At 74.0% G+C, this 55,808-nt stretch carries 52 protein-coding genes, 1 pseudogene and 1 riboswitch (1 of these 54 running past the window's edge); of the genes and pseudogenes, 35 read left to right on the top strand and 18 right to left on the bottom strand.

The features are described 5' to 3' along the window. From ABTW95_RS28380 to ABTW95_RS28355, 6 genes are all read left to right on the top strand, one after another. A protein-coding gene (locus tag ABTW95_RS28380; RefSeq protein WP_396451932.1) for a copper transporter crosses the window boundary here: on the top strand, positions 1 to 102 show its 3' end. It extends 855 nt beyond the left edge of the window; 102 of the gene's 957 nt are visible here — the last part of the coding sequence; the start codon falls outside the window, past its left edge; it ends in the stop codon at positions 100 to 102. 4 nt (positions 103 to 106) lie between these two features. Then, positions 107 to 1,087, top strand: coding sequence for a hypothetical protein (locus ABTW95_RS28375; RefSeq protein WP_500227866.1), 981 nt, complete (start codon positions 107 to 109; stop codon positions 1,085 to 1,087). A 36-nt stretch (positions 1,088 to 1,123) separates the two neighbouring features. After that, on the top strand, positions 1,124 to 2,785 hold the full coding sequence (murJ, locus tag ABTW95_RS28370; RefSeq protein ID WP_500227865.1) for a murein biosynthesis integral membrane protein MurJ: 1,662 nt from the start codon (positions 1,124 to 1,126) through the stop codon (positions 2,783 to 2,785). Continuing rightward, entirely contained in the window at positions 2,778 to 3,974 is a 1,197-nt protein-coding gene (locus tag ABTW95_RS28365; protein WP_396450998.1) for a glycosyltransferase family 4 protein, read from the top strand. The genes murJ and ABTW95_RS28365 overlap by 8 nt, the downstream gene beginning before the upstream one ends. Before the next feature lie 231 nt (positions 3,975 to 4,205). After that, positions 4,206 to 5,297, top strand: coding sequence for a TerC family protein (locus ABTW95_RS28360; protein ID WP_500227872.1), 1,092 nt, complete (start codon positions 4,206 to 4,208; stop codon positions 5,295 to 5,297). Between the two features lie 73 nt (positions 5,298 to 5,370). After that, a complete protein-coding gene (locus ABTW95_RS28355; RefSeq protein ID WP_500227864.1) occupies positions 5,371 to 7,566 on the top strand; it encodes an acyl-CoA dehydrogenase family protein in 2,196 nt (731 codons plus the stop codon). Between the two features lie 3 nt (positions 7,567 to 7,569). Here the strand turns inward: ABTW95_RS28355 and ABTW95_RS28350 are convergent, their stop codons facing one another. Further along, positions 7,570 to 7,923 carry a hypothetical protein gene (locus tag ABTW95_RS28350; protein WP_396450994.1) on the bottom strand — a complete coding sequence of 118 codons (354 nt, stop codon included), beginning with the start codon at positions 7,921 to 7,923 and terminating at the stop codon, positions 7,570 to 7,572. A 121-nt stretch (positions 7,924 to 8,044) separates the two neighbouring features. Here ABTW95_RS28350 and ABTW95_RS28345 point away from each other — a divergent pair, with 121 nt between their 5' ends. The 3 genes from ABTW95_RS28345 to ABTW95_RS28335 are packed head-to-tail and all read left to right on the top strand — an operon-like array spanning position 8,045 to position 10,726. Next, the gene (locus ABTW95_RS28345) at positions 8,045 to 8,467 is read left to right on the top strand and encodes a hypothetical protein (RefSeq protein WP_500227863.1); all 423 of its coding nucleotides are present in this window, start codon (positions 8,045 to 8,047) and stop codon (positions 8,465 to 8,467) included. Next, positions 8,464 to 9,333 carry an AAA family ATPase gene (locus tag ABTW95_RS28340; RefSeq protein WP_396450990.1) on the top strand — a complete coding sequence of 290 codons (870 nt, stop codon included), beginning with the start codon at positions 8,464 to 8,466 and terminating at the stop codon, positions 9,331 to 9,333. The genes ABTW95_RS28345 and ABTW95_RS28340 overlap by 4 nt, the downstream gene beginning before the upstream one ends. A gap of 1 nt (position 9,334) precedes the next feature. Next, a complete protein-coding gene (locus ABTW95_RS28335) occupies positions 9,335 to 10,726 on the top strand; it encodes a vWA domain-containing protein (RefSeq protein WP_396450989.1) in 1,392 nt (463 codons plus the stop codon). On the opposite strand, the gene ABTW95_RS28330 is transcribed toward ABTW95_RS28335, so the two are convergent. Further along, positions 10,723 to 12,105: an MFS transporter gene (locus ABTW95_RS28330; RefSeq protein ID WP_500227862.1), complete on the bottom strand. Its 1,383-nt coding sequence runs from the start codon at positions 12,103 to 12,105 to the stop codon at positions 10,723 to 10,725. The two genes, ABTW95_RS28335 and ABTW95_RS28330, sit on opposite strands and share 4 nt — an antisense overlap. Before the next feature lie 94 nt (positions 12,106 to 12,199). Between ABTW95_RS28330 and ABTW95_RS28325 the strand changes: the two genes are divergently transcribed. Together ABTW95_RS28325 and ABTW95_RS28320 are read left to right on the top strand one after the other, a co-directional pair. Then, positions 12,200 to 12,694: a winged helix-turn-helix transcriptional regulator gene (locus ABTW95_RS28325; RefSeq protein WP_396450985.1), complete on the top strand. Its 495-nt coding sequence runs from the start codon at positions 12,200 to 12,202 to the stop codon at positions 12,692 to 12,694. Between the two features lie 74 nt (positions 12,695 to 12,768). Then, a complete protein-coding gene (locus ABTW95_RS28320; protein WP_500227861.1) occupies positions 12,769 to 14,361 on the top strand; it encodes an adenylate/guanylate cyclase domain-containing protein in 1,593 nt (530 codons plus the stop codon). Here ABTW95_RS28320 and ABTW95_RS28315 read toward each other — a convergent pair. From ABTW95_RS28315 to ABTW95_RS28305, 3 genes are all read right to left on the bottom strand, one after another. Beyond that, positions 14,358 to 15,071, bottom strand: a complete 714-nt coding sequence (locus tag ABTW95_RS28315) for a hypothetical protein (RefSeq protein ID WP_500227860.1) — start codon at positions 15,069 to 15,071, stop codon at positions 14,358 to 14,360. The two genes, ABTW95_RS28320 and ABTW95_RS28315, sit on opposite strands and share 4 nt — an antisense overlap. 101 nt (positions 15,072 to 15,172) lie before the next feature. Beyond that, positions 15,173 to 15,802: an MBL fold metallo-hydrolase gene (locus ABTW95_RS28310; protein WP_396450980.1), complete on the bottom strand. Its 630-nt coding sequence runs from the start codon at positions 15,800 to 15,802 to the stop codon at positions 15,173 to 15,175. Continuing rightward, a complete protein-coding gene (locus tag ABTW95_RS28305) occupies positions 15,802 to 16,887 on the bottom strand; it encodes an S-(hydroxymethyl)mycothiol dehydrogenase (protein ID WP_396454541.1) in 1,086 nt (361 codons plus the stop codon). Before ABTW95_RS28305 ends, ABTW95_RS28310 begins: the two co-directional genes overlap by 1 nt. On the opposite strand from ABTW95_RS28305, the gene ABTW95_RS28300 reads away from it, so the two are divergent. After that, positions 16,886 to 17,431: a hypothetical protein gene (locus ABTW95_RS28300; protein WP_500227859.1), complete on the top strand. Its 546-nt coding sequence runs from the start codon at positions 16,886 to 16,888 to the stop codon at positions 17,429 to 17,431. The genes ABTW95_RS28305 and ABTW95_RS28300 overlap by 2 nt on opposite strands. Here the strand turns inward: ABTW95_RS28300 and ABTW95_RS28295 are convergent. Further along, the gene (locus tag ABTW95_RS28295) at positions 17,424 to 18,056 is read right to left on the bottom strand and encodes an AAA family ATPase (protein ID WP_396450978.1); all 633 of its coding nucleotides are present in this window, start codon (positions 18,054 to 18,056) and stop codon (positions 17,424 to 17,426) included. The two genes, ABTW95_RS28300 and ABTW95_RS28295, sit on opposite strands and share 8 nt — an antisense overlap. 40 nt (positions 18,057 to 18,096) lie before the next feature. Then, complete coding sequence (locus tag ABTW95_RS28290; RefSeq protein WP_396450976.1) at positions 18,097 to 18,762, bottom strand: MBL fold metallo-hydrolase; 666 nt, start codon at positions 18,760 to 18,762, stop codon at positions 18,097 to 18,099. A 194-nt stretch (positions 18,763 to 18,956) separates the two neighbouring features. On the opposite strand from ABTW95_RS28290, the gene ABTW95_RS28285 reads away from it, so the two are divergent. The 3 genes from ABTW95_RS28285 (at position 18,957) to ABTW95_RS28275 (ending at position 24,101) form a co-directional block, all read left to right on the top strand. Then, positions 18,957 to 19,445, top strand: coding sequence for a hypothetical protein (locus ABTW95_RS28285; protein ID WP_396450975.1), 489 nt, complete (start codon positions 18,957 to 18,959; stop codon positions 19,443 to 19,445). Positions 19,446 to 19,450: 5 nt separating this feature from the next. After that, on the top strand, positions 19,451 to 23,248 hold the full coding sequence (locus tag ABTW95_RS28280; protein WP_500227858.1) for a tetratricopeptide repeat protein: 3,798 nt from the start codon (positions 19,451 to 19,453) through the stop codon (positions 23,246 to 23,248). A gap of 160 nt (positions 23,249 to 23,408) precedes the next feature. Then, positions 23,409 to 24,101, top strand: coding sequence for a Crp/Fnr family transcriptional regulator (locus ABTW95_RS28275; RefSeq protein ID WP_396454539.1), 693 nt, complete (start codon positions 23,409 to 23,411; stop codon positions 24,099 to 24,101). Positions 24,102 to 24,108: 7 nt separating this feature from the next. Here ABTW95_RS28275 and ABTW95_RS28270 read toward each other — a convergent pair whose 3' ends face one another. Continuing rightward, complete coding sequence (locus ABTW95_RS28270) at positions 24,109 to 24,855, bottom strand: maleylpyruvate isomerase family mycothiol-dependent enzyme (RefSeq protein ID WP_500227857.1); 747 nt, start codon at positions 24,853 to 24,855, stop codon at positions 24,109 to 24,111. Between the two features lie 69 nt (positions 24,856 to 24,924). Between ABTW95_RS28270 and ABTW95_RS28265 the strand changes: the two genes are divergently transcribed. Further along, the gene (locus ABTW95_RS28265) at positions 24,925 to 25,716 is read left to right on the top strand and encodes an MBL fold metallo-hydrolase (protein ID WP_396450967.1); all 792 of its coding nucleotides are present in this window, start codon (positions 24,925 to 24,927) and stop codon (positions 25,714 to 25,716) included. A gap of 25 nt (positions 25,717 to 25,741) precedes the next feature. Here the strand turns inward: ABTW95_RS28265 and ABTW95_RS28260 are convergent, their stop codons facing one another. Beyond that, positions 25,742 to 25,912: a nuclear transport factor 2-like protein gene (locus tag ABTW95_RS28260; protein ID WP_396450966.1), complete on the bottom strand. Its 171-nt coding sequence runs from the start codon at positions 25,910 to 25,912 to the stop codon at positions 25,742 to 25,744. Between the two features lie 176 nt (positions 25,913 to 26,088). Between ABTW95_RS28260 and uvrA the strand changes: the two genes are divergently transcribed. From uvrA to ABTW95_RS28245, 3 genes are all read left to right on the top strand, one after another. Beyond that, positions 26,089 to 28,926, top strand: coding sequence for an excinuclease ABC subunit UvrA (gene uvrA / locus ABTW95_RS28255; protein WP_396454537.1), 2,838 nt, complete (start codon positions 26,089 to 26,091; stop codon positions 28,924 to 28,926). 44 nt (positions 28,927 to 28,970) lie between these two features. Next, positions 28,971 to 29,411, top strand: coding sequence for a Rieske (2Fe-2S) protein (locus ABTW95_RS28250; RefSeq protein ID WP_500227856.1), 441 nt, complete (start codon positions 28,971 to 28,973; stop codon positions 29,409 to 29,411). An 85-nt stretch (positions 29,412 to 29,496) separates the two neighbouring features. Next, positions 29,497 to 29,979, top strand: a complete 483-nt coding sequence (locus ABTW95_RS28245) for a Rieske (2Fe-2S) protein (RefSeq protein WP_500227855.1) — start codon at positions 29,497 to 29,499, stop codon at positions 29,977 to 29,979. On the opposite strand, the gene ABTW95_RS28240 is transcribed toward ABTW95_RS28245, so the two are convergent. Further along, complete coding sequence (locus ABTW95_RS28240) at positions 29,966 to 31,222, bottom strand: mechanosensitive ion channel family protein (protein WP_396454536.1); 1,257 nt, start codon at positions 31,220 to 31,222, stop codon at positions 29,966 to 29,968. The two genes, ABTW95_RS28245 and ABTW95_RS28240, sit on opposite strands and share 14 nt — an antisense overlap. 169 nt (positions 31,223 to 31,391) lie before the next feature. Here ABTW95_RS28240 and uvrC point away from each other — a divergent pair, with 169 nt between their 5' ends. The 4 genes from uvrC (at position 31,392) to whiA (ending at position 36,447) form a co-directional block, all read left to right on the top strand. Beyond that, the gene (gene uvrC / locus ABTW95_RS28235; RefSeq protein WP_500227854.1) at positions 31,392 to 33,518 is read left to right on the top strand and encodes an excinuclease ABC subunit UvrC; all 2,127 of its coding nucleotides are present in this window, start codon (positions 31,392 to 31,394) and stop codon (positions 33,516 to 33,518) included. Then, positions 33,515 to 34,393, top strand: coding sequence for an RNase adapter RapZ (gene rapZ, locus ABTW95_RS28230; RefSeq protein WP_396452667.1), 879 nt, complete (start codon positions 33,515 to 33,517; stop codon positions 34,391 to 34,393). The genes uvrC and rapZ overlap by 4 nt, the downstream gene beginning before the upstream one ends. 37 nt (positions 34,394 to 34,430) lie before the next feature. Next, a complete protein-coding gene (locus ABTW95_RS28225) occupies positions 34,431 to 35,408 on the top strand; it encodes a gluconeogenesis factor YvcK family protein (protein ID WP_396452669.1) in 978 nt (325 codons plus the stop codon). 61 nt (positions 35,409 to 35,469) lie between these two features. Continuing rightward, on the top strand, positions 35,470 to 36,447 hold the full coding sequence (gene whiA, locus ABTW95_RS28220) for a DNA-binding protein WhiA (protein WP_396452671.1): 978 nt from the start codon (positions 35,470 to 35,472) through the stop codon (positions 36,445 to 36,447). A gap of 525 nt (positions 36,448 to 36,972) precedes the next feature. Here the strand turns inward: whiA and ABTW95_RS28215 are convergent. From ABTW95_RS28215 to ABTW95_RS28205, 3 genes are read right to left on the bottom strand one after another with little or no spacing between them, the layout of a single operon-like run. Continuing rightward, a complete protein-coding gene (locus ABTW95_RS28215) occupies positions 36,973 to 38,166 on the bottom strand; it encodes a hypothetical protein (protein ID WP_396452851.1) in 1,194 nt (397 codons plus the stop codon). Beyond that, positions 38,156 to 39,400, bottom strand: a complete 1,245-nt coding sequence (locus ABTW95_RS28210) for a hypothetical protein (protein WP_500227853.1) — start codon at positions 39,398 to 39,400, stop codon at positions 38,156 to 38,158. The genes ABTW95_RS28215 and ABTW95_RS28210 overlap by 11 nt, the downstream gene beginning before the upstream one ends. Further along, positions 39,397 to 40,152 (bottom strand): hypothetical protein, encoded by a 756-nt coding sequence (locus tag ABTW95_RS28205; protein ID WP_500227852.1) that lies wholly within the window; start codon positions 40,150 to 40,152, stop codon positions 39,397 to 39,399. Before ABTW95_RS28205 ends, ABTW95_RS28210 begins: the two co-directional genes overlap by 4 nt. 223 nt (positions 40,153 to 40,375) lie before the next feature. Between ABTW95_RS28205 and gap the strand changes: the two genes are divergently transcribed. The 5 genes from gap (at position 40,376) to ABTW95_RS28180 (ending at position 44,276) form a co-directional block, all read left to right on the top strand. Next, the gene (gene gap, locus ABTW95_RS28200; RefSeq protein ID WP_396452856.1) at positions 40,376 to 41,383 is read left to right on the top strand and encodes a type I glyceraldehyde-3-phosphate dehydrogenase; all 1,008 of its coding nucleotides are present in this window, start codon (positions 40,376 to 40,378) and stop codon (positions 41,381 to 41,383) included. A 78-nt stretch (positions 41,384 to 41,461) separates the two neighbouring features. After that, complete coding sequence (locus ABTW95_RS28195) at positions 41,462 to 42,649, top strand: phosphoglycerate kinase (RefSeq protein ID WP_500227851.1); 1,188 nt, start codon at positions 41,462 to 41,464, stop codon at positions 42,647 to 42,649. Positions 42,650 to 42,652: 3 nt separating this feature from the next. After that, a complete protein-coding gene (gene tpiA / locus ABTW95_RS28190) occupies positions 42,653 to 43,447 on the top strand; it encodes a triose-phosphate isomerase (protein ID WP_396455086.1) in 795 nt (264 codons plus the stop codon). A gap of 136 nt (positions 43,448 to 43,583) precedes the next feature. Beyond that, positions 43,584 to 43,826 carry a preprotein translocase subunit SecG gene (gene secG / locus ABTW95_RS28185; protein WP_396452861.1) on the top strand — a complete coding sequence of 81 codons (243 nt, stop codon included), beginning with the start codon at positions 43,584 to 43,586 and terminating at the stop codon, positions 43,824 to 43,826. Positions 43,827 to 43,907: 81 nt separating this feature from the next. Next, positions 43,908 to 44,276 (top strand): RNA polymerase-binding protein RbpA, encoded by a 369-nt coding sequence (locus ABTW95_RS28180; RefSeq protein WP_500227850.1) that lies wholly within the window; start codon positions 43,908 to 43,910, stop codon positions 44,274 to 44,276. Between the two features lie 268 nt (positions 44,277 to 44,544). Here ABTW95_RS28180 and ABTW95_RS28175 read toward each other — a convergent pair whose 3' ends face one another. Next, complete coding sequence (locus ABTW95_RS28175; protein ID WP_500227849.1) at positions 44,545 to 46,149, bottom strand: substrate-binding and VWA domain-containing protein; 1,605 nt, start codon at positions 46,147 to 46,149, stop codon at positions 44,545 to 44,547. Positions 46,150 to 46,363: 214 nt separating this feature from the next. Here ABTW95_RS28175 and ABTW95_RS28170 point away from each other — a divergent pair, with 214 nt between their 5' ends. The 3 genes and pseudogenes from ABTW95_RS28170 (at position 46,364) to glyA (ending at position 49,269) form a co-directional block, all read left to right on the top strand. Further along, positions 46,364 to 46,834 (top strand): Lrp/AsnC family transcriptional regulator, encoded by a 471-nt coding sequence (locus ABTW95_RS28170; protein WP_396452604.1) that lies wholly within the window; start codon positions 46,364 to 46,366, stop codon positions 46,832 to 46,834. Positions 46,835 to 46,964: 130 nt separating this feature from the next. Further along, positions 46,965 to 47,765 (top strand): annotated as a pseudogene (locus ABTW95_RS28165) (DMT family transporter); the annotation flags it as partial. Positions 47,766 to 47,857: 92 nt separating this feature from the next. Further along, positions 47,858 to 47,944, top strand: a riboswitch (ZMP/ZTP riboswitch). Positions 47,945 to 47,997: 53 nt separating this feature from the next. Then, complete coding sequence (gene glyA, locus ABTW95_RS28160; protein ID WP_396452606.1) at positions 47,998 to 49,269, top strand: serine hydroxymethyltransferase; 1,272 nt, start codon at positions 47,998 to 48,000, stop codon at positions 49,267 to 49,269. On the opposite strand, the gene ABTW95_RS28155 is transcribed toward glyA, so the two are convergent. Continuing rightward, positions 49,266 to 50,048, bottom strand: a complete 783-nt coding sequence (locus tag ABTW95_RS28155; RefSeq protein ID WP_396452608.1) for a class I SAM-dependent methyltransferase — start codon at positions 50,046 to 50,048, stop codon at positions 49,266 to 49,268. The genes glyA and ABTW95_RS28155 overlap by 4 nt on opposite strands. A 117-nt stretch (positions 50,049 to 50,165) precedes the next feature. On the opposite strand from ABTW95_RS28155, the gene ABTW95_RS28150 reads away from it, so the two are divergent. The 3 genes from ABTW95_RS28150 to ABTW95_RS28140 are packed head-to-tail and all read left to right on the top strand — an operon-like array spanning position 50,166 to position 52,901. Then, positions 50,166 to 50,831 (top strand): carboxymuconolactone decarboxylase family protein, encoded by a 666-nt coding sequence (locus tag ABTW95_RS28150; RefSeq protein WP_500227848.1) that lies wholly within the window; start codon positions 50,166 to 50,168, stop codon positions 50,829 to 50,831. Continuing rightward, positions 50,824 to 51,417, top strand: coding sequence for a GNAT family N-acetyltransferase (locus ABTW95_RS28145; protein ID WP_500227847.1), 594 nt, complete (start codon positions 50,824 to 50,826; stop codon positions 51,415 to 51,417). The genes ABTW95_RS28150 and ABTW95_RS28145 overlap by 8 nt, the downstream gene beginning before the upstream one ends. A gap of 50 nt (positions 51,418 to 51,467) precedes the next feature. After that, on the top strand, positions 51,468 to 52,901 hold the full coding sequence (locus ABTW95_RS28140; RefSeq protein ID WP_500227846.1) for an NAD(P)/FAD-dependent oxidoreductase: 1,434 nt from the start codon (positions 51,468 to 51,470) through the stop codon (positions 52,899 to 52,901). Here the strand turns inward: ABTW95_RS28140 and ABTW95_RS28135 are convergent. From ABTW95_RS28135 to ABTW95_RS28125, 3 genes are all read right to left on the bottom strand, one after another. Continuing rightward, a complete protein-coding gene (locus ABTW95_RS28135; RefSeq protein ID WP_500227845.1) occupies positions 52,888 to 53,655 on the bottom strand; it encodes an isocitrate lyase/PEP mutase family protein in 768 nt (255 codons plus the stop codon). The two genes, ABTW95_RS28140 and ABTW95_RS28135, sit on opposite strands and share 14 nt — an antisense overlap. A gap of 72 nt (positions 53,656 to 53,727) precedes the next feature. Next, on the bottom strand, positions 53,728 to 54,480 hold the full coding sequence (locus ABTW95_RS28130) for an aspartate/glutamate racemase family protein (RefSeq protein ID WP_396452617.1): 753 nt from the start codon (positions 54,478 to 54,480) through the stop codon (positions 53,728 to 53,730). Between the two features lie 68 nt (positions 54,481 to 54,548). Continuing rightward, positions 54,549 to 55,277 (bottom strand): phosphodiesterase, encoded by a 729-nt coding sequence (locus ABTW95_RS28125; RefSeq protein WP_500227844.1) that lies wholly within the window; start codon positions 55,275 to 55,277, stop codon positions 54,549 to 54,551. Between the two features lie 47 nt (positions 55,278 to 55,324). Between ABTW95_RS28125 and ABTW95_RS28120 the strand changes: the two genes are divergently transcribed. Beyond that, positions 55,325 to 55,808: GntR family transcriptional regulator (locus ABTW95_RS28120; protein ID WP_500227843.1), on the top strand; the 484-nt coding region annotated here is incomplete at its 3' end.

Raw genomic sequence — 55,808 nt, 5'->3', positions numbered from 1 at the left:
CTGCAGCAGGAGATCGGCGGCAAGTCCGGGCAGTACGGGACGGGCGCCGGCGCGAGCGGCTACCTGCCCTCGCCCGCGCCCCCGGCGGGGAAGAACGGGTGACCTGATGAAACGAGGCATCGCCAGGGGAGCGCGGCTCGCGGCGGGCATCGGCCTCGGCGCCGCGGCGGCCCGCGCCGCCTACGCCGCGCTGACCCGTCGGCCCCCCGGGCTGCACGGCGTGCCGGGCGAGGAGGTCTGGGGCCGCACCAACCACCGCGGCGAGCCGGTGACGCTGCTGGAGGGCCCCGCGTTCGTCGCGGGCGCCGCCGCGGCCGGGCTGCTCGCCCCCGGCGCCACCGCCCGAATGCGCGCCGCCGCGCTGCTCGCCGGCGCCGGGTCCGGCGTCCTCGGCGGCTACGACGACCTCACCGGGTCCGGCGCGTCCCGCGGGTTCAAGGGCCACCTGACCGCGCTGGCCCGCGGCGAGGTCACCAGCGGCGCGGTGAAGATCCTCGGCATCGGCGCGACCGGGCTGACCGCCGCCGCGATCGCCGGGTCGCCCGCCCCCACCCGCACCGGGCGCGCGTTCGACGCGCTCGTCAACGGCGCGATCATCGCCGGGTCCGCGAACCTCATGAACCTGTTCGACCTGCGCCCCGGCCGGGCGATCAAGGTCGGGCTGATCACCGGTACCCCGCTGGCGCTGGCCGGGCCGGGCCGCGCCGTCGCCGCCGCGCCGCTCGGCGCCGCCGCCGCGCTCCTCCCCGAGGACCTCGGGGAGCGCGCGATGCTCGGCGACACCGGCGCCAACGCGCTCGGCGCGCTGCTCGGCCTCGCCGCGACCCGGCTCGGGCGGGGGCCGCGGCTCGCCGTCCTCGCGGGCGTCGCCGGGCTGAACGCCGCCAGCGAGTACGTCAGCTTCACCAAGGTCATCGCGGGCAACCCGGTGCTGAACCGCATCGACATGCTCGGCCGCCGACCGTCCGCCGCCGCGGTGCCCGCGCCCGCGGCGGCGCGCGAGCCGGCGACCGCGGACGCGTTCCGCCCGCCCGTCCCGCCGCAGGCGGGCCCGGCGGGCAACGGCGTCGCGGCGGGCCCGGCCTAGGCACCTCGGACGGCCCCCGGCCGAACGTCCACGCGCGTGACCCCTCCCGACACGTCCCCGCCGGCCCGGCGCTCCCCGCCCGCGCGCCGGCTGACCGGCGGCCTCGCGGGCGCCGCCGTCGTCATCGCGGTCATCACCGTCCTGTCGCGGCTCGCCGGGTTCGGGCGCACCTACGCGTTCTCGCAGACGGTCACGACGTCCTGCCTGAGCCAGGCGTACTTCACCTCGACGCAGTTCCCCAGCATCGTCTACGAGATCGTCGCGGGCGGGGCGCTCGCCAGCATGGTCGTGCCGGTGCTGGCCGGGCCCGCCGAACGCGGCGACCGCGAGCAGGTCCGCCGGATCGGGTCGGCGCTGCTCACCTGGATCGTCGTGCTGATGGTGCCGCTGTCGGCGCTGATGGCGCTCGGCGCCCGCCCGATCATGGAGGTGCTGGTCGGCGGCGACCTGAAGGGCTGCTCGCGCGGCGACATCGTGGACGTCGGCTCCGCCATGCTCGCGATCATGTCGGCGCAGATGGTCATGTACGGGATGGCGGTCGTCCTGTACGGGCTGCTGCAGTCGCACCGCCGGTTCGTCGCGCCCGCGCTGGCGCCGCTGATGTCGAGCCTGGTGGTGATCGGCGCGTACGTCGCCTACGCGCCGCTCGGCCGCGGCCACGAGAACGACCTGGCGGGGCTGCCGAAGGCCGCCGAGCTGACCCTGTCGATCGGGACGGCGCTCGGCGGCGCCGCGATGGCCGCGACCGCCGGGATCGCGGCGTGGCGGCTGCGCCTCCGGCTGCGCCCCACGCTGCGCTTCCCGGACGGGGTGGCGCGGCGGGTGCGGCGGCTCGCGCTCGCCGGCCTCGCCACGGTCGCGGCGCAGCAGCTGTCGGCGCTGCTGGTCGTCCGGCTCAGCTACGAGGGGACGGGCGGCGCGCTCGCCAACTACCAGTACGCGTGGGCGATCTACCTGCTGCCGTGGGCGATCCTCGCGGTGCCGATCGCGACCAGCGCGTTCCCGCTGCTGTCGGCGCGGATCAGCGCCGGGGAGCACGACCGGTTCGACGAGGTCACCGCGTCCACCACCCGCGCGGTGATCCTGGTGTCGTGCGCGGGCGCCGCCGCGCTGGCCGCCGTCGCCGTCCCGGTCGCGGCCGTGTTCAACCCGGGGCACCCCGACCAGCAGGAGGTGCTGTCGCGGGCGGTGCTCGCGTTCGCGCCCGGGCTGCTCGGGTACGGGCTCGTCGCGCACCTCGGGCGCGTCCTGTACGCGTGCCACCGGGGCCGGATGGGCGCCGCCGCGGTCGTGACCGGCTGGCTGGTCGTGATGGGCGCCGACGTCGCGCTGGTCCTGTCGGTCGAGCGGCAGTGGGTCGTCGCGGCCCTCGGCGTCGGCAACGCGGCCGGGATGACCGTCGCGGGCGTGCTGCTGCTGGGCACGCTCGTCCGGGCCAGGGGCGCCGCGGCCGCGCGCGGGCTCCCGCGCGCCCTCGCGGCCGGCGTGCTGGGCGGCGCGGCCGGCGGCGCCGCCGGCTACGCGGTCGCCGCGCTGCTCGGCCTCGGCGGCACCGGTCCGGCCGGCGAGCTGCGCAACGTCGGGACCGGGGCGCTCGCCGCGCTGGTCGCCGGCGCGGTGTTCCTGATCATCGCTTTCGTGCTCGACGGCCGCGACCTGCGCGCCGTCCTCACCCGGAAGGTGACACGCAATGGCTGACAACCGGGACCTGGACGGGCTGCGCGTCGCGCTCGTCCTCGGCACGAGCGCGGGCGGCGTCGGGCGGCACGTCCGGTCCGTCGCGGCGGGCATCGCCGGGCGCGGCGCCCGCGTGCTCGTGTGCGGGCCCGCGCAGACCGAGGAGCAGTTCGGCTTCACCGCCGCCGGCGCCGCGTTCGCCGAGGTGGACCTCGCCGACCGGCCCCGCCCGGTGCGGGACGCGAAGGCGGTGGCGCGGCTGCGGTCGCTGCTGCGCGGCGCCGACGTCGTGCACGCGCACGGGCTGCGGGCCGGCGCCCTCGCCGCGGCGGCGGGCGCGCGGGTCGCGCCGGGGCCGCTGCGGTTCTCGCGGGGCGGCCCGCCGCTCGTCGTCACCCTGCACAACGCCGTGATCGCGGGCGGGCGGACGGCCGCCGTGTACGGGGCGCTGGAGCGGGTCGTGGCGCGCGGCGCCACCCGCGTCCTCGGCGTCTCGCCCGACCTGGAGGAGCGGATGCGCTCGCTCGGCGCCAGGTCGGTGGGGCACGCGATCGTGCCCGCGCCGGCGCCGCGGGCGCAGCCGGGCCCGGCCGTCCGCGCCGACCTGCGGGCGGAGCTGGGCGTGGGGGAGCGGCCGCTGATCCTCACGGTGGGGCGGCTCGCGGCGCAGAAGGGCCTGCCCACGCTGCTGGACGCCGCCGCCGTGTGGGCGGGACGCACCCCGCCGCCGCTCGTCGCGATCGCCGGCGACGGCCCCCTGGAGGCCGGCCTGCGCGCCCGGATCGAGGCCGAGGACCTGCCCGTCCGGCTGCTCGGCCGCCGCTCCGACGTCCCCGGCCTGCTGGCCGCGTGCGACGTGGCGGTCGTGCCGAGCGTGTGGGAGGGGCAGCCGCTGGTCGTCCAGGAGATCCTGCGGGCCGGCCGGCCGCTGGTCGCCACCCGCGTCGGCGGAATCCCCGGCATGGTCGGCGCGGGACGGCCCGCGGGGGACTCGCTGCTGCACGGGCCGGAGAGCGACGCGGCGCTGCTGGTGCCGCCGGGGGACGCGGAGGCGCTGGAGCGCGCGGTGAGCCGCGTCCTGGACGACCCGTCCCTCGCCGCGCGGCTGGCCTCCGCCGCCGCCGAGCGCTCGGCCCTGCTGCCGGGCGAGGACGACGCGGTCGACCAGCTCGCGAACGTCTACCGGGAACTGGCCGACGGCCGGCGCTGAGCCTTGGACGCTCGAACCGGGGACATGGTTCGGAACCGCGTCGAAGGATTTCCGGCGGAAGGGGAACGCCCCCGCGCCGGCCCGCGTTGAAGTAGGCATTGGAGGGGAGTATCCCCGCGCACGGTTCCCGTCAGTACGGCCGGCCCATGCCGGCCCGGGTTCCGCGGCCCGCTTCGCTGCAGGGCGGGAGAGACCTCCGGCGCTCGTTCGTGTCCGCTGGAGGTGTTCACGCTGAACGTCCCACCCCTGGTGTGGGGCCTGACCATCGCAGGCATCCTCGCCGTCATCGCAGCCGACCTCTTCCTGATCCACCGCAACGACACGCGGGAGTTCACCACCCGCAGGGCCGCGTTCTGGTCCGCCGTCTACATCGGCCTGGCGGTGCTGTTCGGCATCGGCGTCTGGCTGTTCGCCGGCGGCCGGTACGCCGGCGAGTACTTCGGCGGGTTCGTCACCGAGAAGAGCCTCAGCGTCGACAACCTCTTCGTGTTCATGGTCATCCTCGCGCGGTTCGCGGTGCCGAAGCAGGCGCAGCACGCCGTGCTGATGGCGGGCATCGTGATCGCGCTGGTGCTGCGCGGCCTGTTCATCGCGGTCGGCGCCGCGGCGATCTCGACCTTCACGTGGGTCTTCTTCGTCTTCGGCGCGTTCCTGCTGTGGACGGCGATCGGGCTGGTGCGCGGCGGCGCCGAAGACGAGGAGTTCAAGGAGAACCGGCTGCTGCGATGGGCCAGGCGCGTCATCCCCGCCTCGGAGGAGTACGACGGGAGCCGCTTCGTCACCCGGGCGGGCGGCCGCCGGCTGATGACGCCGATGGCCATCGTGATGATCGCGATCGGCTCGACCGACGTGCTGTTCGCGCTGGACTCCATCCCGGCGATCTTCGGGCTGACCACCGAGCCGTACCTGGTGTTCACCGCCAACGCGTTCGCGCTGATGGGCCTCGTCCAGCTGTACTTCCTGATCGGCGGGCTCACCGACCGGCTCGTGTACCTGGCGCACGGGCTGGCGTTCATCCTCGGCTTCATCGGGGTCAAGCTGATCTTCCACGCGCTGCACGAGTACGGTGTCGCCTGGGCGCCGGACATCCCGATCTGGCTGTCCCTCGCGGTGATCGCCGGGACGCTCGCGGCCACCACCGCGGCGAGCCTCGCAGCCGGGCGCAGGCCCGCGCGTTCCGGGCTGCGCGAGCCGCTGCGCGAGATCGGCGCGGACCGGGCCGACGCCGAGAAGGGCGGCGGGGAGAAGGGCGGCGCGGACGAGCCCGGCGCGGTCGCGTCCCGCGCGGACGGGCCGGACGCCGCCGCGACACGGGGAGGCTGAGACCCGCGGCACTCCCCACTGACCCGAATCCTGTTCTAGAATCTCGGTCAAAAGGTCTGAGAGAGGGTTACGCATGGCGATCGGGCTGACCGAGGAGCACGAGGCACTCGCCGAATCGGTGCGGGGCTTCGCCGAGCGCAACATCCCGGCGACGGCCGTCCGGGCCGTGCTGGACGCCGACGAGGAGACCAGGCCCGGGTTCTGGCCCGCCCTGGCGGAGCAGGGCCTGCTGGGCCTGCACCTGCCCGAGGAGCACGGCGGGCAGGGCTACGGGCTGCTCGAGCTGTCGGTCGTGCTGGAGGAGCTGGGCCGGGCCGCCGCGCCCGGGCCGTTCCTGCCCACCGTCCTCGCGAGCGCGGTCGTCGACGCCTCCAGCAACGCCAAGCTGCGCGCGGAGCTGCTGCCCGCGCTCGCCGACGGGTCGAAGACCGCGGCGGTCGCGCTGGACGGCGCGCTGACCGGGCGCCGCGACGGCGACTCGCTGGTGGTGTCCGGCACCTCCGGGACGGTGCTCGGCGCCGCGCTCGCCGACGTGATCGTCCTGCCGGTCGCGGCCGAGGACGGCGAGCAGTGGGTCGCGGTGGACGCCGCCGACCTCACCGTCACCCCGGTCGCGAGCCTGGACCGGGTCCGCCGCGTCGCCGCCGTGGAGGCGTCCGGCGTGGCCGTCGCCGCCGACCGCGTCGCCGACGGCCTCACCGCCGGCCGCGTCCGGGACCTGGCCGCCGCGCTCTTCGGCGCCGAGGCCGCCGGGCTCGCCGGCTGGCTGGTGACCACCGCGGCCGACTACGCCAAGGTCCGCGAGCAGTTCGGCCGCCCGATCGGCCAGTTCCAGGGCGTCAAGCACAAGGCCGCCCGCGCGCTGATCGCGCTGGAGCAGGCCCGCGCCGCCGCCTGGGACGCCGCCCGCGCCCTGGACGAGGGCGCCGAGGAGGCCGGGTTCGCCGCGGCCGTCTCCGCCGTCATCGCGGTGGACGCCGGCGTGCAGACCGCCCGCGACGCCATCCAGATCCTCGGCGGCATCGGCTTCACCTGGGAGCACGACGCGCACGTCTACCTGCGCCGCGCGCTCACGCTGCGGGCGCTGCTCGGCCCGTCCAAGGACTGGGCCGCGAAGGTCGCGGCGCTGGCCCTCGGCGGCGGCCGCCGCGAGGTCGTCCTCGAACTCGACGCCGACGCCCAGCCGCTGCGCGAGCGGATCCGCGCGGAGATCGCCGAGCTGGCCGCGATCGGGGACAAGGACGCCCTGGCCGCGCGGATGGGCGACGAGGGCTGGACCGTCCCGCACTTCCCCAAGCCGTGGGGGCGGGAGGCCGGGCCGGTCGAGCAGATCCTCATCCAGCAGGAGCTGAAGGCCGCCAAGGTCAAGGCCCCGAACCTGGGGATCGGCGCGTGGCTGGTGCCGTCCCTCGTCCGCTACGGGTCGGAGGAGCAGAAGGAGCGCTTCCTGCGCCCGACGCTGCGCGGCAAGATCGTCTGGTGCCAGCTGTTCTCCGAGCCGGGCGCCGGGTCCGACCTCGCGTCCCTGTCGATGAAGGCGGAGCGCGTCGAGGGCGGCTGGAAGCTGACCGGCCAGAAGATCTGGACGTCCCTGGCCCAGCACGCCCAGTGGGGCTTCTGCATCGCCCGCACCGACCCGGACGCGCCCAAGCACGACGGCATCACCTACTTCCTCGTCGACATGAAGGCCCCGGGCGTGGACGTCCGGCCGCTGCGCGAGCTGACCGGCGACGCGCTGTTCAACGAGGTGTTCCTGGACGGCGTCTTCGTCCCGGACGAGCAGGTCGTCGGCGAGGTCAACCGCGGCTGGCAGGTCGCGCGCAACACCCTGTCCAACGAGCGGGTGTCGCTGTCGACCGGCGGCGGGCTCGGCATGGGCGTCCCCGAGCTGCTGAACTTCTTCAGGAACCGCGAGCTGGACGCGGTCGCCACCGCCGAGGTCGGCAAGCTCGTCGCGCAGGGCCAGTCGATCGACCTGCTGGGGCTGCGCACCACCCTGAAGCAGCTGAACGGCGTGGAGCCGGGCGCGGAGGCCAGTGTCCGCAAGCTCCTCGGCGTGCAGTTCAACCAGGACGTCGCCGACTACTGCTGGGCCGCCCAGGGCGCGGCGGCCGCGACGGAGGTCCCCATGACCGAGAGCGGCATCGTCGGCCGCGCCATGCTGTTCAGCCGCGCGATGACCATCTACGGCGGGACGACCGAGGTCCAGCTGAACATCATCGGCGAGCGCATCCTCGGCCTGCCGCGCGACCCGGAGCCCGGCAAGTAGGCGCTACCGGCGCGGGCGGAAGGTGTAGGTGAAGTTCACCAGGACGATGCCGGCGATGACGAGCAGCAGGCCGGGCAGGCCGGCGTTGACGACGCCGATCGCGCTGAGCGGGATGGCGGCGAGCAGCGACAGCACGGCCATGGCCAGGCTGTGATCGCGTCCCGCGCCGGCGTCGGCGCCGTACCGCGGCGCGGGCGCCGGGCGGGGCCGCGGCGCCGCGGCGGCGCGGGCGTCGAGCGCCTGCTCGATGCGGTCCACGACCGTCTCGATGAAGGCGTCGTCGTAGTCGGGGCCGAGCTCGCGCCGGGCCGCCATCGCCGCCGTGATGTCCTCGCGCGGCAGTCCTGGGGTCGTCATGCCTCCGTTATAGGCCGCGGGGGGTCCGGCCGCCTCACCCCGAGGGGCGAACCGTCCGGTACCCCGCAGGTAGCAACCGGAATAAACTGCCGCTTTCGCCGCAGATCCATGGGAGGTCTTCGTGACCCGTTCGAGCGTCCTCGCCGTCTGCGCCGCCGCCGTGCTCGCGCTGGGCGGGTGCGGCGGGGGTGAGAAGAAGGACGCGGCGGAAGCCGATCCGTCCGCGCCGGCGACGGCGCTGGCGCCGATACCGGTGGTGAAGCCGTCCGACGTCAAGCCGCTCGTCGGGCGGTGGGTCGGCACGGCCGAGGACTACTTCCAGTTCACGGCCGACGGCAGCGGCGTGTGGGTGCGGAACGGGCGGAAGCTGTGGAGCGGCACGGCCATCCCCGAGGGCGGGGGCAGGTTCCGGTTCTCCTGGAAGGGCGGCGACCCGCAGACCGCGTCGTACTGGGGCGTCAGCCTGGAGGACGAGCACACGCTGGTGTTCGCCGGGACCAACCAGAAGTACAAGAGGGTCGCTGCGAAGAAGGGCAAGGGATGACCGACGGAATGTTCGCCTCGCCCGCCGACGCGGCGGCCAGGCTGGCCGGCGTGCGCTATCTGGCGGACGAGGCGATCGCGACGACCGTCTTCCTCGCGCAGGCGCTGGGGAAGCCGCTGCTGGTCGAGGGCCCGGCCGGGGTCGGCAAGACGGAGCTGGCGAAGGCCGTCGCGGCGGCGACCGGCGCGGAGCTGATCCGGCTGCAGTGCTACGAGGGGCTGGACGAGGCCCGCGCCCTCTACGAGTTCAACTACAAGAAGCAGCTGCTCGCCATCCAGGCCGCCCCCGCGGACCGGGCGTGGCAGGAGACCCACGACGACATCTTCTCCGAGGAGTTCCTGCTGGAGCGGCCGCTGCTCGCGGCGATCCGGCGGACCGGCCCGACCGTCCTGCTGATCGACGAGGCGGACAAGGCCGACGTCGAGGTGGAGGGCATGCTGCTGGAGGTCCTGTCGGACTTCCAGGTGACGATCCCCGAGCTCGGCACGGTCAGCGCGGTTCGGCGCCCGTTCGTGGTCATCACCTCCAACGCGGCGCGGGAGCTGTCGGAGGCGCTCAAGCGCCGCTGCCTGTACCTGCACCTGGACTACCCGGCGCCCGAGCGGGAACGCGACATCGTCCTCGCGCAGGTGCCGGGGATCGAGGCGGAGCTGGCCGAGCAGCTCGTCCGCACGGTCGGGACGCTGCGCGACCTGGAGATCAAGAAGGCGCCCTCCATCGCCGAGACGGTCGACTGGGCGCGCACGCTGCTCGCCCTCGGCCTGGACGACCTGGACGAGGCCGCCGTCGCGCGGACCCTCGGCGTCGTCCTGAAGCACGTCTCCGACCAGGAGCGCGCCGCCAGGGAACTGGGGCTGCGGAGCTGACATGGCGTCCCTCGTCGACCGGCACACCGGGTTCGTGGCGGAGCTGCGCCGGGCGGGCCTGCCGGTGTCGGTGGCGGAGGGCCTGGACGCGGTCCGCGCGATGCAGGCGGTCGACCTGCTCGACCGCGAGGCGCTGCGCGCCGCCTACGCCGCGACGGTGGTGAAGCGGCCGCAGCACCGGCCGACGTTCGACACGATCTTCGACCTGTGGTTCCCGGCCGCGATCGGGGACGGCGCCGCGACGGAGCCGGACCGCGCCGCCCGGACGCTCGGCGGCGACGGGCGCCCCGTCCCGCCCGCGCTGGACCCGCACGTGCAGGCCCGCCGCGACGAGCTGGCCGAGCTGCTGCTGTCCGGCGACGACGCGGGCCTGCGGCAGTTCGCCCGGCTCGCGGTCGCCGAGTTCGGGCGGACGCCGGGGCAGGAGTCGTGGTTCTCCTCCGGCGTCGTCGGCGCGCTGTCCCCCGACACGCTGATGGCGCGGCTGCTCAGCGCCGTCCTCGGCGGGCGGGAGCGCGGCGGGATGGCCGAGCGGGTGGCGCGCCGGACGTTCCGCGGCCGCATCGACCGGTTCCGGGACCTGGTCGCGGCCGAGGTCCGCCGCCGCATCGCCGAGGACACCGGTGTCGAGCGCACCGCCCGCATCGCCGTCCGCCCGCCGCTGGAGCGCCTGGACTTCGCCGGCGCGAGCCGTGCGGAGATGGAGGCGCTCCGGCGCGAGGTGCATCCGCTGGCCCGCAAGCTCGCGTCGCGGCTGGTGCAGAAGCAGCGGCACGGCCGCCGCGGGCGGCTCGACTTCCGCCGGACGGTCCGGGCGTCGCTGGCCAGCGGGGGCGTGCCGCTCACCACCCACCACCGGCCGCGCCGCCCGCACAAGCCGGAGCTGGTCGTGCTGTGCGACGCCAGCGACTCGGTGTCGGCGTTCGCGCACTTCACGCTGCTGCTGACGTTCGCGCTGCGCGAGCAGTTCAGCAAGGTCCGCGCGTTCGCGTTCATCGACGCCACCGATGAGATCACCGAATACTTCGCGCCCGGCACGGACGTCGTGGACGCGATGGCCCGGCTCGCCGCCGAGGCCGACCTCGTCTGGATCACCGGCCGCTCCAACTACGGCCACGCCATCAAGGTGTTCGACGAGAAGTACCGCGACGCGATCACGTCCAAGACGTCCCTGCTCATCCTGGGCGACGCCCGCTCCAACTACGGGGACCTGTCCCTGCCGATCCTGCGGTCGATGGTGGACACCGCCCGGCACGCGTACTGGCTCAACCCCGAACCGCGCGCCCAGTGGGACACCGGCGACTCGGCCGCGTCCCGATACGGCGAGCTGGTCCCCATGTTCGAGTGCCGCAACCTGACCCAGCTCGCCGCCTTCATCGAGGAGCTCGCCTAGGCGCGGTCGCGGATCAGCAGGGCGAGGGCCGCGTAGGCGAGGGCGGCGGCCGCCGAGACGACCATCGCGACGTTCGTGCCGTGCGCCAGCGCGGACGGGGCGTGCCCGGAGCCGGTCGCGACGGCCCCCACGACCGCCGTGCCCAGCGACGCCCCGATGTAGCGGGCGGTGTTGTTCGCCCCGGCGCCCATGCTGGCGCGGTCGGCGGGGACGCTCTCCACCGCCAGCCGGGCGAGCATCGCGTTGGTGAGGCCGCTCGCGACGCCCGCGACGGCCAGGCCGGGGGCGAGGCGCCACCAGTGCGCGTCCGGGGCGAGCCCGGCCAGCGCGAACTCGCCGGCGGCGGCGAGCGCGAACCCCGCGGCCAGCAGCCGCCGGACGGGCAGCCGGGCCGGCAGCCGGTGCGCCTGCAGGGCGACGGCGAACGACAGCGTGGACCAGATCGCCAGCACCAGCGCCGCCTCGACCGGCGACAGGCCCATCACCAGGCTCATCATCGTCGCCAGGTAGGTCATGACGCCGATCACGGCGAGCCCGGTGACGAGCGCGCCCGTCACCGACAGCAGGAACGCCGGGCGCCGGAACAGCGCCAGCTCGACGAGCGGCGCCGGCCGCCGGGCCTCGACCAGCACGAAGGCGGCCAGCAGGACGGCCGCGACCGCGAGCAGCGCGAGGACGGCGGGCTGCGTCCAGCCGGTGCGGCCCCAGGTGATCGCCGCCGTCAGCGCCGCGACGCCGAGGCTCATCGTGGCGAGGCCCGGCACGTCCACGCCGCGCCGGCGCTCGGCGCGGGACTCCTCCAGCGCGCGGGCCGCCACCGCGAGCAGCGCGGCCGCGGCGACCGTCGTCCAGTACCAGACCCGCCAGCCGCCGAGCACGGTCAGCCCGGCCGCGGCGATCGGGCCGAGCGCGATGCCGAGGCCGACCATCGCGCCCCACATCCCGGTGGCCCGCGCCCGGCGCGGGCCGGGCTCGAACGAGGCGCCGATGATGCCGAGCCCGGTCACCAGCAGCGCCGCGCTGGCGGCGCCCTGCACGATCCGGCCGGCGACGAACACCGCGGCGTTCGGCGCGAGCGCGCACGCCACGCTGGAGGCGGCGAGCACCGCCGCGCCGAGCATGAACGTCCGCCTGCGCCCGCGGTCGTCGGCGAGGCCGCCGGCCGCGAGCAGCGCCGCCGAGAGGCCGAGGCTGATCGAGCTCATCAGCCAGATCTGCGCGGTCGCGCCGGCGTGCAGGCCGCGCGCCGTGTCGGCGAGCGTCGCCGCCGGGGCGCAGTAGTTCATGAGGGCGAGCAGGGTGGCGGCGGCCGGCAGCGTCAGCGCGGCGGCCGGGACGGGCACGCGGCGCGCCCCGCGGGGTGCGGCCAGGGTCGTCATGGGGTCTCCTGGAGTTCAGTGAATGAACTAACGGAGGCGACCGTAGCACGATTCGGTTCGATGAATGAACTCCTTGGCGAGTAATGTTGGACGCATGGCACTCGGCAAGGACTACGCGGCGCAGGACTGCTCGCTGGCCCGTGCGCTGGAGGTCGTGGGGGAGCGCTGGACGCTGCTGATCATCCGGGACGCCTTCTACGGCGTGCGCCGGTTCAGCGACTTCCTCGTCCACCTGGACATCCCGCGGGCGGTGCTGTCGGCGCGCCTGCAGTCGCTCGTCGAGACCGGCGTCCTCGCCAAGGACGGCCACGACTACGTCCTGACGGAGATGGGCAAGGAGCTGTGGCCCGCCGTCCACACGCTCGCCCGGTGGGCCGAGGACCACCTGTCCTCCGAGCAGTGCCGCATCTTCCTGCACGCCGCCTGCGGCACCCGGATCGGCCCGGACGGGACGTGCGCCGCCTGCGAGCGCCACGTCCGGCCGGACGAGCTGGAGATGCACGCCGGTCCCGGGGCGCGGCGCCGCACCGACCCGGTCAGCGTGATCCTGCGGTCCCCGCACCGCATGCTGGACCCGATTCGCACCTGAGTGAGCGATCACGCTCCCGAGTCGCGCGCCCCGTGTGGGGATATGGGGGATTTGACCGACTACTCTGCTCGCTCATGGAGACCGAAAGGGCGGAGCCTGCGCCGCGGGCCAGGCGGAGCCTTCTCGGTCCGCTGTGGCGGTTCATCGACGGGGCGCCCGGCGACTCCCGCGCCCGGATCGCCCGCCGGGCGCGGATCCTCGTCACGATCGCCACCGGCCTCGCCAACCTCGGCGGCGCGCTCGTCGTACTCGCGTTCGCCGTCGTCGTCCCCGACCCGGTCGGGCACGTCTCCGAGCGGCTCCGCCTCATCAACCTGGGCGTCTTCACCGGCTACGTGGCGGCGGCCCTGCCGGTCGGGCTGCTGCTCGGCGAGCGGTTCTTCCGCCGCGTCCGGCGCCTCGTCGAGCGGCACGACGAACCCGACCGGCACGAGCGCGCCCTGCTGCTGTACGGGCCGCTGCGGCTGATGGCCCTGCACCTCACGCTGTGGGCCATCGGGACGATCGGCTGGGTCGTCATCAACGCGCCGTTCTCCGCGCTGCTCGCCGTCAAGCTCGGCCTGACCAGCCTCCTGGGCGGCCTCACCACCTGCACGGTCGTCTACCTGCTGACGGAGCGGCTGCTGCGGCGCGCGGTGACGACCGCGCTGGACAGCGAACTGCCGACCCGCACCGGCCTGCCCGGCGTCGTCGCCCGCTCGGTGCTCGCCTGGGGGCTCGGCACCGCCGTCCCGATCCTCGGGCTGATCACCCTCGCGATCGGCTCCTTCCTCATCGCCAAGATCACCGTGCGGGACTTCGCGGTCGCGGTGCTCGCGCTCGGCGGCATCGCGCTGCTCGTCGGGCTCGGCGTCACCTACACCGCCGCCCGCGCCATCGCCGACCCGGTCGAGTCCGTGCGGCGCGGCCTGGCCCGCGTCCAGCGCGGGGACCTGGACGTCGAGGTGCCCGTCTACGACGCCAGCGAGGTCGGGCTGCTGCAGGCCGGGTTCAACCACATGGCCGCCGGGCTGCGCGAGCACGAGCGGCTCCGCGACCTGTTCGGCCGGCAGGTCGGCGCGGACGTCGCCCGCGTCGCCGTCGAGCGCGGCATCGACCTCGGCGGCGAGCTGCGCGAGGTCGCCGTCGTCTTCGTGGACATCATCGGCTCCACCCGGCTCGCCGCCGACCGGCCGCCCGCCGAGGTCGTCCGGCTGCTGAACGACTTCTTCGCCGTGGTCGTCGAGGTCATCGGCGCGCACGGCGGCTGGATCAACAAGTTCGAGGGGGACGCCGCGCTCGCCGTCTTCGGGGCGCCGCTCCCGCTGGACGGCGCGCCGAGCCGCGCCCTCGCCGCGTCCCGCGAGCTGGCCCGCCGGCTGCGCGAGGAGGTCCCGGAGCTGCGCGCCGCGATCGGGGTCTCCGCGGGCGAGGCCGTCGCCGGGCACATCGGCGCGGAGGAGCGCTTCGAGTACACGGTGATCGGCGACCCGGTGAACGAGGCGGCCCGCCTCACCGACATGGCGAAGGGCACCGAGGAGCGCGTCCTCGCGGCGGGCTCCCTCGTCGCGCAGGCCGATCCGGAGGAGGCCGCGTGCTGGTCCCTCGGCGACGAGGTCACCCTGCGCGGCCGGACGCGCGCCACCCGGCTCGCGGCGCCCCGCCCGTCCGAGCGCGTGCCGTCCTAGGACGGGCCGAGGGTCGCGCCGTTCAGCGTCGTGTAGAACGGCGACTCCGACAGCCGCGACCCCTTCTCCTCGCCGAGGTAGACGTCGGCGTGGTTCTCGCCCCCGTACCCGGGCCGGAACAGGTCGGTGACCGTCCAGCGGGCCCCGCGGAACGCCGCGCAGACCTTCGGCTCGATCGGGCGGCCGCTGCCGTCCCTGCCGCAGCCGAGGATCGCGAACCGCTGCCCCCGCGCGAGGACCGACCTGTCGGCCGCCGCCGACGTCCACGGCTTGAGCGGGCGGCCCCGCGAGTCGCGCGTCGAGTCGTCCAGCCAGAACCCGACGCTGTGCGACCAGTTGAGGTACCGGCCGCGCCGCGGCCCCTCGGTGATGCGGCCGCTGCCCTCCATCTGGACGACCTTGAGGAAGTCCTCCGGGTACTTCCCGAGCGGCGTCCTCCCGTGCGAGCAGTGGAACCGCGCGCAGCCCTTCACGGCCTTCAGCTCGCCGTCGTAGAGGCTTTCCAGCGCCGTGTAGTAGGTGGTGACGCGCCACCCGCCGGCGCGCCCGAGCAGCACGGGACCCGCGGACCCGGCCGGTGCGCTCACGGCCGGTGCGGGCGCGGCCGGTGCGGTCGCGGCCGGCGGCGCCGCGTCCGCGCCCCGCGCGCTCTGGCCGCACCCCGCCATCGCGCCGCACAGCAGGAGCGCCAGCGGTGCCCCGCGCCGCATCGCACCCCCTGGCCCGCCCGGAGACTCGGGGACGGTTCGTCCGCCCTCGCGGACTCTACCGCGGGGGCGGCCGCCCCGGCCCGGGATCGCCGCCCTTCGCGTCAGTGGCCGCGGGCCACCCACTCGTCCAGGTGCGGGGCCTCCGCGCCGATCGTGGTGGAGTCGCCGTGCCCGGTGCGGACGGTCGTCCCCGCCGGCAGCGTCAGCAGCCGGTCCCGGATCGACGCGATGATCGTCGGGAAGTCGGAGAACGACCGGCCGGTGGCGCCCGGCCCGCCGTTGAACAGCGTGTCGCCGGAGAACACCGTCCCCAGTTCGGGCGCGTACAGGCAGACGGCGCCGGGGGAGTGGCCGGGGGTGTGCAGGACGGTCAGCTCGGTGCCCGCCACGGTGATGACCTGCCCGTCGGCGAGCTCCCCGTCCGGGAGGGTGTCCGGGTGCTTCCGCTTCCACAGCATCAGGTCGTCCGGGTGCAGCAGGATCGGCGCGCCCGTCCGGGCCCGGAGCGCGGGCGCCGCGTCGATGTGGTCGTCGTGGCCGTGCGTGGACACGATGGCCGCGAGCCGCCGGCCGCCGACCGCCGCCGCGATCGCGTCGGCGTCGTGCGCGGCGTCGATGACGACCGCCTCGCTGTCGTCGCCGACGATCCAGACGTTGTTGTCGACGTCCCAGGTGCCGCCGTCCAGCGAGAACGTCCCGGACGTGACGATGTGGTCGATCCGCGCCGCCATCAGAGGACCACCACCGAGCGCAGCACGTCGCCGCGGTGCATCTTCTCGAACGCGGCCTCCACGTCGTCCAGCCCGATGGTCTCGGACACGAACGCGTCCAGGTCCAGGCGGCCCTGCAGGTACAGGTCGATGAGCATCGGGAAGTCGCGCGAGGGCAGGCAGTCGCCGTACCAGGACGACTTCAGCGACCCGCCGCGCCCGAAGACGTCCAGCAGCGGCAGTTCGAGCCTCATCTCCGGCGTCGGCACGCCCACGAGCACCACCGTGCCGGCGAGGTCCCGCGCGTAGAACGCCTGCTCGTAGGTCTCCGGGCGGCCGACCGCGTCCACGACCACGTCGGCGCCGAACCCGCCGGTCAGCTCCCGGACGGTCTCGACGACGTCCTTCTCCCGCGCGTTCACCGTGTGGGTGGCGCCGAGGGCCGACGCGGAGGTCAGCTTCCGCTCGTCCAGGTCCACCGCGATGATCTTCGCGGCGCCGGCCAGCCGCGCGCCGAGCACGGCCGCCGAGCCGACGCCGCCGCAGCCGATGACCGCGACCGAGTCGCCCCGCCCGACCTGCCCGGTGTTGATCGCCGCGCCGAGCCCGGCCATCACCCCGCACCCGAGCAGCCCCGCCACCTCGGGCCTGGCCGCCCGGTCGACCTTCGTGCACTGCCCGGCCGCCACCAGCGTCTTGTCGGCGAACGCGCCGATCCCGAGCGCCGGCGACAGCTCGGTGCCGTCCTCCAGCGTCATCTTCTGCTCGGCGTTGTGCGTGTCGAAGCAGTACCAGGGGCGCCCCCGCAGGCACGCCCGGCACTGCCCGCACACCGCCCGCCAGTTCAGGACGACGAAGTCGCCCGGCGCCACCTCGGTCACCCCGTCGCCGACCGACTCCACCACCCCGGCGGCCTCGTGGCCGAGCAGGAACGGGAACTCGTCGCTGATCCCGCCCTCGCGGTAGTGCAGGTCGGTGTGGCAGACCCCGCACGCCTGGACCCGGACGACCGCCTCGCCCGGCCCCGGGTCCGGAACGTTGATCGTCTCGATCCGCACCGGCTGCCCCTTGCCCGGTGCGACGACCCCGCGTACCTGCTGCGCCATGCTGCCGCCTCTCCTCGTCTCGCTCTCCTCCCGACCCTATATTTCCGGCCCCGCCGTATCCCGGCCCGAGCCGCCCGGCCCGCCGCCGTCCCGCGGGGGACACCCCGGCCGGTACGGCATCTACGCCTCGCCGCGGGAGGTGTTCCAGGAGAAGTACGCGGACCGCGTCGAAGGCTACTTCGACGGCACCACGCCCGGACCCGTCATCATCGAGGGCCTGCCGGACACGCTCGGCGAGCTCCTCACCCCGCGCGGCTCCGAGACGCTGCGCCACCCGTCCGGCGCCTTCGCCGAGGCGCTGCGCGTGGACGCGGAGGTCTGCACGGCCTGGACGCCCCGCGTCCCCGTCCGGCTCTGCAAGGAGGCGGGCGACGAGCAGGCCGCGACCGCCAACACCGACCACTGCGCCGCCCGGCTCCGGCGGCGCGGCGTGGACGTCCCGGTCGTGGACGTGGGAGACACGATCTACGGCGGCTCCCGCCACCTCGGCTCCAACCTGGCGGGCACCGCCCGGATCGTCCGCTGGTTCGCCGCGCTCAGCTGAAGTGGATGGCCTGGAGCTTGTCGGCGGCGGTGCGGTCGAGGACCGTGACGCCGGCGGCGGGCGGGAGGGGATCGCCGCCGCGGGCGCGGTCGACGATGGGGCGCCAGCGCCGGCAGTGGCGGTCGAACGCGCCCGGTGTGACGACGCGGCCGCGGGCGACCTGGCCGGCGCGGGCGGTCTCCGGGGCGACGTCGATGAGGATCAGGTGCAGCCGGACGCCGCGGCGGCGGGCCAGCCAGGCGAACAGGTGCAGGACGTGCGGCCAGGTGCCGCGGGTGTGCGCGACGACGCCGTGGCCCGCCAGGATCGCGCGGCCGATGCGCCAGACGTGGGTCGCGTGGACCAGGGGCGTCCGCGCCCGGGGCGGCAGCGGCCGCAGGAACCGCGCCCACCAGTTGCGGGACTGCCGGGAGTCGATCACCAGGACGCCGCCCGCGGGCACCGGGGCCGTCTCGTCGCCGCGCAGCCCGTACAGCCGGTCGAGCAGGGTGCTCTTGCCGGCCCCCGGGAGCCCGGCGACGAGCACCAGGGAGCCCGCCGGGTAGCGCAGAGCGGGTCCCGGATCCGCCTCGTCGGGTTCGCGGATGGTCGTCTCCTGGTCTCGGCCCGGTGGTGATCGGGCCAACGAACGTCCCGCACCGCTTGTTCCGGCCGCGCCCGCGGAGTCACCAGCCCCGTTCGCGCCACTCCGGGAGGGACGGCCGCTCGCGGCCGAGCGTGGAGTCCTTGCCGTGGCCGGGGTAGAACCAGGTCGCGTCGGGGAGCCGGTCGAAGACGCGTTCCTCGACGTCGGCGAGGAGCTGCTTGAACCGGGCGGCGTCGCCCCAGGTGTTGCCGACGCCGCCGGGGAAGAGGCTGTCGCCGGTGAACAGGTGCGGGCGGTCCGCGAGCTCGCCGCCCGCGTCGTACAGCAGCGCGATCGAGCCGGGCGTGTGCCCGCGCAGGTGGATGACGCCGAGGGACACCCGCCCGAAGCGGACGGTGTCGCCGTGCTCGACGGGTTCGGCGACCGGCTCGGGCAGCGGCTCGGCGTCGCGGGGGTGGGCGGAGACTGGGGCGCCGGTCGCGCGCACCACCTCGCTCAGCGCCATCCAGTGGTCCTGGTGGCGGTGCGTGGTGACGATGCGCGCGAGGGGGCCGTCGCCGATGAGCTCCAGCAGCCGGGACGCCTCGTTCGCCGCGTCGATGAGCAGCTGCTCGCCCGTCGCGGTGCAGCGCAGGATGTAGGCGTTGTTGTCGTACGGGCCGACGCTCACCTTCGTGACCGACAGCCCGGGAAGCTCCCGGACGTCGGGACGCCCGCCGGTCTCGACGTTCCCGGTGTAGGTCATGGGTCCTCCCCGTCGGTAGTGCGCAGGCTAGACCATCTTCCACCATCGCACGGGCCGGGACGGCCGGGGCGCGGCCGGAGAATGAGTCACCAGACGCAGCCGAAGCGTGCGCGCGCGGACGGAAAATCCCGCCTTGCCGCTGCAGCATGGGAAATGGAAGATCAGGTCCGACCCGTGAGGACGGTGAAGCGTTGGTGACCGCATTCCGTCCCGGACCGGGCAGGGAGCAGCCGGAGGACCTCCTCGGGCACGCCTGCGCGCTGGTCCGGCTCTGCGGCCGGGACTCCGCCATCGCCGCGGTGTTCCTCGCCCTCGTGCTCGCCGGGACCGTGTCCCGGCTCGCGGCCGGGCTGCCCGGCCTCCCCGCGCTGGCGCTGCTGCCGGTGCTCGCCGGGTCGTTCGCGATCTCGGCCGGATACGCGGTCCGGTCGCGCCGCACGCTGGTGTCGGTGCTCGGCGAGGTGCGCGGCCGGACCGGCGCGCCCCTCGACCCGGGCGTGCCGTGGACGCCGTTCGGGTCCGCGGTCGCGCTGGACGACCGGGTCCGCGACGCGGAGCTGCGCCGGCTGCTGGCGGCGGCGCACCGCTGCGGCGAGCTGTCCTGGCAGGCCGTCGCGTGGGCGGTGGCGACCTCCGTGCTGTTCCTCTTCTGGACGCTGGCGGCGGCGATGGCGGGAGGGTGACCGGATTGACCGACCCCGTACGCATCGAGCACGTGCCGGACGTGCGGCCGGGCAGCTTCTGGGACCGGCTCGACCCCACCGACCGGCAGGCCCTGCGCGCCATGGGCCGGCGCGCCGACGTCCCGCCCGGCGGGATGCTGTGCCACCAGGGGTCGGTCGCGCCGGCCGTGTTCGTGCTGTTCAAGGCGTCGCCGCGCGCGGCCGGAAACGCGGTGGCGAAGGAGTTCGTCGACTCCAGCGACGGGGACGAGTCGATCATCGACCTGTTCGGGCCGGGGGACCTGGTCGGCTACCTCGGCCCGTGGGGGCACCCGCAGCGCGGCACCGTCGCCGCGCTCGACCACGTCGCGGCGCTGCGGGTGGACCGCGCCACGTTCCGCAGCCTGCTGGCGGCGAGCCCGCGGGTCGCCGAGGCGATGATGCACGCGATCTCCGAGAGCGTCACGTTCGGCGGCCGCCGGCACGCGGTGCGGGCGGCCGACCATCCGCAGCGGCTCGCCTACCACCTGCTGGAGCTGGCGCACCGGTTCGGCGAGCCGGGCGCCGGGGACGAGACGCGCATCCCGCTGAAGCTCAGCCAGGCCGAGCTGGCGAACTGGGCGGGGATCTCCCGCGAGACGCTGGTGCGCTGGTTCCGGTCGTGGCGGGCCAAGGGCATCCTGCACGAGCGGCCCCGCCCGCTGACCGTGCTGGACATCGAGCGGCTGCGCCGCGCGGCGAGCCCGTGGGGGGACGAGTGGCCCGCCCCCGGCGCCGAGCCGGCCTCACCCGCCGCCGAGCCGGCGGGGGAGGCCGCGATCGCGGCGCGCGAGCCGGTGCGCCTGGTGCCGCCCGGCGGCCGGCCGCCCGCGGCGCGGCTGCCCGCCGACAACCCGTTCTTCGCCGGCCGTGCGGTCAGCCTCAGCAAGCTGGACCTGCTGGTCGGCCAGTCCGTGCGGCCGCGCGCGGTGGTCGTGCAGGGCATGGCGGGCGTCGGCAAGACGACGCTGGCGGTGCACTGGGCGCACCGCGTCGCCGACCGGTTCCCCGACGGCGTGCTGTTCGCCGACCTGCGCGGCACGACCCGCAGCCCGGTCACCCCCGCGGAGGCGATGGGGCAGGTGCTGCGCGCGGCGGGCGTCCCCGGCGACCAGCTCCCGCGCACCGAGGACGAGCTGGCGGCGCAGTGCCGGTCGCTGCTGGGCGACCGCCGGATGCTGCTCGTCCTCGACAACGCGGTGCAGCCTGAGCAGGTCAGGCCGCTGGTCGCGGCGGTCGAGTCCGGGCTGGTGGTGGTGACGAGCCGGCGGCGGCTGCCCGCGCTGCTGGACGGCGCCGACGTCCGGACGCTGGAGCTGCGGGAGATGGCGACGCAGGAGGCCGTCGACCTCATCGCGGGCGTCCTCGGTCCCGGGGACGCGCGCGTCCGGGACGAGGAGAAGGCGATCGTGGAGCTGGCCCGCGAATGCGGGTACCTGCCGCTGGCGCTCGGCGTCATCGCCGGCCGGCTGGCCGAGAACCCGGCCGAGTCCATCGCCGGGACCGTCCGGGAGCTGGCCGCCCGGGACGCGACCGGCGCCCCGGCCCCCGGCACGGCCGCGCCGGGGCTGAGCGCCGTCGTCGACCCGACCTTCGACGTCGCCTACCGGAGCCTGCGCCGCGACCAGCGGGAGGCGTTCCGCAGGCTCGGGCTGGTCGCCGGCCCCGACTTCACCCCCGCCGCCCTCGCCGCCCTCCAGGACCGGACGGTGGAGGAGGCCCGCGAATGCCTGGAGGGGCTGCGCCAGGCGTACCTGGTGCAGGACGTCGGCCCGGACCGCTACCGCATGCACGACCTGCTGCGCGAGTTCGCCCGCGAACGCGGCCTCGGGGAGGACTCCGACGGCGAGCTCCACGCGGCGCAGCGCCGGCTGCTGGCCGGCTACCTCGCCGAGGCCCGGGAGGCCGGCGCCGCGCTGCCGGGGCGGCCCCGCCCCACCGCCCACCGGGGCGCGGCGCGCCGGGGCGCGGCGCGCGGCCGCCCGTCCGCGGCGGAGCGCGCGGCGGCCCTCGCCTGGTTCGAGGCCGAGCGGCGCAACCTGGTCGCCGCCGTCCACCAGGCCGCCCGGCTCGGCCTGCAGCGCACCTGCTGGGAGCTCGCCGACGCGCTGTTCGACTTCCAGCAGTTCCGCCGCTACAGCGAGGACAACATCGCCGTCCAGCGGGCGGGCCTGCACGCCGCCCGCACCGAGGAGGACTGGGCGGCGGCCGCCGTGATGCTGCACAACCTGGCGGTGGCGCACTTCGAGCTGGGCGGCTCCGTCGAGGCCATCGGCTACGGGGAGGACGCGCGGCGCGCCTTCCGCGCCGCCGACCCGCCCGACCGGTACGGGGAGGCGGCCACGCTCGCGACGCTCGCCGACGTGCACGTCGCGCTGGGCCGCTACCTGACGGCGATCGACCACGCGGGCCGCTCCCTGGCCGTCCACGAGGAACTGGGGGACGACGCGGGAGTGGCCAAGAGCCGCAGCACCCTCGCCCGCGCCCACCTCGGCCTGGGCGACTACGAGACGGCGCTGGAGCACGCGGCGACGGCGCTCGCCGTCCGGCGCCGGATCGAGGACCAGGCGGGCGTGGCCGAGACGCTGATCACCGTGGCCGGGGTGCACCGCCGCCAGGGGAACGTCCACGAGGCGGTGACGCACGCGCTGGAGGCGCTGTCCATCCGGCAGGAGCTCGCGGACATGCACGGCGCCGCCCTCGCGATGACCGAGCTCGCGCGGATGAACGCCGCGCTCGGCCTGCGCGACATGGCGCAGCGGGACGCCGAGCAGGCGCTGCGCACCTACCGCGCCCTGGGCGGACGCCACGGGGAGGCGCGCGCCCTGACCACGCTCGGGATGCTGATGTGCGAATCGTCGAAGTTCGCCGAGGCGTTCACCTACTGCGGGGAGGCGCTGCGGCTGCACCGCGACATCAGCGACCGGCACGGCGAGGCCGAGGCGCTCGCGCAGATCGGGGTCGTCCACTGGCGGCTCGGCCGGTACCGGGAGGCGCGCGAGCACCTGCTGCGGGCGCTGGAGATCCGCCGCGAGATCGGCGACCAGCACGGCGAGGCCAACGACCTGGAGCAGCTGTCGGTCGTGATGCGCCGGCTCGGCCGCCCCCAGGAGGCGTTCGTCCTCGGCCTGGAGGCCCTCGACCTGTGGGGGCGGCTCGGCGCGCGCGGCGGCATGGCGGGCACGCTCGGCAGCCTCGCCCGCACCTACTCCTGGCTCGGCCTGACCGCGGAGGCCGAGCGGGCGGCCCGGCAGGCGCTGCACCTGCGCAGGTCGGGCGGCGACTGGTACGGACTCGGCGTCGGGCTGGACACCCTCGCCGCCGTGCTGCGCCGCGCCGGGCGCCCCGAGGAGGCCCTCGCCCACGAGCTGGACGCGCTCGGCTACCTCGGCGACGTCGGCGACCGGCACGGCGAGGCGAACGGCCTCGTCCACCTCGCCGTCATCCACCTCGACCTCGGCCGCGCCGACGACGCCCTGCAGACCGGGCGGCGCGCCCTCGACCTGGCCGCCGAGCTGGGCGCGGCCCGCGAGCAGGCGCACGCGCTGCACACGATGGCGCGCGCGGCGCAGCTGCTCGGCAAGCACGCCCGCGCGGTGGAGCACGTCGAGGCCGAGATCGCCATCCGCCGGGAGGTGGACGACCGGCGGGGGCTGCGGCAGGCGCTGGAGCTGCTGGGCGCGTCGCACCTCGCGCTCGGCGACCGGGCCGCCGCGGCGGACTGCGTCCGGCGCGTCCGCGCTCTCGACAACCTCCTCGAATCCGAGAGATCGCTCGACATGTGACCGCCCGGCCCCCGCGCCGGGCCGCCCGGACCGGTCGACCGCGGGCCGGGGGCCGGAGGATGGTCTGGTCAGTCGGCGCGGCGCCGCGTTCACTGGACGGTGACACCGTGATCAGCGAGGGTCGCGGCCCCGGCCCGGCCGGGTCCGCTGAGGAGGCGGGATGGAGACCACCCGGTTCTGGGACGCGCTGAGCCCGCGCGCCCGGGAGGCGCTGCGCGGAGCCGGGGCCCCGGTGGTGATCAGGCCGGGGGCGTTCCTGATGCGCGAGCACACCCGCGCGTCCCAGGTCTTCGTGCTGCGCGCCGGCGCGGTGAAGGTCTGGGTGGACCGGGACGGCGAGACCGCCATCCTCGACGTCCTCGGGCCGGGCGACCTGGTGGGCGAGGTGGAGGCGGCCGACGGCGGCATCCGGCACGCCAACGTCGAGGCGCTGACCCGGGTGGAGGCGCTGGTGCTGCCCGCCGCCCGGTTCCGCGGCGTCCTGGACGCCCACCCCGGGGCGGTCTGGGCCGTCGCCGCCGTCCTCGCCGAGCGGCTCCGCGACTCCAACGACCTGCGCGTCGCCCACTTCCCCGACGACCCCGAGCGCCGCCTCGCCTCCCGGATCCTGCGCCTGGTCGCGCGGTTCGGCGCCCCGGTCAAGCGGGAGCGGCCCGGCGGCGGGACGGAGGAGGGAGTCCACGTCCAGGTGCCGATGTCCCAGCAGGACCTCGGCCGCTGGGCGGGGATGGGGCGGCGGAAGGTCGCGCAGATCCTCGCCGCCGAACCGCTGCGCGGCGGGCTGACCGTCGCCCGCAACGCGATCTCCGTCCGCTCGACCGACGGGCTGCGCCGCCTCGCGCGCGACGACTAGGACCCGGCTAGAACCCGGCCGGGCGGTGCGGCCACGGCGGCGGCGCCGGCAGCGGCGCCTCCGGGCGGACGTGCACGCCCGAGCCGTCCGTGCGGCCGCTCAGCCAGCCGAGCAGCGCCCGGCCCGAACCGGACGCCTCAGGGCCGCCCGCCGTCCAGCCGAGATCGGCGGCCTCGCCGTAGTCGGTCGCGGTGATCCGGTAGCCGGCCAGCCCGCCGCGCTGCTCCTCCGGCAGCGCCGCCATGTCCGCCAGCGTCGCGGCCGACGACCACCGGACGTAGGGCTCCGGCCAGTCGGCGGGACCGTACCCGGCGGCGAGGTCGACGTGGTGCGCCTCCACCTCGTTCCACCGGCGGAACACCGTGTACCAGGCGGGGTGCGGCCAGCCGCCCATCGCCTTCACCGGAGCGTTCCAGGCGTCCTCGGGCAGCGCGCCGGCGAGCTCGGCGAACCGCGCGGCGGTGTCGCGCACGTCGGCGGCCAGCTCCTCGCCGCTCCGCCCGGCGCCCGCCTCGATGTCGGCGTTGCGCCTTTCCAGGCTCGGGTACTGCGGGATCTCCACGCCGGTGCGGGCCGATTCGAGGAGGTTCCACAGGGAGTCGGCGTTGCGGGCGATATGGGCGGCGACATGCCCGCGGCTCCATCCGGGCAGCGCCGACGGGGCGCGCAGCTCCTCCCCGGTGAGCTTGGACAGCGTCCCCGCGACCCGCTCCGTGCCCGCCTCCAGCTCGCCGATCACGTCCCGCCAGTCCATTGCCCCTCCTCGGCCGGAAACGACCCTCCATCCTGTCGCACCGCGCCGTCCCGTGCCAGCATGGCGATCATGGACCTTCCGATCTGCGCGACGTGCGGCGTCCAGTACGGCGGACCGCGCGCCGACTGCCCCATCTGCGAGGACGAGCGCCAGTACGTCGGCTGGGACGGCCAGAGATGGACGACGCTGGAGGAACTGCGGTCCCGCCACCGGGGGCGGATCGCCGAGGAGGGCCCGGACGTCGTCGGGATCGGCGCCGAGCCGTCCACCGCCATCGGCCAGCGCGCCCTGCTGCTGCGCGCCCCGTCCGGCAACGTCCTGTGGGACATGGTCACCTACATCGACGACGACGTGATCCGCCAGGTGAACGACCTCGGCGGCGTGTCCGCGATCGCGATCAGCCATCCGCACTTCTACGGCTCGATGATCGAGTGGGCGCACGCGTTCGACGCGCCCGTGTACATCCACGAGGCCGACCGCCGGTGGGTGGCCCGCCCGGACGACGCGGTCGTCTTCTGGGAGGGCGAGACCCACTCCATCGCCGACGGCCTGACGCTGATCAACGCGGGAGTCCACTTCGAGGGCGGCCAGGTGCTGCACTGGCGGGACGCCCGCGCCCTGTTCTCCGGCGACATCCTGACGGTCGTCCAGGACCGCGACTGGGTCAGCTTCATGTACAGCTACCCGAACCACATCCCGGAACGGCCGCGCATCGTGCGGCGGGCCCTCCGCCTCCTGGAGCCCTACGACTTCGACCGCGTGTACGGCGCCTGGTGGCGGAAGATCGTCTACACCGACGGCAAGAACGCCGTCCGCCGCTCCGCCGACCGCTACCTCGACTTCGCCCTCGACGACGGGTAGCCGGGCGGCCCGGGCGGCGGCCGGCTCAGGCCAGGGCCTCGGCGATCGCGGCGCGGTCCTGGTACTCGCGCCAGTGCACGATGCGCCCGTCCCGCGCCCGCAGCACCACGACGAAGTTCGCCGACCCCCCGGTAGGAGGGGAGCGGCCGGGCGAGGGGCGGATCCGGTGTTGCGGTGGCGGGCGGTGTTCGAACACGTGTACGGTGCGGGAGTGTCGTCCGGACCGTCCGGGACGGGCGGGTAGCTTCATGAAATGCGGTGGCGGGCGCCGCCGTTAAGGAGTCGGGGGATTCTGTCGTACCCCGTGGCTAGCCTGAGACCGGGCCGTCTCTGCCCACCACCGCGCCCCAGAAGAGGAACCGGAAGTACGCCGTGCATGACCGACTCATCGTGCGTGGAGCACGCGAGCACAACCTGAAGGACGTCTCGCTCGACCTCCCGCGGGACTCCATGATCGTGTTCACCGGTCTGTCGGGGTCCGGGAAGTCCAGCCTGGCGTTCGACACCATCTTCGCCGAGGGCCAGCGCCGGTACGTGGAGTCGCTGTCGGCGTACGCGCGGCAGTTCCTCGGGCAGATGGACAAGCCCGACGTCGACTTCATCGAGGGGCTGTCCCCGGCGGTGTCGATCGACCAGAAATCGACCAGCAAGAACCCGCGGTCGACGGTCGGGACGATCACCGAGGTGTACGACTACCTGCGGCTCCTCTACGCGCGGATCGGGCACCCGCACTGCCCCGAGTGCGGCCGGCCGATCAGCCGGCAGGCGCCGCAGCAGATCGTCGACCGGGTGCTGGAGCTGGAGCCCGGCACGCGCTTCCAGGTGCTCGCGCCGGTGATCCGCGGGCGCAAGGGCGAGTACCTGGAGCTGTTCCGCGAGCTGCAGTCCAAGGGGTACTCGCGGGCGCTCGTCGACGGGCAGATGATCCGGCTGGACGAGCCGCCCAAGCTGAAGAAGCAGGAGAAGCACGACATCTCCGTCGTGGTCGACCGGCTCTCGGTGAAGGACTCCGCCCGGCAGCGGCTCGCCGACTCGGTGGAGACGGCGCTCGGGCTCGCGGGCGGCACGATCGTCCTCGACTTCGTCGACCTCGACGAGAACGACGAGAACCGCACCCGGATGTACTCCGAGCACCTCTACTGCCCCTACGACGACCTGTCGTTCGAGGAGCTGGAGCCCCGGTCGTTCTCGTTCAACTCGCCCTACGGCGCCTGCCCCGACTGCACCGGGCTGGGGACGCGCATGGAGGTCGACCCCGAGCTCGTCGTCCCCGACGAGGAGCTGACCCTCGGCGAGGGCGCGATCCAGCCGTGGTCCAACGGGCACGTGAGCGACTACTTCCTGCGGCTGCTGTCCGCGCTCGGCGACGCCATGGGGTTCGACCTCAACACCCCCTGGTACAAGCTGCCCGCCAAAGCCCGCAAGGCCATCCTCAACGGGCACGAGACCCAGGTCCACGTGCGGTACAAGAACCGCTACGGGCGGACGAGGTCGTACTACACCGCCTACGAGGGCGTGATCCCCTACATCCAGCGGCGGCACGCCGAGTCCGAGAGCGACTCCAGCCGCGAGCGGTTCGAGGGCTACATGCGGGAGATCCCGTGCCCGACGTGCGAGGGCGCCCGGCTCAAGCCGGTCGTGCTGGCCGTCACCATGGGCGGGATGTCGATCGCCGAGGTCGCCGCGATGCCGATCGGCGAGGCCGCCAAGTTCCTCCTCGCGCTGGAGCTGAACGAGCGCGAGAGGCACATCGCCGAGCGCGTCCTCAAGGAGATCAACGCCCGGCTCGGGTTCCTGCTGGACGTCGGCCTCGACTACCTGACGCTCGACCGGGCGTCCGCGACGCTGGCCGGCGGGGAGGCGCAGCGCATCCGGCTCGCCACGCAGATCGGCTCCGGCCTGGTCGGCGTGCTGTACGTGCTGGACGAGCCGTCCATCGGCCTGCACCAGCGCGACAACCACCGGCTGCTGGAGACGCTGCTCCGGCTCCGCGACATGGGCAACACGCTCATCGTCGTCGAGCACGACGAGGACACCATCACGGCGGCCGACTGGGTCGTCGACATCGGCCCCCGCGCGGGCGAGCACGGCGGTGAGATCGTCGTGTCCGGCACCGTCGACGACCTGAAGAAGTCCGAGCGCTCGCTGACCGGCGCCTACCTCGACGGGCGGCGTGAGATCGCCGTCCCGGAGATCCGCCGGCCGCGCACGAAGGGCCGCGAGGTCACCGTCAAGGGCGCCCAGCAGAACAACCTGCGCGACGTCGACGTGGCGTTCCCGCTCGGCGTCCTCACCGCCGTGACCGGCGTGTCCGGGTCGGGCAAGTCGACCCTGGTCAACGACATCCTCTACAACGCGCTGGCCAAGAAGCTGAACGGGGCGAAGACCGTCCCCGGCAAGCACAGGCGCGTCAACGGCGTCGACCAGCTCGACAAGGTCGTCCATGTCGACCAGTCGCCGATCGGCCGCACCCCGCGGTCGAACCCGGCGACCTACACCGGCGTGTTCGACCACATCCGCAAGCTGTTCGCGCAGACCACCGAGGCGAAGGTGCGCGGCTACCAGCCGGGCCGGTTCTCCTTCAACGTCAAGGGCGGCCGCTGCGAGAACTGCTCCGGCGACGGCACCATCAAGATCGAGATGAACTTCCTGCCGGACGTCTACGTCCCGTGCGAGGTGTGCCACGGCGCCCGCTACAACCGGGAGACGCTGGAGGTCCACTACAAGGGCAAGACGATCTCCGAGGTGCTCGACATGCCGATCGAGCAGGCCACCGAGTTCTTCGAGCCGATCAAGGCGATCCACCGGCACCTGAAGACGCTCAACGACGTCGGGCTCGGCTACGTCCGGCTCGGCCAGCCCGCCCCGACGCTGTCCGGCGGCGAGGCGCAGCGCGTCAAGCTGGCCTCCGAGCTGCAGAAGCGCTCCACCGGCCGCACCATCTACGTGCTGGACGAGCCGACCACCGGCCTCCACTTCGAGGACATCCGCAAGCTCCTCGGCGTCCTGAACGGCCTGGTCGACAAGGGCAACACGGTCATCGTCATCGAGCACAACCTCGACGTCATCAAGACCGCCGACTGGATCATCGACATGGGGCCCGAGGGCGGGTCGAGGGGCGGCACGGTCGTCGCAACCGGCACCCCCGAGGAGGTCGCCCGGGTCGAGGCCAGCCACACCGGCCAGTTCCTCAAGAAGATCCTCGGCTAGGGGCCGGTGCGGCGTCCCCGGAGCCGTCCACCAAGATGGGGGCCATGGGAGAGAACGTGATGCCCCGGGCGGCCGGGGACGGGGGGATCGGGCGGCGCGCCGTGCTGTGCGGCTGCGCCGGGGCCGTCGGCGCCGCAGTCATCGCCGGATGCGGCAGCGGGAGCGGGGGCGGGGCCAAGTCCGCCGCCGACCTGAAGGGCAAGCAGATCGCGAAGGCCGCGGACGTGCCCGTCGGCGGCGGGAAGATCTACGGGGACGAGAAGGTCGTCGTCACCCAGCCGGCCCAGGGCGACTTCAAGGCGTTCACCGCGGTCTGCACCCACCAGGGCTGCACGGTCGGCAGCGTCCGGGACGGGATCATCCACTGCCCGTGCCACGGCAGCGAATTCAAGATCGCGGACGGGTCGGTGGCGAAGGGCCCGGCGGACAAGCCGCTGCTGGAGTACCCGGTCCAGGTGCGGAACGGCGGCATCGTCGTCACCTGATTTGGTTCCGGTTTGAACCATCTCGGCGGCCGGTCCGTGTTCCCCGGTGACGGATGAACCGAGACATGTCACCGGAGGGGCGAGCATGCCACAGGGGTCCGAGACGAAGCCGGACGGGACGGAGCGGGAACCGGGGAACGCTCCCGGCCGCCGGGCGCTGCTCGTCGGCGCGGGTCTCGCGGGCGTGGCCGGGCTGGCGGCCGCGTGCGGGGGGTCCGGCGACGACGCCGGGTCCGGCGGGTCGAGCGGCTCCGGCGGCGCCGGCTCGGGCGGCGGGTCCGGCGGGGCCCTCGCCGCGGCCGCCGACATCCCGGTCGGCGGCGGCAAGGTCTTCGAGGACGCCGAGGTCGTCGTCTGCCAGCCGCAGCAGGGCCGGTTCACGGCGTTCTCCGCGAACTGCACCCACCGCGGCTGCAGCGTCGGCTCGGTGTCCGGCGGCACGATCAACTGCCCGTGCCACGGCAGCAAGTTCGACATCAGCGACGGCTCGGTGGTGAACCCGCCCGCGGACGAGCCGCTGGAGAAGAAGAACGTCACCGTCCAGGGCGGGAAGATCATGCTCGCCTGAGCGACTTCGGCGGCGCCGGGCCGTCCCCGCGCCGGGCGGTCGGCGCGCCGCCGGAGTCGTCCGGTGCGCCGTCGGGGTCCTCGGGGGCGTTCACGCCGGCCGAGGCTCCGCCCGCCGCCTGCGAGCCCCGGCCGGGGGCGGACCCGTCCGCGGACGACGCTGCCCCGTCCGCGGACGGCCCGGCGCCGTCCGGGGACGCGGCCGCCCCGCCGGCGACCTGCTCCTCCCCGACGCGGAAACGGGGGATCGCGTGCGGATAGTGGTCGCGGATGTAGGCGACGAGATGCTCGCGCACGTCGCAGCGCAGGTCCCAGGTGCTCGCCGAGTCGGCGGCGCTCACCAGCGCGCGCAGCGTCACCAGCCCGTTCGGCCGGGTCTCCACGAGCTGCAGCACCCACTCGCGCCGGTCCCACAGCGGGTTGTCCTGCAGCGCCGAGTACAGCTCGGCGCGCAGCTCGTCGACCGGCACCGTCCAGTCCACGTGCAGCTCCACCGAGCCGAGCAGGCGGCTGGAGTGCCGGGTCCAGTTCTCGAACGGCTGCTCGGTGAAATGCGACACCGGGAAGATCATCCGGCGGTCGTCCCACAGCCGCAGCACCACGTAGGACAGCGTCAGCTCCTCGACCCGCCCCCAGGTGCCCTGCGTGACCACGATGTCGTCCAGCCGCAGCGCGTCGCTGAACGCGAGCTGCAGCCCGGCGAGCAGGTTGCCGAGCGTGGGGCGGGCGGCGATGCCGACGACCAGCCCGGCGACGCCCGCCGAGGCGAGCACCCCCGCGCCGATCGCCCGCACGCTCGGGAAGGTGAACAGCGCGGCGCCCACCGCCAGGATCACGATCACCACGGCGGTGATCCGGCGCACCAGCAGCATCTGCGTGCGGGCGCGGCGGGCCCGCCGGTTCCGCTCGCCCTCGATGTGCATCAGCCGCTCCAGCGGCGGGTCGCTCAGCGCGTAGCCGATGCGCAGCACCAGCCAGGTCGTGGCGCCGATCGCGGCGATCCGCAGCGCGTGCCGGACGGCGCCGTCCGCCTGGCCGTGCAGCAGCTGGTACGGCATCGCGGCGTTGGCGCTGACGACCGCCGCGAACGCGAACGCGGGCGCGGCGACGCGGCGGGCGACCCGGCCCGCGCCCGGCCAGCGGTGCGCCAGCCGGCCGGCGAGCAGCCGCCGGCCCGCCTCGACGACGATCGCGGACGTGGCGACGACGCCCGCGAGGACGACCCATGCCCACAGCGCCGACATGCGCGGAACGACCTCCTCGGCTGGTCGGAAAGCTCCGTTCGACCCTCCTTTTCCATGCGCTTTGCTGTCATCCGACCATGAAGGGAGATCTATGTCACCCTGCGCGGTCACGACGCCTTCCCGGAAGCGGGAGCACGGCGTGTCGGTCCGGCCCACTAGTCTTCTGAGCGTGGCAGATCCGGCGACCTACCGACCCGCACCGGGCTCGATCCCGGAGTCCCCCGGGGTGTACCGCTTCCGCGACGAGCACGGCCGGGTCATCTACGTGGGCAAGGCGAAGAACCTGCGCTCGCGCCTCAACTCCTACTTCGCCGACTTCTCCTCGCTGCACCCGCGCACGCAGACGATGGTGCAGACCGCCGCCCGGGTCGACTGGACGGTCGTCGCCACCGAGGTCGAGGCCCTCCAGCTGGAGTACTCCTGGATCAAGGAGTTCGACCCCCGGTTCAACGTCCGCTACCGCGACGACAAGTCCTACCCGTACCTCGCCGTCACCCTGAACGAGGAGTTCCCGAGGGTGATGGTCATGCGGGGCGCGAAGCGCAAGGGCGTGCGCTACTTCGGGCCGTACTCGCACGCCTGGGCGATCCGCGAGACCGTCGACCAGCTGCTGCGGGTGTTCCCCGTCCGGACGTGCAGCGCCGGGGTGTTCAAGCGCCAGCACCAGCTCGACCGCCCCTGCCTGCTCGGCTACATCGGCAAGTGCTCCGCGCCGTGCGTCGGCCGCGTCTCCCCGGAGGAGCACCGCCTCCTCGCCGAGGACTTCTGCGACTTCATGGCGGGCAACACCTCCCGGTTCATCAAGCGCCTCGAACGCGACATGCGGGAGGCCGCCGCGTCCCAGGAGTACGAGCGCGCCGCCCGGCTCCGCGACGACATCCGCGCGCTGGAGCGCGCGCTGGAGAAGCAGGCCGTCGTCCTGCCCGACAGCACCGACTGCGACATGATCGCCTTCGCCGAGGACGAGCTGGAGGCGGCCGTCCAGGTGTTCTACGTGCGCGGCGGCCGCATCCGCGGGCAGCGCGGCTGGGTCGTCGACAAGGTCGAGGAGGTCACCACCGGCGACCTCGTGGAGAACTTCCTCATCCAGATCTACAGCGAGAGCGAGTCGGTGCCGCGCGAGGTCCTCGTCCCCGCGCTGCCGCCCGACGAGGACGCCATGGCCGAGCTGCTGTCCGAGCAGCGCGGCGGGCCGGTGCGGCTGCGCGTCCCGCGGCGGGGCGACAAGAAGGCCCTGCTGGAGACCGTCGCGCGCAACGCCCACGAGGCGCTCAAGCAGCACAAGACGCGCCGCGCGTCCGACCTCACCACCCGCAGCCGCGCGCTGCAGGAGATCCAGGACGCCCTGGAGCTGGACGAGGCGCCGCTGCGCATCGAGTGCTACGACGTCTCCAACCTGCAGGGCACGAACGTGGTCGCGTCCATGGTCGTGTTCGAGGACGGCCTCGCCCGCAAGAGCGAGTACCGCCGGTTCACGATCAAGGCGGTCGAGGGGCAGGACGACGTCCGCTCCATCCACGAGGTGATCACCCGCCGGTTCCGCCGCTACCTCGCCGAGAGCGAGAAGACGGGCGAGCTCGACCAGCTCGGCGAACCCCATGAGGCGGTTGCCGGGGGGTCTGGGGGGTCGTCCCCCCAGGATGTGACGGAGGCGGTTGCCGGGGGGTCTGGGGGGTCGTCCCCCCAGAATGACACGGAGGCGGTTGCCGGGGGGTCTGGGGGGTCGTCCCCCCGGAATGACACGGAGGAGGGCGCGCACCAGCCGATCGACCCCGAGACCGGCCGGCCGCGCAAGTTCGCCTACCCGCCCAACCTGGTGATCGTCGACGGCGGCCCGCCGCAGGTCGCCGCCGCGCAGCGCGCCCTCGACGAGCTCGGCATCGACGACATCGCGGTGTGCGGCATCGCCAAGCGGCTGGAGGAGCTGTGGCTCCCCGGCGAGGACGACCCCGTCGTCCTGCCGCGCAACAGCGAGGGGATGTTCCTCGTCCAGCGGGTACGTGATGAGGCGCACCGCTTCGCCATCACCTTCCACCGCCAGCGGCGGTCCAAGTCCATGACGGTCAGCGAACTCGATAGCGTTCCGGGTCTGGGCCCGGCGCGGCGCGCGGCGCTGCTGAAGCACTTCGGCTCCCTCAAGCGGCTGAAGGAGGCGACGCCCGAGCAGGTCGCCGAGGTCCCGGGCATCGGCATGCGCAGCGCCGAGAGCATCGTCGCGGCGCTGCACGGCGGTACGGTCCCGGCGCGCGAGCACTCGGGCACGGGCGACGGGGAGCACAGGGGGAGACGGGCATGAGCAGCGAGACCAAGATCCCGGACATCGTGATCGTCACCGGCATGTCGGGGGCGGGCCGCAGCACCGCGGCCAAGTCCCTGGAGGACCTCGACTGGTTCGTGGTCGACAACCTGCCGCCCGGCCTGCTCGCCACGATGGCCGACCTCGGCGGCCGGGTGAAGGACGCGGTGCCCCGCATCGCCGTCGTCGTGGACGTCCGCAGCCGCGCGTTCACCGAGGACCTGCACTCCTCGATCGCCGAGCTGGAGGCGCGCGGCGTCCACCCCCGCGTGGTGTTCCTGGAGGCGAGCGACGCCGACCTCGTGCGCCGGTTCGAGAGCGTCCGCCGCCCCCATCCGCTGCAGGGCGACGGACGCCTGGTCGACGGCATCGCCCGCGAACGCGAACTGGTCCGCGAGGTGCGCGCCGAGGCCGACCTGGTCATCGACACCAGCGGGCTCAACGTGCACGAGCTGCGCAACAAGATCATCGGGTTCTTCGGCAACGACACCGGCGAGTCCAGCCTGCGCGCCACCGTCGTGTCGTTCGGCTACAAGTACGGTCTGCCGGTCGACGCCGACCTCGTCGTCGACTGCCGGTTCCTGCCGAACCCGCACTGGGTGCCGGAGCTGCGGCCGAAGACCGGCCGCGACGCCGCCGTCCGCGACTACGTCCTCGGGCAGCGCGGCGCCAAGGAGTTCCTGGACGCCTACTCCGAGGTCCTGCGGCTGCTCTCCGAGGGGTACGAGCGCGAGGGCAAGCATTACGTGACGCTCGCCGTGGGATGCACCGGCGGAAAACACCGTAGTGTGGCCATGGCGGAGCAGATCGCCGCCCGGCTGCGGGACGAGGGCATCGAGGTGCAGGTCGCCCACCGTGACCTCGGCCGCGAATGACCATCCGCGGCTCCCGGACGAGGAGAGACACGGCACGGTGAAGCACCCCGGCCCGGCGGCGGGCCCCAAGGTCGTCGCGCTCGGCGGAGGCCACGGCCTCTACGCCTCGCTCTCCGCGCTGCGCCGCGTCACCGACCGGCTGACCGCGATCGTCACCGTCGCCGACGACGGCGGCTCCAGCGGGCGGCTCCGCCGCGAACTCGGTGTGCTGCCGCCCGGCGACCTGCGGATGGCGCTCGCCGCCCTCTGCGGCGACGACGAATGGGGCCAGACCTGGCGGGACGTCGTCCAGCACCGGTTCCGCAGCGAAGGCGACCTGAAAGGCCACGCCGTCGGCAACCTCCTCATCGTCGCGCTGTGGGAACTCCTCGGCGGCGGCGACGCCGCCGGCTCCACCGTCGCCGGCCTCGACTGGGTCGGCCGGCTGCTCGGCGCGCACGGCCGCGTCCTGCCCATGGCGGCCGTCCCCCTGGACATCGTCGCCGAGGTGCGCGGCGCCGACCCGTCCCGCCCCGACGACATCACCCACGTCAAAGGGCAGGTCGCGTGCGCCATGACGCCCGGCAGCGTGCTCGGCGTGTCGCTCGTCCCCGCCGACCCGCCCGCCTGCCCCGAGGCGCTCGCCGCCGTCGAAGAGGCCGACTGGATCGTGTTCGGCCCCGGCTCCTGGTTCACCAGCGTCCTGCCGCACCTCAAAGTGCCCGCGCTGGCCCGCGCCCTCACCACCGCCCGCGCCCGCCGCGCTGTCGCGCTCAACCTCGCGCCGCAGCCCGGCGAGACCGACGACTTCTCGCCGCAGACCCACCTGGAGGTCCTCCAGGCGCACGCCCCCGACCTGCGCGTCGACGTCGTCATCGCCGACCGCGGAGTCGTGGACGACCCGGGCGCGCTCGACAAGGCGGCGCAGACCCTCGGTGCGCGGCTCATCCTCGCCGACGTCGCCGCCGACGACGGCTCGCCGCGTCATGAACCCGCCCGCCTGGCCCAAGCCTTCGACAAGATATTCACCGAGTGACCTCCTGCGGGGCCGGGATCGGCCACACTGCTGGAAGTTCGATAGGGGGAGGGTTCATCAGATGGCGATGACCGGTGTGGTCAAGGACGAGCTGAGCAGGCTCACGGTCATGAAGCCGTGCTGCCGCAAGGCCGAGGTCTCGACGCTGCTGCGGTTCGCGGGCGGCCTGCACCTGGTCAGCGGGCGCATCGTGATCGAGGCCGAGATCGACACCGGCGTCGCGGCGCGGCGCCTCATCAAGGACATCGCGGAAGTGTTCGGGCACACCTCAGAAGTCGTCGTGCTCGCGCCGAGCGGCCTGCGCAAGGGCAACCGCTACGTCGTCCGCGTCTTCCGCGACGGCGAGTCCCTCGCCCGGCAGACCGGCCTCATCGACAACAACGGCCGGCCCGTCCGCGGCCTGCCCCGGCACGTCGTCGCCGGCGCCGCCTGCGACGCCGAGTCCGCCTGGCGCGGCGCGTTCCTCGCGCACGGCTCCCTCACCGAACCCGGCCGCTCCATGTCCCTCGAAGTGACCTGCCCCGGCCCCGAGGCCGCGCTCGCCCTCGTCGGCGCCGCCCGCCGCCTCAAAATCCACGCCAAGGCACGCGAAGTCCGCGGCGTCGACCGCGTCGTCGTCCGCGACGGCGACGCCATCAGCGCCCTGCTCACCCGGCTCGGCGCCCACGACAGCGTCCTCGCCTGGGAAGAGCGCCGCATGCGCCGCGAAGTCCGCGCCACCGCCAACCGGCTCGCCAACTTCGACGACGCCAACCTGCGCCGCTCCGCCCGCGCCGCCGTCGCCGCCGGCGCCCGCGTCGCCCGCGCCCTGGAAATCCTCGGCGACGACGCCCCCGAACACCTCGTCAAAGCCGGCCGCCTCCGCCTGGAGCACAAGCAGGCATCCCTCGAAGAACTCGGCCAGCTCGCCGACCCGCCCCTCACCAAGGACGCCATCGCCGGCCGCATCCGCCGCCTCCTCGCCATGGCCGACAAACGCGCCACCGACCAGGGCATCCCCGGCACCGAAGCCAACCTGACGGCGGAAATGCTGCAGTAGTTCATTGGGGGGGCGACCCCCCAAACCCCCCGTTAGCGACGCAGGCGATCCTCGCTCCTTTGTTGCGGTCTGTCGTGCCTGTGACGGGCGTGCGTGGGGTCGCTGCGGTCGCCTGCGTCGCCGGGCATGCCCGCTCCGGGCGCTAGAGCGCCCTCCGCGTGCCTGCCCGTGGTGCTCGCTTCGGTCGGTGGCCACGGCTCGGGTCTGGTCCAAGAGGGTGTGAATTGTGCTCGTCCAAGAGGCGTGTTGGTCCAGGGGGCAACTCCGCTGGAACACCATCGCGCTGCCCCGCATGGACTCATGTCCCCGGACCCGCGCCTAGATCACCCGCCGCACCACCCAGGGCAAGTCCGAAAAAGAGATCATCCGCTGCCTCAAAACGCCCGTGAACTCTTCAAAGCCCTCACCAGCACAAACGCAGCGCACAACGCTCTACCCGCCAGCGCTTGACACCCATGGAAGCATCGGTGACATAGGCGATTCTCACGCGTTGGGGTTGTGCGGCGGTGCGGTTCGGGTGTGTTGTCAGCTGCGGTTCAGGTCGCCTCTTAGGATTCGGTGTACTAGGTCTTCTCGCAGTTGGCCGTAGCCGGTTTCCGCCCAGACGCTTTGGGTCGGGTCTGCTTCGAAGTAGGGGACGTCTCTGCCGTCGCGGCGGTCCATGAGGATGTCGGGGGTCTCCTTCGCGCGGGCGGCGCGGGTGCAGTCGCGGCAGGCGTGCACGCGGAGGCGGCGGCGGGAGCCGATCGGGCGCCATTCGATCTTCGAAGCCGCGTCGCCGTGCAAGGGGTTGAAGAAGCACAGCGGGCTGTGCGGGATCTCCGGGCCGCCCCGCGCCACCGACTGGGCCGAGGCCAGGGCGTCGCGGCCCCGGTCGAGCAGGACCAGGACGCCGGCCAGGTCGGGGACGCCCCGTGCCGCGTCCAAGGTCTTGCCCGCCGCCTGGTAGGCGTCCAGCGCCGTGGTCAGGAGGGCGTCCGTCCGTTCGCCGGAGGGGACGTCGGTTTCGTCGAGGAGCTCGCCGAACGCGACGACCTCGTGCCCTGCCTGCTCGCGGAGCTGGTCCTCGCTGGCTCGCCTGGCCGTGGAGAAGACCGTGCGGGGCAGGAGGAGGGCGCTGCCCTCGCGGTGGACGGCCGTCGAGCGGCGGTGCCGCCAGAGGAGGAGGGCCGCGACGCCGGCGGCGGCGGCGCCCGCCGCGCCCAGTGCGCCGGGGAGAAGGGAGCTCTCGTCTTTCGATCGCTGTTCCGGGCGGCGTTCCGCGGCGCGCTTGTCGATCTCTGCTGAAAGGCGGTCGTACTCCTTCTCGGCGTTGCCGGAGAGCATGAGGTCGGCGATCCGGTCGAGGCGGGCCGAGACCGGCGCGTCCCGGTAGGAGCGGTCGAAGGACACCGCCCAGGCGGCCTCGCGCGCCTGATGGTCGCCGCCGAACTCCTTCGCCCGCAGGTCGTCCCCGATGTCGCTGAACGTGATGTAGACGCCGTCCCGCTTCAGCTTCGCGTGGACGACCGTCACCAGCTGGTCGTCGTCGCTCCAGGTCCCGCCCTTCACGAGCGGGACGAGGATCACGAACACGGGGACGGGGAGCTTGCGGAACTTGGCGATCAGCCGTTGGCGCTCCGCGCGCGGCAGCGCGGACGCCACCGACGGGTCGACGTAGACGGGGGAGCGCCGCAGCGCCGCGGCCAGCCGCTCGCCGGGGGACGGTTCACTCGACACCGAGGTACTCCTGGAGGCGCGGGATCAGGTGGTCGCCGCCGAACGCGGTGTCCTGCCAGACCCCGGGGACGGCGTGGTGCGGTCGCGGCCCGTCCGGGCCCGGGACCTTCAGCGTCCGCCGGTCCAGCTCCGCCATGGGGCGATTGGCGCAGGCGGCGCAGACGGGGCGTTTCCCGGACGTCATCCGGCGGCGCTGCGCGGACTCGCCGTGCAGCGGGTTGACGAAGCACGGCGGGGCGGGCCTCGCGGTCTTGCCGGCGAGCGCCGTCCGGCCGAGCCGCGCCACCACGACCACGCCGGCGAGGTCCAGCGCCCGGTCCGGGTCGTCGCCGGAGTCGTCGTAGAGGATCTGCGCGACGTCGTAGGCGGACACCGCGTACTCGCGGCCCGGGTTGCCCTCGCTGCCGGCCAGCGCGTCCCGCAGCCGGTCGAGCTCCCTGCCGCCCGTGCGGCGCAGCCACTTCACGGACGGCTCGGCGGGCGCGCCGGGCTGGGGCTCGACGGCTTCGGTGCGGGGCGTGCGGCGCCTGCGCCGGTACGCGGCGACGCCCAGGCCGGCGCCGTACAGGGTCGCCCCGGCGAACGGGCCGGCGAGCAGCAGGCCGGTGAGGAAGGGCGCCCTGGTCTCGGGTTCGACCGGGCGCAGCGTGTGCTCGTGGCCGAACGGGTCGGGCGAGGAGTAGAGACGGGGCGTCTCCGGGGGCTCGGACGGCGCGTCCCCGATGATCTGGAGGCGGGTGACGAGCCGGTCGGCCAGGTCCGCGAACCGGTTCTCGGGGTCGGCGGGACGCTCCCCGCGGTCGTCGTCGATGGACCACAGCCGGCGCGGCACGCCGAACGCCTTGGCCTCGAACCAGGCGGACGAGCTGACCATCAGGTAGAGGCCGTCGCGGCCGAGCCGGTCATGGATCCAGTGCAGGAACACGTCGTCCCGGCCCTGGCTCTCCGACTCGCTCTTGTTGGGGATCACGATCACGTAGACGGGGGCGCCGGTCGCGCGCGCGGTCGACTCCATCGCCGCGCGGACGCGGGCGCGCCCGGTCTCGTCCAGCGCCGACGCCATGTCCGGGTCGACGAAGAGCGGGTCCTCGGCGAGCGCCGCCGCGACGCGGTCCAGCCGGTGCTGCGCGTAGGAGGGGACGGGGACCGGCTCGCTCACCGCCGCCGGAGCCGCCGCGAGCAGCGGCGCGGTCACGGCGAGAGCGGTCACCAGGATCCGGGCGATGGCGTTCACCGGCGCTTCACCCGCTTCCTGGCCCGTGCGTTCTTGGTCCGTGCCAGCTCCAGCCGTGCGGCTCTGGCGCGCGCGGCGCGGGTCGCCGATCTCCTCCGCAGCCACAGCGCCAGGAGGAGGACCGCGACGGCGCTCAGCGCGGTGCCGGCGGCGAACGCGGTCCATTCCTTCCGGCTCGCCTCGCGCTCCGACCGGTCGCGGGCCTCCAGCTCGATGCGGACCTTGGACTTCGGCCGCGGTCCCGCGTTCTCGCGCCGCTCCGCGGCGTGCCCGGACAGGATGATCTCCACGAACCGCTCGATCGCCGCGACCGCGCCCGCGTCGATCGGCAACTCCGAGGTCGCGGCGAACATCGCGTCCTTCACCGGAAGCGTCGCGTTCCCGTACTGGACGGCGGAGAACAGCGCGCTCCCCGGGTCGGCCACGATGTAGACGCCCGGACGGCCGAGGCTGTCGTGCAGCAGCGGGACGAGGTCCTCGGAGCTGTACCGGTCGACGAGCATGGTCGGCGTCACCGCGACGTAGGCGGGCACGCCGAGCCGCGTGACCGCCTTCCTGATCCGGTCGGCCGCGTCCGCCGGCAGCGCCCGGGGTGCGTGATCGGTCACATAGACGGGGTCGCGGCGGAGCTCGGCGGCGATGCGGTCGACGCGGCTCACCGGCTTGGCACGCTCCACCGGGTCCGCCGCCGCGGGCGCGGGCAGGCACGCGAGCAGCACGCCGATCACCAGGACAGACCACCCGCGCCACATGGAGGGCGAGTGTAGTGATGATCGACGAATGCCGTCAGCAGGGGTGGGAGCGGCGCAATCCCCCAGGCGGGGGACGACCGGATCACCCGTGAAAACCCACACGGCCGCTGTCGGGCTACTCGTGAGTCATTGGATAGGGTCGAGGGCGGGGGAGAACCCCGGATCCACTTAGTTGACAGTCCGGTTCCGCACCGGGCGATACGACGTGAGGGAGAGCCGTTCCGTGACCATCCGAGTAGGCATCAACGGTTTCGGCAGGATCGGCCGCAACTTCTACCGCGCTGTGAAGGCGAGCGGGGCCGACATCGAGATCGTGGCGGTCAACGACCTGACCGACAACGCCACGCTCGCCCAGTTGCTCAAGTACGACAGCATCCTCGGCCGCTTCCCCGAGGACGTGCGCGCCACGGCCGACGAGATCGTGGTGGGCGGCAAGTCGATCAAGGCGTTCGCCGAGCGCGACCCGGCCAACCTGAAGTGGAGCGATGTCGGGGCCGACATCGTCGTGGAGTCCACCGGCTTCTTCACCGACGCCACCAAGGCCAAGGTGCACGCCGACAACGGCGCCAAGAAGGTGATCATCTCCGCGCCGGCCAAGAACGAGGACGTCACCCTCGTGCTCGGCGTGAACGACGACAAGTACGACCCGGCCGCGCACACGGTGATCTCGAACGCGTCCTGCACGACCAACTGCCTGGCCCCCCTGGTGAAGGTGCTGAACGACGCCTTCGGCATCGAACACGGCCTGATGATGACGGTCCACGCCTACACGCAGGACCAGAACCTGCAGGACGCGCCGCACAAGGACCTGCGCCGCGCCCGCGCCGCCGCGGTGAACGTCGTGCCGACGTCCTCCGGCGCCGCCAAGGCCATCGGCCTCGTCCTGCCGGAGCTGAACGGCAAGCTGACCGGCTACGCGCTGCGCGTGCCGGTGCCGACCGGCTCGGCCACCGACCTCACCGCCACGCTGTCCCGCGAGGTCACCACCGAGGAGGTCAACGAGGCGTTCAAGGCCGCCGCCGAGAGCGGCCCGCTGAAGGGCTACCTCAGCTACACCGAGGACCCGATCGTCTCCAGCGACATCGTCACCGACCCGTCGTCCTGCATCTTCGACTCCGGGCTGACCCTCGCCATCGGCAACCAGGTGAAGGTCATCGGCTGGTACGACAACGAGTGGGGCTACTCCAACCGCCTCGTCGACCTCGTCAAGCTCGTCGGGTCGCAGCTCTGACCTGAACCGATGCCGCCGTGGCCGCGCATGAGGCGCGCGGTCACGGCGCGGCCGTGTACGGAAGGACATCGCATCCCGATGCGCACCATTGACGATCTCGACGTCGCCGGACGGCGGGTGCTCGTCCGCGCCGACCTCAACGTCCCGCTGCAGGACGGCGCCATCACCGACGACGGGCGGATCCGGGCCAGCCTCCCCACGATCCAGGCGCTGCGGGCCAAGGGCGCCAAGGTCATCGTCTGCGCCCACCTCGGCCGCCCCAAGGGCCAGGTCAAGCCCGAGTTCTCGCTGGCCCCGGTCGCCGGACGGCTCGGCGAGCTGCTCGGCGCGGACGTGGCGTTCGCGTCCGACGTCGTCGGCGACTCCGCCCGCGCCGCCGCCGAGAACCTCGCGGACGGCGGCGTCGCGCTGCTGGAGAACCTGCGCTTCGAGCCCGGCGAGACCAGCAAGGACGACGCCGAGCGGGGCGCGCTCGCCGACAGGCTGGCCGCCCTCGCCGAGGTCTACGTCGGCGATGGGTTCGGCGCCGTGCACCGCAAGCACGCGTCGGTGTACGACGTGCCGCAGCGGCTCCCGCACGCCGCCGGCGGGCTGATCGCCGCCGAGGTCGCGGTGCTGAAGAAGCTCACCGAGGACGTCGAACGCCCCTACGCGGTCGCGCTCGGCGGCTCGAAGGTGTCCGACAAGCTCGGCGTGATCGACAACCTGCTCGGCAAGGCCGACCGCATCCTGATCGGCGGCGGCATGGTCTTCACCTTCCTCAAGGCCCAGGGCCACGAGGTCGGCAAGAGCCTCCTCGAAGAGGACCAGCTCGACACCGTCCGCGGCTACCTGCGCCGCGCCGAGGAGGCGGGGGTCGAGTTCGTCCTTCCCGTCGACATCGTCGCGGCCACCGCGTTCGCGGCCGACGCCGACCACGGCGTCGTCGCCGCCGACGCGATCCCGGCCGACCGGCTCGGCCTCGACATCGGCCCCGAGTCCGGCAAGCTGTTCGCCTCGCGCCTCGCCGACGCCCGCACGGTGTTCTGGAACGGCCCCATGGGCGTGTTCGAGATGGAGCCGTACTCGCACGGCACCCGCGCCGTCGCGCAGGGCCTCATCGACTCCGGCGCGTTCACCGTGGTCGGCGGCGGCGACTCCGCCGCAGCCGTCCGGCAACTCGGCTTCGACGAGGCCGCCTTCTCCCACATCTCGACCGGCGGCGGCGCCAGCCTCGAATACCTCGAAGGCAAGACGCTGCCCGGCCTGCAGGCCCTGGAGGACTGACCGATGGCCCCCGCCCCCGCTTCCCGCAAGCCGCTCATGGCCGGCAACTGGAAGATGAACAACAACCACCTCGAGGCGATCGCGCTCGTCCAGAAGATGGCGTTCGCGCTCAAGGAGCCCGACTTCGACGCCGTGGACATCGCCGTGATGCCGCCGTTCACCGCGATCCGCTCCGTGCAGACGCTCGTCGACGCCGACAAGCTGGCCATCCAGTACGGCGCGCAGGACGTCTCCCAGCACTCCTCCGGCGCCTACACGGGCGAGGTCTCGGCGTCGATGCTCGCCAAGCTCGGCTGCGACTACGCCATCGTCGGGCACTCCGAGCGCCGCCAGTACCACGCCGAGGACGACGCGATCGTCAACGCCAAGGCCAAGGCCGCGCTCGCCGCCGACATCACCCCGATCCTGTGCATCGGCGAGGGCCTGGAGGTCCGCAAGGCCGGCGGGCACGTCCGGCACTGCCTCACCCAGCTCGACGGCGGCCTGGAGAAGATCCCCGCCGACCAGGTGCGGCGCACCGTGATCGCCTACGAGCCCGTCTGGGCCATCGGCACCGGCGAGGTCGCCACCCCGGAGGACGCGCAGGAGGTCTGCGCCGCCATCCGCACGCGGCTCGCCGAGCTGTACGACGGCGGACTGGCCGACGAAGTGCGTATCCTGTACGGCGGTTCGGTCAAGAGCGGCAACGTCGCCAAGCTCATGGCACAGGAGGACGTGGACGGCGCGCTCATCGGCGGCGCCAGCCTGGACCCGGGAGAGTTCGTCAAGATCTGCCGGTACCGGGATCTCCCCGTCTGATCAAAACTGATCAATTCTGTGTGAACTGGGGGTTCTTGCCGAACCAGCGAGTAGTTCGTCGTACCCTTCGTAGCTGACGGGTAAACCCGCCCGGCCGACCCTCCGACCCGACCTACAGACAAGGCGCTGAAGAATCGTGATCATCGCAACGTCCATCGTGCTCATCATCACGAGCCTGCTGATGGTGGTCCTCGTCCTCATGCACAAGGGCAAGGGCGGCGGACTGTCGGACATGTTCGGCGGCGGTGTGTCGTCGTCCCTGGGCGGATCGTCCGTGGTCGAGCGGAACCTCGACCGGCTGACCGTCGGGGTCGGGGTGATCTGGTTCGCCTCGATCATCGTGCTCGGACTGCTGTTCAAGCACAAGGGCGTCAGCTGAGCCACCCGTCAGGCACATGCGATCACCGCGCCGTCCCAGGAGGTCACGGACGGCGGCGGAACACCGAGCGAGGAGTATTCCGTGGGTAGTGGCAACGCGATTCGGGGCAGCCGTGTCGGGGCCGGTCCGATGGGAGAGGCGGAGCGCGGTGACGCCGCCCCCCGCGTCTGGGTGACCTTCTACTGCGCCAACCGGCACGAGACCCGCCCCAGCTTCGCAACGGACGTCGCCGTCCCCGAGACGTGGGACTGCCCGCGCTGCGGGTTCCCGGCCGGCCAGGACGCCGACAACCCCCCGGCGCCCCCGAAGACCGAGCCCTACAAGACGCACCTCGCCTACGTGAAGGAGCGCCGCAGCGACGAGGACGGCGAAGCCATCCTCGAAGAGGCCCTCGCCAAGCTCCGCGAGAAGCGCGCCGCGGTGAAGCAGGCGATGGAGGCTGCAAGGTAATCCCCAGGGGGGCGACCCCCTGGAACCCCCGTTAGCGACGCAGGCGATCCTCGCGCCGCTGTTGCGGTCTGTCGTGCCTGTGCGGGCGTGTGTGGCGTCGCTGCGGTCGCCTGCGTCGCCGGGCATGCCCGCTCCGGGCGCAGAGCGCCCTCCGCGTGCCTGCCCGTGGCCGTCGCTTCGGTCGGTGGCCACGGCGCGGGTCTGGTCCAAGAGGGTATGAATCGTGCTCGTCCAAGAGGCGTCTGTGTTGGTCCGGGGGGCCGTTCTCTTAGCAGGTGGGGGCGCATAGGCGGCGGGCTGTGGCCTGGCCGAAGATTCGCAGGATGTCTTGCGGGGCGTGCGCGGTGTAGACGCTGCCGCCCGTCGCGTTGGCGATCTTGCGTAGTTCCGTGGTGTCCACGTCCGGGCCGAAGCCTATGACGATGATCTGTACGGGACGGGCCGGGTCTCGGTCCTTGCGCAGGGCCGTCAAGGTCGTCTGGAGGGTGGGGCCGTCAGGGTCCTCGTTGCGGCCGTCGGTGAAGACCAGGACCGTGTTGACCATCTCCGGCTTGTAGGTGCGGCGCATGTAGCGGACGGCGGCCAGGAGGGTGTCGTAGAGGGCCGTGTCGCCGTCCGGTTTCGGGCGCAGGGACGTGAGGGTGCTCAGGATGCGCTGGCGGCGGGTCGTCGAGCCTATGCGGCTGCCGAGAGGGCCCATCGGCACGGTGACCCGCCAGTCGCGGTCGCCGGCCATCTCCGTGGAGAAGATCCACTGGCCGAGTTCGGTGTCGTCCGGCTGGAGGGCGAGGCCCTGCTGGGACGCCTGGGCGATCGCCTGCAGCCGGGTCAGCTTCGTGCCGGGCACGGGCCGGGCCATCGAGCCGGACACGTCGATCAGTGACAGCATGCGGGAGCCGAGCGCCAGGCGTGCCCATGCCTGTGCGACCTGCCTGACCTCGCGCGGCTCCGGGACGGGAAGTTCGGGCGGCAGCCAGGCGTCCACGCCGTCGGCGTCGGCGAAGGAAGGCGGCGGGTCGCCGTCCGGGTCGCGGAAACCGTGCTTCTGGAACACCCTGCGGGCCTCATCGGTGCGCAGCGCCTGCTCGAACCGCCGGACCGGCGGCGTGTCGTTGACCGGCATCACCGGATAGTCGAGGAAGAGGGTGCCGTCGCGGGGATAGACCGCCTCCGCGGGGTCGGACGGCTTCGCGCGGTTGTGCGCCCACACGGCCTGTTCCGAGGTCAGGAGGATGGGGACGCGGCGGGACGTGCGGTCGGTGAACGCGGCGAACTCCGCTCGCGCGTCCTGGGCGATGCCCTGGCGGACGTCGCGGGCGAAGGCCGCGAACGCGGACGTGCTCCTGTTCCGTCCGTGGACGATCAGCAGCGACGTCATGCCCGCGCCGGTGCGGGACGGGTCGGCGATCTTGAGGTCGAAGGTCCGGGAGTCCGCGGAACCCGGGACGGCCGAGTTCAGGATGTCTTCCCAGGACTCGTTCACCCGGCCGGCCTGTGCCCGCGGCAAGGCCGCCACCAGCGGAGACCTCGCCAACGAGCTCGCCGCGGGTGGATCATCGAGCATGCGGAGCCACAGCGACGCGTCGGGTATCCACAGGTCGGGCTTGCGGACGCCGGCGCCGGGCGGGATCTGCCCCGCGAGCAGCGCCGTCACCCCGGCCGGGCCCGCCGAGCGCACGGCGACCCGCATGCATCGGGTCTCGCGGTTGAACGCCGCGGCCACCGCCGAGACCGCCTCCGTGATCTCCGGCGCGGCGGCCACGTCGACGACGGGGGCGGCCGCCGGGCATTCCTCGGCCTCGGAGAGGGCGTACACCGACGTCCCCAGCACCGCGGCCAGCGCGATGCCCGAAACGGCCGACGCTCCGCGCATCCGGCGCCTGCGCCGCCCCCCGCGATGAGTTCCGCTCACGATCGACCTCTCCCGAAGCTGTGAGCCGCCAATTGTCGGGGTGGGACGGCGCCGGCGGCATCGGCGAAATCGCCTGCGCCGTGGCGGGGTCGAATAATCTTCGGGATGTGGGGCTTCCGGGCGTGGTTCACGCGCGGGAGTTCGGCTTCTGGCGGTCGATTCGGGAGGAGCGGCGGTGGACGCGGTCGATCAGGCGATCCTGCGGCGGCTGCAGCGGGACGGGCGGCAGACCAACCGCGAACTGGCGGAGGCGGTGGGGATCGCGCCGTCCACCGCCCTGGAGCGGACGCGGGCGCTGCGGGCGCGCGGCGTCATCACCGGATTCCACGCGGCGGTGGACTTCGAGCGCCTCGGGCGGGGCGTGCAGGCGCTGATCTCGATCAGGATCCGGCCGCAGTCGCGGGAGGCGATCGAGTCGGCGCGGGACGGCATGGCGGCGATGCCCGAGGCCGTCGGCGTCTTCGTCGTCACGGGCAACGAGGATCTGCTCGTGCACGTGGCCGTGCCGAGTACCGCGTACCTGCGCGACTTCGTGCTCGATCGGCTCGCGCGGCGCAAGGAGTTCGTGGACGTGCGGACGACCGTCGTCTACGACTACGTCCAGCCCGTGGAGCAGTCCGAACTTCCCACGAGCGAGACGCGGTAGCGCCGAACGTCGTGTGGGCGGCGCTGTTCGGTGGGGTTTCGTGGCGAATGAACGGCGGATGTGGGCTGCTAGGGCGAATGAAGTTCGGTACTGAGAACTGGCTGCCGCATATCCTTCTAGCTTCGGTCGTATGGATCGACGAAGCAATCTGTCCGGGTCGCTGCTCGTGCTCGCGGCCGGGGTGCTCTGGGGGACGGTCGGGCCGGCGCAGGTGCTGGCGGGGCCGGCGGCGAGCCCGGTCGCCGTCGGCGGCGCGCGGATCTTCTCCGGCGGGCTGATCCTGGCCGTGCTGGTGCTCGGCGCGAACCGGCGCGCGTTCCTCACGCTGGGGCGGCGGACGTGGGTTCCGGTCCTGGCGGCCTCCGCCGCCACCGGGACCTTCCAGGCCGCGTTCTTCAGCGCGGTCGACCGCACCGGCGCCGCGGTCGCGACCGCCGTGGTGTTCGGGCTGGCGCCCGTCTCGACCGGGCTGTGCGAGCGGCTCGTCCTGCGGGCGCGGCTCAGCGGCAGGTGGTGGGCCGGGACGGCGTGCGCGATCGGGGGCGTCGCGTTGCTGATGGTGCCGGGGACGGCCGTCCACGTCGACCCGGCGGGGATCGTGCTGAGCCTCGTGGGCGGGACGTGCTTCGGCGTCTATACGGTGTCCGCCAAGGTCCTCACCGGGCGGGACGCGGGGATGGCCGCCGCGGTGTCGGTCACGCTGCTCGCCGGGGGAGCGGCCCTGCTGCCCTGGACGGTGGCCGAGCTTCCGGCGCTCGCGGAGCCGCGTTCGGCGGGCCTCGTCGCCTGGCTCGGGATCGCGGCGACGGCGGCCGCGTACATGTTCTTCGTCACCGGGCTGGGGCGCGTCTCCGCCGCGACGGCCGGGACGCTCAGCCTCGCCGAGCCGCTGGTCGCGGCGGGGCTCGCCATCGCCGTCCTCGGCGAGCGCATGTCGGCGCCGGTCGCGGCCGGGTCGCTGCTCCTGCTCGGCGGGCTGTTCGTCGTCTCCGTCCCGGCGCGGCCGCGGCCGCCCCGGTATGATGGCGTGCACGTGACTGGCGCAGTGAAGGTGGAGACGACCACCGGGGAGCGAAACTAGTCCGCACGCCGCGCGCCTGGGCGTACGGGTCCCCTTCGCCGGGGCGCCCGAAACCCCGGCGCGAGCAGCGCGGAGGCTCACCATGCACGAACCGCCCGTCCCCCATCTGCAGGACCAGGACCCCGAGATCGCCGGGCTGGTCGAGGCCGAGGCCCGCCGCCAGTACGAGAAGCTCCGGCTGATCGCGTCCGAGAACTACGTGTCGCCGGCGGTGCTGGAGGCCACCGGCTCGGTCCTGACGAACAAGTACTCCGAGGGCTACGCCGGCAAGCGGTACTACGAGGGCCAGCAGAACGTCGACCCGATCGAGCTGCTGGCGATCCAGCGGGCGAAGGAGGTGTTCGGCGCCGAGCACGCCAACGTCCAGCCGTACTCGGGGTCGCCCGCGAACCTCGCCGTGTACATGGCGTTCCTGGAGCCCGGCGACCCGGTGATGGGCCTGTCCCTGCCGATGGGCGGGCACCTGACGCACGGCTGGTCCGTCTCCGCCACCGGCAAGTGGTTCCGTCCCGTCCGGTACGACGTGCGCGCCGACACCGGGCGGGTCGACATGGACCAGGTCCGAGACCTGGCGCTCAAGGAGCGGCCGAAGCTGATCTGGTGCGGCGGCACCGCCATCCCGCGGACGATCGACTTCCCGGCGTTCGCGGAGATCGCCCGCGAGGCCGGCGCGGTGCTCGCCGCCGACATCGCCCACATCGCCGGGCTGATCGCGGGCGGCGCGCACCCGTCCCCGATCGGGCACGCCGATGTGGTCACCACCACCACGCACAAGACGCTGCGCGGCCCGCGCGGCGCCATGATCCTGTCGACGGCCGAGCACGCGAAGGCGATCGACAAGGCGGTCTTCCCCGGGCTGCAGGGCGGCCCGCACGACCACACCACCGCCGCGATCGCCGTCGCGCTGAAGGAGGCGGCCCGGCCGGACTTCACCCGGTACGCCCGGCAGATCGTCGCGAACGCGAAGGTGCTGGCCGCCGCGCTGACCGACCGCGGCTACGACCTGATCTCCGGCGGCACCGACAACCACCTCATCCTGATCGACCTGACGAACAAGGGCGTCGCGGGCAAGCCGGCGGCGCAGGCCCTCGACCGCGCCGGGATCGAGCTGAACTACAACGCCGTCCCGTTCGACCCGCGCAAGCCGTTCGACCCGTCCGGGCTGCGGCTCGGCACCGCCGCGATCACCACCCGCGGTCTCGGCGAGGAGCAGATGCCGCAGGTCGCGGCCTGGATCGACGAGGTCGTGCAGGCCGCCGCCAAGCAGGACGAGGCGGTCGTCGAGCGCGTCGCCGGGCAGGTCCGCGAGCTGCTCGCGGCCTACCCCATGCCGGGCTGGGCGCCGGCGCCCTAGACGCCCCGCAGAATCGTGATCATCCGCCAGGCGGCGGGGTCGGTGAGGGCCACCGCGTCCTCACCGGTCCCGAAGTCGCCGTACCGGGCGACCGCGCCGAGGCCGCCGGCGAGGCGGACCGCGGCGTCCAGCTCGGTCGCCGTCCAGAAGCGGTAGGGGACGACGTCGCGGATCACCCGCGTGCCGCCGCCGTCCGTGATCGTCATCGTCACGTGGTCGTCGGCGACCTGGGTGACCGGGTCGAGCCTGTCGGACGGCTCGCCCCACCGCACGTCGGCCCGCACGCCGTCGCGCCGGACCGTCCAGCCGGTGCTGACGCTCGGCTCGTCGCCCAGCCGGTCCCGGGGGTGCGACATCTCCACGATGTAGAGGCCGCCGGGGGACAGGTGCGCGGCGACGCGGCGCAGGTGCGCGACGAACGCGTCCAGCGTCATCAGGTGGGACGTCGAGTCGAGCATGGTCACGACGAGGTCGAACCGGCGGCCCAGGTCGAAGCGGGTCATGTCGTCCCGGACGACCTCCACCTCGACCCCGGCTCGTGCGGCCTCGCGGGCGGCGTAGGCGCACATCTCCGGGTTCAGGTCGAGCGCTGTCGCGGCCAGGCCGCGCCGGGCGAACTCCCGGGCGTGCTCGGCCGGGCCGGCGGCCAGCTCCAGCACCGACGCCGGCTCCGCGCCCAGCTCGGCGCACCAGCCGAGGAGCACGTCCACCTCGGCCGGCACGTCGCGGAACGAGCACGCCAGCTCGTACGCCCACGGGTCGTCGTAGATGCCGCTCACCCGGCCATCCTGCCAGCGGGCGCGGTGTCACGCCGCCGCCACGTCACCGTGTGCCAGGGGTTTCACATTCCGGACCGGGGGTTGAGCCGCCCGCGCCGAGCGCCTAGCGTGCGGTAAGTGATCGACCCCGTGAGCGGTGAGCACGTCAACGATCGACCGCGCCGCGGCCCGTCCCCGACCCGGCTGCCGCTGCTGCTCCCCGAGTCCCTCAGCGACGAGCAGCGCGCCGTGTACGAGGCGGTGACCGGCGGCCCCCGCGCCGAGGGCCGCACCCCGCCCGTAGGCCTCGCCGACGACATCGGCCGGCTGCACGGCCCCTTCAACGCCATGCTCTACAGCCCGTCCGTGGGCCTGCCGCTGCAGGACCTCGGGGCCGCGCTGCGCTTCCGGACGGCGTTCACCAAACGCGAGCGGGAGATCGCCACGCTCGTCGTCGCCGCGCACGCCCGCTCCGACTACGAGTGGTACGCGCACGAGCGGATCGGGCGCCGGCACGGGCTCACCGAGGCGGAGACCGACGCCCTGCGGGCCGGTCGCGCCCCGATGCTCGGGGACGTCCGCGAGCGCGTCGTGTACGAGGCGGCCCGGCAGCTCGCCGCCGAGGGCGACCTCTCCGACGCCGTGTACACCGAGGCGGTCGCGACGCTCGGCCGCGCCGCCGTCGTCGAACTGGTCACGCTCGTCGGCTACTACCAGGCGCTCGCGCTGCAGCTGCGCGTGTTCCGGGTCGGCCTCCCGGACGGGGAGGAGGCGCCCGAGTGGCCGGAGGACGCCGATGAGTGAGGTGCTGCGCACCGTGCGGCTCGCGCTGCACCCGGTGTCGATGCGCGACCACGGCGCGCTGCTGGCGCACTGGACGGGGCCGCTGGTCCGCCGCCACCTGTTCGACGACCGGGTGGTCACGCCCGTCCAGGTCAGCGAGATCATCGAGGCGAGCGAGCGGGACTTCGCGACCGAGGGCTACGGGCTGTGGGCGCTGCGCCCCGCCCGCTGGTCCGCCGGGATCGACGCGCTGGGCGCCGCGTCCGGCGACCCGCTGATCGGCGTCGCGGGGCTCAGCCACCACGAGGGGCCCCTCGGGCACGGCGTGGACGTCGAGATCCTCTACAGCCTCGAACCGGAGCACTGGGGGCGGGGCCTCGCGGCCGAGGCGTCCCGCGCGGTGCTCGACTACGCGTTCGGGGTGGTGGGCGTGCACCGCATCACCGCCGAGATCGACACGGCCAACGCCGCGTCGGCGGAGATCGCGCTGCAGCTCGGGATGCGGCGGTGGCGGGACGGCCCGTCCGGTCCCGACGGCGCCGCCTACTATGCCGCGGAGCGGTCCCGCTGGATCGGATCCCGTCGAATTGTGGATGCAGTCCCATAGAATCCGTTGCCACCTGTTGATTTCGCTGCGGAATACAGCAGGATTAGCGCATGAGCTCCTCCTCTGGCCGCGCGCCTCTCGCGGCCGGCTTCGGCAACGGCGGCGTCTCGTTCTGGTACCGGTCCGCCGGACTCCCCGAGCCCGGCCCCCGGCTGCCCGGGCCGCGCACGGCGGACGTCTGCGTCGTCGGCGCCGGGTACACCGGCCTCTGGACCGCCTACTACCTCAAGCGCGCCCGCCCCGACCTGCGGATCGTCGTGCTGGAACGCGAGTTCGCCGGGTTCGGCGCGTCCGGCCGCAACGGCGGCTGGGTCCTCGGGGAGATCGCCGGGTCGCGGGAGCGCTACGCCGCCCGGCACGGCCGCGCCGCCGCGATCGCGCTGCAGCGCGCCATGTTCGGCGCGGTGGACGAGGTCGTCCGGGTCGCCGCCGCTGAGGGCATCGACGCCGGCCTGGTGAAGGGCGGGGTGCTGCACGTCGCCCGCAACGCCGCGCAGCGCGCCCGGCTCGCCGCGATGGTCGACGAGGCCCGCCGGTGGGGCTGGACGGACGACGACCTCGTCCCCCTGCCCGCCGCCGAACGCGACGACCGGCTCCGCGTCGAGGGCGCGACCGGCGCGGCGTGGAGCCCGCACTGCGCCCGCGTGCAGCCCGCCGCCCTCGCCCGCGGCCTCGCGGCGGCGGTCCGGAAGCTCGGCGTCGAGATCTTCGAGGGGACGCCGGTCGTGCGGATCAACCCGCGGCGCGGCGGCGCGGCCTCCGCCGTCACCCCGTACGGCACCGTCACCGCCCGCTACGTGCTGCGCGCCACCGAGGGCTTCACCGCCGGGCTGCCCGGCCACCGCCGCGACTGGCTCCCGATGAACAGCTCCATGATCGTCACCACGCCGCTGCCCGCGGTCACCTGGAAGGCGATCGGCTGGGAGCGCCGCGAGCTCCTCGGCGACATGGCGCACTACTACATGTACGCGCAGCGCACCGCCGACGACCGCATCGCGTTCGGCGGGCGGGGCCGCCCCTACCGCTACGGCTCCCGCGTCGACGCCGGCGGCCGCACCGACCAGGGCACGGTCGACGCCCTCTGGGCGATGCTGACCGGGATGTTCCCCGCCGTCGCCGACGAAGGGCGCGTCGACCACGCCTGGTCGGGGGTGCTCGGGGTGCCGCGCGACTGGTGCGCGACAGTCGTCCTCGACCACGGGACGGGGCTCGGCCACGCGGGCGGCTACACCGGGCACGGCGTCGCCGCCGCCAACCTCGCCGGCCGGACCCTCCGCGACCTCGTCCTGCGCGAGGACACCGCGCTGACCGCGCTGCCGTGGGTGGACCGGCGCGTCCGCCGCTGGGAGCCCGAGCCGCTGCGCTGGCTCGGCGTCCACGCGATGTACGCGCTCTACCGGGCCGCCGACGCGCGCGAGTCGGCGTCGGGGTCGCCGGGCACGTCCGCCCTGGCGCGGCTCGCCGACCGGATCACCGGCCACTGACGAGCCGCTGCACGTCCCCGTAGCCGAGCGCGGGGCGGTCGCCGCCCTCGCCGGTGACGGCGAGGGCCGCGGTGACGGCGGCGTGCAGCGCCCTGCGGAACGGCAGCGACCCGGTGCTCACCCGGTGCACGCCCAGCCGCGCGAGCCGCGGGTACTCCGTCCTGCCCGGCAGGTACAGGACGTTCAGCGGCACGCCCGCCGCCTCCAGCACTGCCCGGATGTCGGCGTCGTCCACGATGCCCGGGACGAACACGCCGTCCGCGCCGGCCTCCGCGTAGGCGCGGACCCGGCGCAGCGTCTCGTCCCGGTCGGGGTCGCCGAGCCAGAACGTGTCGGTGCGGGCGTTGAGGAACAGCCCCGGCGCGGCCCGCTTCACGGCGGCGAGCACGCTCGTCTGGTGGCCGAGGGGCGCGAGCGTCCCGTCCGGGCGACCGTCCTCCAGGTTGATCCCGGCGATCCCGAACGAGGCCAGCTCGGCGGCGAGGCCGGCGACGTCCGCGGCCCGGTCGGAGAACCCGCCCTCGATGTCGACGGTGACCGGCACGGGCAGCCGCGCCAGCGTGCGGGCGAGCGCTATGGTCTCCTCCCGCGTGTCGCCGGTCGCGTCGGTCTTCCCGGCCGCCGCCGCGACGCCGAGGCTCGTCGTCCCGATCGCGGGGAACCCCGCCTGGACCAGCGCCGCACCGCTCGCGAAGTCCCACGCGTTCGGCAGCACCAGCGGGCGGTCGCCGTGGTGCAGCTCCCGGAAGTCCATCGCGCCCCCCTCTCGGTCGCCCCGGCCCGTCCCCGGAGGATTCCCCCTGGTCATGGACAAAACGGGCTCTGATCAGGCTAGCGGCGCCTCGTCTCGATGCCGCTGGAAATGTCCGCCGCGCCAGTCGGGCAGCGGGCGGCGGCCCACCGCGACCTCGAACGCGGCGCGGGCGAGCAGCCGGGTCGAGTCGAGCGTCGGCAGCGGCGAGACGCCGGGCGTCACCAGCAGCGGGATCTCGGTGCACACCAGCGCGACGGCGTCGCAGCCGCGCTCGGCGAGCCGCTCGATGACCTCCGCGTACGCGCGGCGCGACTCCTCGGTGAAGACGCCGTTCACCAGCTCCTCGAAGATGATCCGGTCGACGGTCTGGCGGTCGGGGGCGTCCGGGACCTCGGCGGCGATGCCGCGGGCGGCCAGCTCGCGCGGGTAGACCGGGCCGTCCATCGTGAAGCGGGTGCCGAGGACGCCGACGCGTGTCCGGCCGTCGGCCGCGGCCTGCTCGGCGACGACCTCGGCGATGTGCAGGCCCGGCAGCGGCAGGTCGCCGCCGGGGCGTTCGAGCGCCAGGTGCGCGGTGTTGTCCGGGCAGGCGAAGAAGTCCGCGCCCGCGGCCGCGAGCCGCCGGACGCTCTCGGCCAGGACCGCCCGGACCGCGTCGTGGTCGCCGGACTCCCAGGCGGGCATGCTGCGGGCCATCGCGATGAGGTCGAGGGTCACGTCCGGATGGTCGTCGGGGCCGAGCTCGCGGAAGCCCTCCTGGCAGAAGGTCCGGAAGCAGAGCGCGGCGCCTTCCGCGCTGTGGGCGAGTATGCCGAGGTGTTTCATGGTCCATCCTGTTCGGCTCGGTGGATCTCCGTCCACTCTGCCGCCCTCCCGGCGATCTTCGTGCCCTTCTAGGCCGTCCGGTAGTGGGTGGTCAGGCGGCCGTCGTCGTCCAGGACGTAGAACGCCAGGCCCGGCGGCGCGTCGTAGTCGGCGATGCCGCCGCTCTCGAACGGCAGCCGCAGCGTGGAGACGGCTCCGGGGGCCACGAGGAGGGGGCGCCCGGCGAACGCCGTGGCCGCCGCCGTATGGGCGTGTCCGCACAGGACGGCCACGACCTGCGGATGCCTCCGGATCACCGCGGCCAGGCGCTCCCCGCCGAACTGCCGGATCTCGTCCACGTACGGGACGCCCAGCGTCACGGGCGGATGGTGGAAGCAGACGAACGCGGGCAGACGGGGTGCGGCGGCCAGCCGCTCGTCCAGCCACGTGAGCGTGTCGTCGTCCAGGAACCCGTGGTCCTCGCCGGGCACGGTGGAGTCGCACATCGCGAACAGCGCGCCCGCGACCTCGTGGACGCGGTTGACCGGGCCGTCGCCGGGCGGCTCGTCCAGCAGCACCTGCCGGTAGGGGCCGCGGACGTCGTGGTTGCCGGGGCACGTCAGCACCTCGTGCCGCGACGCCAGGACCCTGCGGGCCTGCTCGTACTCGGCGGGCTCGCCGTGGTCGGCGATGTCACCGGTGACGAGGACGGCGTCGACCGGCAGCGCGTTCAGGCGGTCCATGACGCGGGCCGCGCGGCCGGCCCTGGCGTCGCCGCCGTCCAGATGCGTGTCGCTGAGCTGCGCGAGAACAATCATGACCGCGAACCTAGGCGGCGACCGGACCAGGATTAAGATCCAGTTCCGTGCCGGAACATTGGTCCAGTTCCGTCGATCTCCATCTGGACGTCGACACGTCCCGGGGCCGCCGGGCGGGGCTGGAGCGCGCCCTGCGCGACGCCATCGCGACGGGGCGCCTGGCGTCGGGCGCCGCGCTGCCCTCGACGCGCGCCCTCGCCGCGGAACTGGGGTTCTCGCGCGGCACCGTGACCGCCGCCTACGACCAGCTGACCGCCGAGGGGCACCTGATCACCGTCCCCGGCTCCGGTACGCGGGTGGCGGAGCACCCCGGCCCCGTGCGGGCGGCCCGCGGCGCGGTGCCCGGCGACACCCGCCCGCCGGCGCACGACCTGCGGCCGGGGCGGCCCGACCTGAGCGCGTTCCCCTCCGCGGCGTGGCTGCGCGCGACCCGCCGCGCGCTGGCCGCGGCGCCGCCCGTCGCCCGGCTCGATGCTGCGGATCGCCGTCGCCCCCTGCTCGCCGTTCTCCGTCAGCCGCGACCTGCTGGTC

It is taken from the genome of Spirillospora sp. NPDC127506 (genome assembly GCF_040302145.1).
Classification (GTDB): Bacteria; Actinomycetota; Actinomycetes; order Streptosporangiales; family Streptosporangiaceae; genus Spirillospora.
The sequence above is the reverse complement of the archived record's forward strand: the minus strand, read 5'-3'. Positions and strand labels throughout refer to the sequence as shown.

Excerpts from the sequence above, each read along its gene's own strand:
- ABTW95_RS28270 (WP_500227857.1), bottom strand. The coding sequence starts at position 24,855 with ATGGACTGGCGGGACGTGATCGGCGAGCTGGAGGCGGGCACGGAGCGG.
- ABTW95_RS28305 (WP_396454541.1), bottom strand. The coding sequence starts at position 16,887 with ATGGCGCAGCAGGTACGCGGGGTCGTCGCACCGGGCAAGGGGCAGCCG.
- tpiA (WP_396455086.1), top strand. The coding sequence starts at position 42,653 with ATGGCCCCCGCCCCCGCTTCCCGCAAGCCGCTCATGGCCGGCAACTGG.
- ABTW95_RS28140 (WP_500227846.1), top strand. The coding sequence starts at position 51,468 with ATGAGCTCCTCCTCTGGCCGCGCGCCTCTCGCGGCCGGCTTCGGCAAC.
- ABTW95_RS28125 (WP_500227844.1), bottom strand. The coding sequence starts at position 55,277 with ATGATTGTTCTCGCGCAGCTCAGCGACACGCATCTGGACGGCGGCGAC.
- ABTW95_RS28145 (WP_500227847.1), top strand. The coding sequence starts at position 50,824 with ATGAGTGAGGTGCTGCGCACCGTGCGGCTCGCGCTGCACCCGGTGTCG.
- ABTW95_RS28265 (WP_396450967.1), top strand. The coding sequence starts at position 24,925 with ATGGACCTTCCGATCTGCGCGACGTGCGGCGTCCAGTACGGCGGACCG.
- ABTW95_RS28240 (WP_396454536.1), bottom strand. The coding sequence starts at position 31,222 with ATGTCGGCGCTGTGGGCATGGGTCGTCCTCGCGGGCGTCGTCGCCACG.
- ABTW95_RS28375 (WP_500227866.1), top strand. The coding sequence starts at position 107 with ATGAAACGAGGCATCGCCAGGGGAGCGCGGCTCGCGGCGGGCATCGGC.
- rapZ (WP_396452667.1), top strand. The coding sequence starts at position 33,515 with ATGAGCAGCGAGACCAAGATCCCGGACATCGTGATCGTCACCGGCATG.
- ABTW95_RS28205 (WP_500227852.1), bottom strand. The coding sequence starts at position 40,152 with ATGTGGCGCGGGTGGTCTGTCCTGGTGATCGGCGTGCTGCTCGCGTGC.
- ABTW95_RS28250 (WP_500227856.1), top strand. The coding sequence starts at position 28,971 with ATGGGAGAGAACGTGATGCCCCGGGCGGCCGGGGACGGGGGGATCGGG.
- ABTW95_RS28290 (WP_396450976.1), bottom strand. The coding sequence starts at position 18,762 with ATGACCTACACCGGGAACGTCGAGACCGGCGGGCGTCCCGACGTCCGG.
- ABTW95_RS28175 (WP_500227849.1), bottom strand. The coding sequence starts at position 46,149 with ATGCGCGGAGCGTCGGCCGTTTCGGGCATCGCGCTGGCCGCGGTGCTG.
- ABTW95_RS28245 (WP_500227855.1), top strand. The coding sequence starts at position 29,497 with ATGCCACAGGGGTCCGAGACGAAGCCGGACGGGACGGAGCGGGAACCG.
- ABTW95_RS28195 (WP_500227851.1), top strand. The coding sequence starts at position 41,462 with ATGCGCACCATTGACGATCTCGACGTCGCCGGACGGCGGGTGCTCGTC.
- ABTW95_RS28310 (WP_396450980.1), bottom strand. The coding sequence starts at position 15,802 with ATGGCGGCGCGGATCGACCACATCGTCACGTCCGGGACGTTCTCGCTG.
- ABTW95_RS28300 (WP_500227859.1), top strand. The coding sequence starts at position 16,886 with ATGCTGCCGCCTCTCCTCGTCTCGCTCTCCTCCCGACCCTATATTTCC.
- ABTW95_RS28315 (WP_500227860.1), bottom strand. The coding sequence starts at position 15,071 with ATGCGGCGCGGGGCACCGCTGGCGCTCCTGCTGTGCGGCGCGATGGCG.
- ABTW95_RS28335 (WP_396450989.1), top strand. The coding sequence starts at position 9,335 with ATGGCGTCCCTCGTCGACCGGCACACCGGGTTCGTGGCGGAGCTGCGC.
- ABTW95_RS28330 (WP_500227862.1), bottom strand. The coding sequence starts at position 12,105 with ATGACGACCCTGGCCGCACCCCGCGGGGCGCGCCGCGTGCCCGTCCCG.
- ABTW95_RS28340 (WP_396450990.1), top strand. The coding sequence starts at position 8,464 with ATGACCGACGGAATGTTCGCCTCGCCCGCCGACGCGGCGGCCAGGCTG.
- glyA (WP_396452606.1), top strand. The coding sequence starts at position 47,998 with ATGCACGAACCGCCCGTCCCCCATCTGCAGGACCAGGACCCCGAGATC.
- ABTW95_RS28135 (WP_500227845.1), bottom strand. The coding sequence starts at position 53,655 with ATGGACTTCCGGGAGCTGCACCACGGCGACCGCCCGCTGGTGCTGCCG.
- ABTW95_RS28130 (WP_396452617.1), bottom strand. The coding sequence starts at position 54,480 with ATGAAACACCTCGGCATACTCGCCCACAGCGCGGAAGGCGCCGCGCTC.
- ABTW95_RS28365 (WP_396450998.1), top strand. The coding sequence starts at position 2,778 with ATGGCTGACAACCGGGACCTGGACGGGCTGCGCGTCGCGCTCGTCCTC.
- ABTW95_RS28275 (WP_396454539.1), top strand. The coding sequence starts at position 23,409 with ATGGAGACCACCCGGTTCTGGGACGCGCTGAGCCCGCGCGCCCGGGAG.
- ABTW95_RS28320 (WP_500227861.1), top strand. The coding sequence starts at position 12,769 with ATGGAGACCGAAAGGGCGGAGCCTGCGCCGCGGGCCAGGCGGAGCCTT.
- ABTW95_RS28325 (WP_396450985.1), top strand. The coding sequence starts at position 12,200 with ATGGCACTCGGCAAGGACTACGCGGCGCAGGACTGCTCGCTGGCCCGT.
- whiA (WP_396452671.1), top strand. The coding sequence starts at position 35,470 with ATGGCGATGACCGGTGTGGTCAAGGACGAGCTGAGCAGGCTCACGGTC.
- ABTW95_RS28355 (WP_500227864.1), top strand. The coding sequence starts at position 5,371 with ATGGCGATCGGGCTGACCGAGGAGCACGAGGCACTCGCCGAATCGGTG.
- ABTW95_RS28350 (WP_396450994.1), bottom strand. The coding sequence starts at position 7,923 with ATGACGACCCCAGGACTGCCGCGCGAGGACATCACGGCGGCGATGGCG.